50 protein-coding genes (2 of these 50 running past the window's edge) are annotated in these 57,671 nt (G+C 68.9%); 17 read left to right on the top strand and 33 right to left on the bottom strand.

Annotated features, from left to right (window positions below; translation table 11 throughout):
- Positions 1 to 38, bottom strand: partial view of a 50S ribosomal protein L24 gene (rplX, locus tag AC3EO7_RS05440; RefSeq protein WP_068056941.1) — the 5' end (the start) only. Its footprint begins 280 nt before the window's first position; the window shows 38 of its 318 coding nt (coding positions 1-38); its start codon is at positions 36 to 38; the stop codon falls past the left edge of the window.
- Between the two features lies 1 nt (position 39).
- Positions 40 to 408: a 50S ribosomal protein L14 gene (rplN, locus tag AC3EO7_RS05435; RefSeq protein ID WP_014981702.1), complete on the bottom strand. Its 369-nt coding sequence runs from the start codon at positions 406 to 408 to the stop codon at positions 40 to 42.
- Between the two features lie 332 nt (positions 409 to 740).
- On the opposite strand from rplN, the gene AC3EO7_RS05430 reads away from it, so the two are divergent.
- On the top strand, positions 741 to 2,786 hold the full coding sequence (locus tag AC3EO7_RS05430; RefSeq protein WP_435590589.1) for a M13 family metallopeptidase: 2,046 nt from the start codon (positions 741 to 743) through the stop codon (positions 2,784 to 2,786).
- Here AC3EO7_RS05430 and AC3EO7_RS05425 read toward each other — a convergent pair.
- On the bottom strand, positions 2,717 to 3,892 hold the full coding sequence (locus tag AC3EO7_RS05425) for an MAB_1171c family putative transporter (protein ID WP_435590588.1): 1,176 nt from the start codon (positions 3,890 to 3,892) through the stop codon (positions 2,717 to 2,719). The genes AC3EO7_RS05430 and AC3EO7_RS05425 overlap by 70 nt on opposite strands.
- 9 nt (positions 3,893 to 3,901) lie before the next feature.
- A complete protein-coding gene (locus tag AC3EO7_RS05420; protein WP_435590587.1) occupies positions 3,902 to 4,519 on the bottom strand; it encodes a Uma2 family endonuclease in 618 nt (205 codons plus the stop codon).
- A 144-nt stretch (positions 4,520 to 4,663) separates the two neighbouring features.
- Between AC3EO7_RS05420 and AC3EO7_RS05415 the strand changes: the two genes are divergently transcribed.
- Together AC3EO7_RS05415 and AC3EO7_RS05410 are read left to right on the top strand one after the other, a co-directional pair.
- Complete coding sequence (locus tag AC3EO7_RS05415) at positions 4,664 to 5,644, top strand: ABC transporter substrate-binding protein (protein ID WP_431964025.1); 981 nt, start codon at positions 4,664 to 4,666, stop codon at positions 5,642 to 5,644.
- A gap of 31 nt (positions 5,645 to 5,675) precedes the next feature.
- Positions 5,676 to 7,061: a SagB family peptide dehydrogenase gene (locus AC3EO7_RS05410; protein WP_435590586.1), complete on the top strand. Its 1,386-nt coding sequence runs from the start codon at positions 5,676 to 5,678 to the stop codon at positions 7,059 to 7,061.
- Here the strand turns inward: AC3EO7_RS05410 and AC3EO7_RS05405 are convergent.
- From AC3EO7_RS05405 to AC3EO7_RS05370, 8 genes are all read right to left on the bottom strand, one after another.
- On the bottom strand, positions 7,030 to 8,097 hold the full coding sequence (locus AC3EO7_RS05405; RefSeq protein ID WP_435590585.1) for an MAB_1171c family putative transporter: 1,068 nt from the start codon (positions 8,095 to 8,097) through the stop codon (positions 7,030 to 7,032). The two genes, AC3EO7_RS05410 and AC3EO7_RS05405, sit on opposite strands and share 32 nt — an antisense overlap.
- A 176-nt stretch (positions 8,098 to 8,273) precedes the next feature.
- The gene (locus AC3EO7_RS05400; RefSeq protein WP_435590584.1) at positions 8,274 to 13,301 is read right to left on the bottom strand and encodes an amino acid adenylation domain-containing protein; all 5,028 of its coding nucleotides are present in this window, start codon (positions 13,299 to 13,301) and stop codon (positions 8,274 to 8,276) included.
- Positions 13,302 to 13,342: 41 nt separating this feature from the next.
- Complete coding sequence (locus AC3EO7_RS05395) at positions 13,343 to 17,926, bottom strand: amino acid adenylation domain-containing protein (protein ID WP_435590583.1); 4,584 nt, start codon at positions 17,924 to 17,926, stop codon at positions 13,343 to 13,345.
- Between the two features lie 13 nt (positions 17,927 to 17,939).
- On the bottom strand, positions 17,940 to 21,035 hold the full coding sequence (nbtC, locus tag AC3EO7_RS05390; RefSeq protein ID WP_435590582.1) for a nocobactin polyketide synthase NbtC: 3,096 nt from the start codon (positions 21,033 to 21,035) through the stop codon (positions 17,940 to 17,942).
- A complete protein-coding gene (locus AC3EO7_RS05385; protein WP_431964013.1) occupies positions 21,028 to 22,350 on the bottom strand; it encodes a beta-ketoacyl [acyl carrier protein] synthase domain-containing protein in 1,323 nt (440 codons plus the stop codon). Before AC3EO7_RS05385 ends, nbtC begins: the two co-directional genes overlap by 8 nt.
- A 27-nt stretch (positions 22,351 to 22,377) precedes the next feature.
- Positions 22,378 to 23,133, bottom strand: coding sequence for a thioesterase II family protein (locus tag AC3EO7_RS05380; RefSeq protein ID WP_431964011.1), 756 nt, complete (start codon positions 23,131 to 23,133; stop codon positions 22,378 to 22,380).
- Between the two features lie 266 nt (positions 23,134 to 23,399).
- Entirely contained in the window at positions 23,400 to 24,341 is a 942-nt protein-coding gene (locus tag AC3EO7_RS05375; protein WP_435590581.1) for a methionyl-tRNA formyltransferase, read from the bottom strand.
- A gap of 53 nt (positions 24,342 to 24,394) precedes the next feature.
- Positions 24,395 to 25,693, bottom strand: a complete 1,299-nt coding sequence (locus AC3EO7_RS05370; RefSeq protein ID WP_431964007.1) for a SidA/IucD/PvdA family monooxygenase — start codon at positions 25,691 to 25,693, stop codon at positions 24,395 to 24,397.
- Positions 25,694 to 25,848: 155 nt separating this feature from the next.
- On the opposite strand from AC3EO7_RS05370, the gene AC3EO7_RS05365 reads away from it, so the two are divergent.
- From AC3EO7_RS05365 to AC3EO7_RS05350, 4 genes are all read left to right on the top strand, one after another.
- Positions 25,849 to 26,316 carry an MTB12 C-terminal domain-containing protein gene (locus AC3EO7_RS05365; RefSeq protein WP_435590580.1) on the top strand — a complete coding sequence of 156 codons (468 nt, stop codon included), beginning with the start codon at positions 25,849 to 25,851 and terminating at the stop codon, positions 26,314 to 26,316.
- Positions 26,317 to 26,414: 98 nt separating this feature from the next.
- Entirely contained in the window at positions 26,415 to 27,122 is a 708-nt protein-coding gene (locus tag AC3EO7_RS05360) for a siderophore-interacting protein (protein ID WP_435590579.1), read from the top strand.
- 262 nt (positions 27,123 to 27,384) lie between these two features.
- On the top strand, positions 27,385 to 28,767 hold the full coding sequence (locus AC3EO7_RS05355) for an alpha/beta hydrolase family protein (protein ID WP_435590578.1): 1,383 nt from the start codon (positions 27,385 to 27,387) through the stop codon (positions 28,765 to 28,767).
- A gap of 168 nt (positions 28,768 to 28,935) precedes the next feature.
- Positions 28,936 to 29,643 (top strand): siderophore-interacting protein, encoded by a 708-nt coding sequence (locus AC3EO7_RS05350; protein WP_435590577.1) that lies wholly within the window; start codon positions 28,936 to 28,938, stop codon positions 29,641 to 29,643.
- A gap of 128 nt (positions 29,644 to 29,771) precedes the next feature.
- Here the strand turns inward: AC3EO7_RS05350 and AC3EO7_RS05345 are convergent, their stop codons facing one another.
- Both AC3EO7_RS05345 and AC3EO7_RS05340 read right to left on the bottom strand, forming a co-directional pair.
- Positions 29,772 to 31,508, bottom strand: a complete 1,737-nt coding sequence (locus tag AC3EO7_RS05345) for an ABC transporter ATP-binding protein (RefSeq protein WP_431963997.1) — start codon at positions 31,506 to 31,508, stop codon at positions 29,772 to 29,774.
- Positions 31,505 to 33,355, bottom strand: a complete 1,851-nt coding sequence (locus AC3EO7_RS05340) for an ABC transporter ATP-binding protein (RefSeq protein ID WP_435590576.1) — start codon at positions 33,353 to 33,355, stop codon at positions 31,505 to 31,507. Before AC3EO7_RS05340 ends, AC3EO7_RS05345 begins: the two co-directional genes overlap by 4 nt.
- Positions 33,356 to 33,622: 267 nt before the next feature.
- On the opposite strand from AC3EO7_RS05340, the gene AC3EO7_RS05335 reads away from it, so the two are divergent.
- The 3 genes from AC3EO7_RS05335 (at position 33,623) to AC3EO7_RS05325 (ending at position 35,441) form a co-directional block, all read left to right on the top strand.
- The gene (locus AC3EO7_RS05335; protein WP_431963993.1) at positions 33,623 to 33,817 is read left to right on the top strand and encodes a hypothetical protein; all 195 of its coding nucleotides are present in this window, start codon (positions 33,623 to 33,625) and stop codon (positions 33,815 to 33,817) included.
- Between the two features lie 67 nt (positions 33,818 to 33,884).
- Entirely contained in the window at positions 33,885 to 34,337 is a 453-nt protein-coding gene (locus AC3EO7_RS05330; protein WP_435590575.1) for a TIGR03667 family PPOX class F420-dependent oxidoreductase, read from the top strand.
- 174 nt (positions 34,338 to 34,511) lie between these two features.
- On the top strand, positions 34,512 to 35,441 hold the full coding sequence (locus AC3EO7_RS05325) for an RluA family pseudouridine synthase (protein WP_431963989.1): 930 nt from the start codon (positions 34,512 to 34,514) through the stop codon (positions 35,439 to 35,441).
- A gap of 87 nt (positions 35,442 to 35,528) precedes the next feature.
- Here AC3EO7_RS05325 and AC3EO7_RS05320 read toward each other — a convergent pair whose 3' ends face one another.
- Positions 35,529 to 35,936, bottom strand: coding sequence for a hypothetical protein (locus tag AC3EO7_RS05320; protein WP_431963987.1), 408 nt, complete (start codon positions 35,934 to 35,936; stop codon positions 35,529 to 35,531).
- Positions 35,937 to 36,157: 221 nt separating this feature from the next.
- Between AC3EO7_RS05320 and AC3EO7_RS05315 the strand changes: the two genes are divergently transcribed.
- From AC3EO7_RS05315 to AC3EO7_RS05305, 3 genes are all read left to right on the top strand, one after another.
- Positions 36,158 to 36,901: a CPBP family intramembrane glutamic endopeptidase gene (locus tag AC3EO7_RS05315; protein ID WP_431963985.1), complete on the top strand. Its 744-nt coding sequence runs from the start codon at positions 36,158 to 36,160 to the stop codon at positions 36,899 to 36,901.
- Between the two features lie 67 nt (positions 36,902 to 36,968).
- Positions 36,969 to 37,364 (top strand): VOC family protein, encoded by a 396-nt coding sequence (locus tag AC3EO7_RS05310; RefSeq protein WP_431963983.1) that lies wholly within the window; start codon positions 36,969 to 36,971, stop codon positions 37,362 to 37,364.
- A gap of 175 nt (positions 37,365 to 37,539) precedes the next feature.
- Positions 37,540 to 39,525 carry a hypothetical protein gene (locus AC3EO7_RS05305; protein ID WP_435590574.1) on the top strand — a complete coding sequence of 662 codons (1,986 nt, stop codon included), beginning with the start codon at positions 37,540 to 37,542 and terminating at the stop codon, positions 39,523 to 39,525.
- Between the two features lie 233 nt (positions 39,526 to 39,758).
- Here the strand turns inward: AC3EO7_RS05305 and AC3EO7_RS05300 are convergent, their stop codons facing one another.
- The 14 genes from AC3EO7_RS05300 to rpsJ form a co-directional block, all read right to left on the bottom strand.
- Positions 39,759 to 41,906: an MMPL family transporter gene (locus tag AC3EO7_RS05300; RefSeq protein WP_435590573.1), complete on the bottom strand. Its 2,148-nt coding sequence runs from the start codon at positions 41,904 to 41,906 to the stop codon at positions 39,759 to 39,761.
- A 293-nt stretch (positions 41,907 to 42,199) separates the two neighbouring features.
- Positions 42,200 to 43,015, bottom strand: coding sequence for a phosphatase (locus AC3EO7_RS05295; protein WP_431963977.1), 816 nt, complete (start codon positions 43,013 to 43,015; stop codon positions 42,200 to 42,202).
- Between the two features lie 240 nt (positions 43,016 to 43,255).
- On the bottom strand, positions 43,256 to 43,726 hold the full coding sequence (locus AC3EO7_RS05290; protein WP_435590572.1) for an NUDIX domain-containing protein: 471 nt from the start codon (positions 43,724 to 43,726) through the stop codon (positions 43,256 to 43,258).
- Positions 43,727 to 43,831: 105 nt separating this feature from the next.
- On the bottom strand, positions 43,832 to 44,104 hold the full coding sequence (rpsQ, locus tag AC3EO7_RS05285; RefSeq protein WP_431963973.1) for a 30S ribosomal protein S17: 273 nt from the start codon (positions 44,102 to 44,104) through the stop codon (positions 43,832 to 43,834).
- Positions 44,101 to 44,340, bottom strand: a complete 240-nt coding sequence (gene rpmC, locus AC3EO7_RS05280) for a 50S ribosomal protein L29 (protein WP_011207272.1) — start codon at positions 44,338 to 44,340, stop codon at positions 44,101 to 44,103. The genes rpsQ and rpmC overlap by 4 nt, the downstream gene beginning before the upstream one ends.
- The gene (rplP, locus tag AC3EO7_RS05275; protein WP_067785334.1) at positions 44,340 to 44,756 is read right to left on the bottom strand and encodes a 50S ribosomal protein L16; all 417 of its coding nucleotides are present in this window, start codon (positions 44,754 to 44,756) and stop codon (positions 44,340 to 44,342) included. Before rplP ends, rpmC begins: the two co-directional genes overlap by 1 nt.
- 3 nt (positions 44,757 to 44,759) lie before the next feature.
- Complete coding sequence (gene rpsC / locus AC3EO7_RS05270) at positions 44,760 to 45,569, bottom strand: 30S ribosomal protein S3 (RefSeq protein ID WP_431963971.1); 810 nt, start codon at positions 45,567 to 45,569, stop codon at positions 44,760 to 44,762.
- The gene (gene rplV, locus AC3EO7_RS05265) at positions 45,570 to 45,968 is read right to left on the bottom strand and encodes a 50S ribosomal protein L22 (protein WP_062983231.1); all 399 of its coding nucleotides are present in this window, start codon (positions 45,966 to 45,968) and stop codon (positions 45,570 to 45,572) included. It lies immediately after the preceding gene.
- A complete protein-coding gene (gene rpsS, locus AC3EO7_RS05260) occupies positions 45,965 to 46,246 on the bottom strand; it encodes a 30S ribosomal protein S19 (RefSeq protein ID WP_067785343.1) in 282 nt (93 codons plus the stop codon). The genes rplV and rpsS overlap by 4 nt, the downstream gene beginning before the upstream one ends.
- A 15-nt stretch (positions 46,247 to 46,261) precedes the next feature.
- Positions 46,262 to 47,098 carry a 50S ribosomal protein L2 gene (gene rplB, locus AC3EO7_RS05255; protein WP_067785345.1) on the bottom strand — a complete coding sequence of 279 codons (837 nt, stop codon included), beginning with the start codon at positions 47,096 to 47,098 and terminating at the stop codon, positions 46,262 to 46,264.
- Between the two features lie 33 nt (positions 47,099 to 47,131).
- Positions 47,132 to 47,437, bottom strand: a complete 306-nt coding sequence (gene rplW, locus AC3EO7_RS05250) for a 50S ribosomal protein L23 (protein ID WP_011207266.1) — start codon at positions 47,435 to 47,437, stop codon at positions 47,132 to 47,134.
- On the bottom strand, positions 47,434 to 48,108 hold the full coding sequence (gene rplD, locus AC3EO7_RS05245; RefSeq protein WP_431963968.1) for a 50S ribosomal protein L4: 675 nt from the start codon (positions 48,106 to 48,108) through the stop codon (positions 47,434 to 47,436). Before rplD ends, rplW begins: the two co-directional genes overlap by 4 nt.
- The gene (gene rplC / locus AC3EO7_RS05240; RefSeq protein ID WP_431963966.1) at positions 48,105 to 48,770 is read right to left on the bottom strand and encodes a 50S ribosomal protein L3; all 666 of its coding nucleotides are present in this window, start codon (positions 48,768 to 48,770) and stop codon (positions 48,105 to 48,107) included. Before rplC ends, rplD begins: the two co-directional genes overlap by 4 nt.
- Positions 48,771 to 48,784: 14 nt before the next feature.
- Entirely contained in the window at positions 48,785 to 49,090 is a 306-nt protein-coding gene (gene rpsJ, locus AC3EO7_RS05235; protein WP_003938093.1) for a 30S ribosomal protein S10, read from the bottom strand.
- Positions 49,091 to 49,697: 607 nt separating this feature from the next.
- On the opposite strand from rpsJ, the gene AC3EO7_RS05230 reads away from it, so the two are divergent.
- Both AC3EO7_RS05230 and AC3EO7_RS05225 read left to right on the top strand, forming a co-directional pair.
- Positions 49,698 to 50,174, top strand: coding sequence for a hotdog fold domain-containing protein (locus AC3EO7_RS05230; protein WP_431963964.1), 477 nt, complete (start codon positions 49,698 to 49,700; stop codon positions 50,172 to 50,174).
- 66 nt (positions 50,175 to 50,240) lie between these two features.
- Entirely contained in the window at positions 50,241 to 51,437 is a 1,197-nt protein-coding gene (locus tag AC3EO7_RS05225) for a lycopene cyclase family protein (protein ID WP_431963962.1), read from the top strand.
- 105 nt (positions 51,438 to 51,542) lie between these two features.
- Here the strand turns inward: AC3EO7_RS05225 and AC3EO7_RS05220 are convergent, their stop codons facing one another.
- Genes AC3EO7_RS05220 through AC3EO7_RS05210 form a run of 3 tightly spaced genes read right to left on the bottom strand, consistent with a single transcriptional unit; the run spans position 51,543 to position 54,216 of the window.
- On the bottom strand, positions 51,543 to 52,394 hold the full coding sequence (locus AC3EO7_RS05220) for an ABC transporter permease (RefSeq protein ID WP_431963960.1): 852 nt from the start codon (positions 52,392 to 52,394) through the stop codon (positions 51,543 to 51,545).
- Positions 52,391 to 53,215: an ABC transporter permease gene (locus AC3EO7_RS05215; protein WP_431963958.1), complete on the bottom strand. Its 825-nt coding sequence runs from the start codon at positions 53,213 to 53,215 to the stop codon at positions 52,391 to 52,393. Before AC3EO7_RS05215 ends, AC3EO7_RS05220 begins: the two co-directional genes overlap by 4 nt.
- Entirely contained in the window at positions 53,212 to 54,216 is a 1,005-nt protein-coding gene (locus AC3EO7_RS05210; protein ID WP_431963956.1) for an ATP-binding cassette domain-containing protein, read from the bottom strand. The genes AC3EO7_RS05215 and AC3EO7_RS05210 overlap by 4 nt, the downstream gene beginning before the upstream one ends.
- A 399-nt stretch (positions 54,217 to 54,615) precedes the next feature.
- On the opposite strand from AC3EO7_RS05210, the gene AC3EO7_RS05205 reads away from it, so the two are divergent.
- Entirely contained in the window at positions 54,616 to 56,142 is a 1,527-nt protein-coding gene (locus AC3EO7_RS05205; protein ID WP_435590571.1) for an aldehyde dehydrogenase family protein, read from the top strand.
- Here AC3EO7_RS05205 and AC3EO7_RS05200 read toward each other — a convergent pair.
- Entirely contained in the window at positions 56,119 to 57,378 is a 1,260-nt protein-coding gene (locus AC3EO7_RS05200) for a TetR/AcrR family transcriptional regulator (protein WP_431963952.1), read from the bottom strand. The genes AC3EO7_RS05205 and AC3EO7_RS05200 overlap by 24 nt on opposite strands.
- Before the next feature lie 132 nt (positions 57,379 to 57,510).
- On the opposite strand from AC3EO7_RS05200, the gene AC3EO7_RS05195 reads away from it, so the two are divergent.
- Positions 57,511 to 57,671 carry the 5' portion of an enoyl-CoA hydratase gene (locus AC3EO7_RS05195; protein ID WP_431963950.1) on the top strand. 652 nt of this gene lie beyond the right edge of the window, so 161 of the gene's 813 nt are visible here — the first part of the coding sequence; the start codon lies at positions 57,511 to 57,513; the stop codon falls past the right edge of the window.

Genomic DNA, 57,671 nt, shown 5'->3' with positions numbered 1-57,671 from the left:
GAGATGACGAGCACGGTGTCACCCTTGTGCACCTTCATGTCAGAGCACCTCCGGAGCCAGCGAGACGATCTTCATGAACTTCTTGTCGCGCAGCTCGCGGCCGACCGGGCCGAAGATACGGGTACCGCGCGGGTCGTTGTCCGCCTTGATGAGCACTGCGGCGTTCTCGTCGAACTTGATGTAGGAACCGTCCGGACGGCGGCGCTCCTTCACGGTGCGCACGACGACGGCCTTGACCACGTCACCACGCTTGACGTTGCCGCCGGGGATGGCGTCCTTCACGGTGGCGACGATGATGTCGCCGATACCGGCATAGCGACGCGACGAACCACCGAGAACGCGGATGCAGAGGATTTCCTTCGCACCCGTGTTGTCGGCGACGCGCAGTCGCGACTCCTGCTGAATCACTTCAGCCTCCTTGACCTGGACGTATACGCACGCCGGATTGCCGACCCGACGGGCATGGTCGTGTTACCACCCGAACGCGCGCCTGCCAGCGGTTTCGTACGGTCCGAGCAAGAACTCGAGAGCCAACCACTGGGGGTTCGCGGCCAGGATGCGGGCACAGCTCCCGCAGGCAACCGGTCTAGTGTATGGGAATCCCCAGGTCGTTCCCAAATCGGGGGCGTCGGCCGAGGAATCCGTGCTCGCAACCCGCCGCGCCGGTAGCCTCGGCGCGAACGAACGTCGCCATCGATCACAACGTGCGGGCGTGGACCGCATCGGGGAGAGGATTCACGTTGACATCAAACGGTCGCCGGACCCAGCTGGACCGCCGCGCCTTCCTGATCGCGCTCGGCATCGCCGCTCCCGCCGCGGCGCTACTGTCCTCCTGCACGAGCGACGGCGACGCCAGCACCGTGCGGCTGACCGGCGTCGACATGGGCGGCGCCGACCAGCTCGTCCGCCCGCAGGACGATCTGTACCGGCACGTCAACGGCGCCTGGCTGCGCGACTACCAGCTACCGCCGGACAAGTCCGAGGTCGGCGCGATCAGCGAGGCGATCGATCGCACCACCGAGCAGCTGCGCGCCATCATCGAGGGCATCGGGGACCCGAAGCCCGGCTCCGAAGCACAGCAGATCCGCGATCTGTACGACGCCAGGCTGGACCTGGAGGAGATCGAGCGGCTGGGCATGAGCCCGCTGGCGGACCTCTTCGCGAAGATCGACGGCGCGGCAACCAAGGGCGATCTGGCCAAGGTGATGGCCGAGCTGCCGATCGGTGGCCTGATCGGCCTCGGCATCAACATCGACCGCAAGAACTCCAACGCCTACATTCCCTCGATCGGGCAGTCCGGCCTGATGCTCGGCGAGCAGGAGTACCGCAAGCCCGAGTTCGCCGCCCGGATCGCGGGCTACAAGGTCTACCTGGAGAAGATGGCCGCGGGCGCGGGGTTCCCTGACCCGGCCGGGCTGGCCCAACGGGTGCTGGACCTGGAGACCAGGATCGCGGCCGCGCACTGGGACAGCGTGCGCACGCGCGACACCGACGCCACCTACAACCTGATGAGCTGGAACGAAGTGAAGGCTCTCGCACCGCAATTCGAGTGGGATCAGTGGCTGGCGGGCAACACCGACCGGCCGCGAGAGCTGTTCGAGAAGATCGTGGTCGGCCAGCCCTCGTTCGTCACCGCGGCCGGGCAGCTGTGGGCCGAGGTGGATATCGCGCAGTGGCGCGAGTACCTGCGCGTGCACGTCACCAATGCCTACGGCAGGTTTTTGCCCAAGGCCATCGCCGACGCGCGGTTCGACTTCGTCGGCAAGGTGCTCGGCGGCTTGGAGGAGCGACCGGAGCTGTGGAAATCGGCAGTCGGGGTGGTCGACGACAATCTCGGCGAGCAGCTCGGCAAGCTGTACGTGGACGCGCACTTCCCGCCGGAGGCCAAGGAGCGCGCGCAGGCGATGATCGCCGACCTGATGGCCGCCTACCGGGAGAACTTCACCAATTCGTCCTGGATGTCGCAGCCCACCCGCGAGGCATCGCTGGCCAAACTGGCCAAGATCAACGTCAAGATCGGTTACCCGGACAAGTGGGTCGACTACTCCGGGCTGAAGATCACCAGGGGCAAGCTGATCGAATCCCTGCGCGCGGTCAACGCTTTCGAGGTAAAGCGGGCCTTCAACCGACTCGGCACTCCGGTCGACAAGTCCGAGTGGGCGATGTCGCCGCAGACAGTGAACGCCTACTACTCCCCCACCAACAACGAGATCGCTTTCCCCGCAGCGTATTTGCAGCCACCGTACTTCGACAAGGACGCGACCACCGCGGTGAACTACGGCGCGGTCGGCGCCACCATCGGCCACGAGATCGGCCACGGCTTCGACGACCAGGGCGCCAAGTACGACGGCGACGGCAACCGCCGCGACTGGTGGACCCCGGAGGATCTGGCCGCGTTCAAGGCCAAGACCGATCAGGTCATCGCACAGTTCGACGGACTGGTGCCCGAGGGCCTCGATCCCAAGTACAAGGTGGACGGCAAGCTGACGGTCGGCGAGAACCTGGCCGACCTGCGCGGCCTGCAGATCGCGCTGGCGGCCTACCGGCTCGCCGCCGAACGCGAGGGCATCACACCCGATTACCGCGAGATGTTCTTGTCACACGCGCGCACCTGGCGGGAGAAGCAGACCGAGGAGGTCACCATCTCCCGACTCCAGGACACCCACGCCCCCAACGAATTCCGCTGCAACCAGATCGTGCGCAATATCGCGGAGTTCTACACCACCTTCGAGGTGAAGGAAGGCGACGAGCTGTTCCTGCCGCCGGAGCAGCGCGTCAGCCTCTGAGCCACACCGGCATTCGACCGAAGGTCATCGCCGACGCCCTCCTTCGGCCACGCCTTGGCGAGCTGGAGCAGATCACGTAGGCCCGCGGCGCGGTCGTCGTCCCCGAGTGTTTGGACGGCGACCGCGGGCATACCGGCGCGTGGACGTGGCGGTTCACCGGAGGCCTTCGCTCGTGCGGCATGCGCGATTCGGCTGGCGTAGTCCGTCATGTCTTGCTCGGCCGACGGCGCAGGCTCGTAGGGACGCAGGTGCAGCAACGCGTCCTGAATCTCGACCGTCATCCGATACAGCCGCGACCTCGGCTCATCGCGATGCGAATCATCGTGCAGTAGGACGATTTCCGGGACAGCAGCGGTGAGATCGCGCCACAACGGCCGCAACCGCCGGCACGCGCGACCGTGCCGATCCAACCCGCTGCGCACCAGCACGGCATTCAGCAGAGGGATCGCGATCAACGCTGTCAGCACCCCGAGCATCACGAAAGTCGCTACGGCCCAAGACAAACCGGGCTCCATGGAGGACTCACCGTAGGCAATCCGGATCGCACCGATGCCGGATGCGAAGCAGCAGTACAGCCCGACCGCGAGCAGCGCGGAGTACGTCCAGCGCTCCCGCAACGTCGGGTCGGGAGTGCGAAGTTCTCGCATGCATGCCCGGGCGATCAGCGCTCCGCACAAGGAGCCGAGGAGACTGCCCACCGTCCAGATAACCCTGATCTGGACGGCAGGACTACCGAGCGGCCATCCGAGCAGATCCACCAGGGTGGGGCCCAACAGAATGACCGCTCCTGTCGCCACGCCGATTCGGTTGTATCGACGCTGCCGGGTTCGCAGCACGTCGGCGTCCATGCCGTCGACAAGCCTGGCGAACCCGTACACGTAGGCCAGCGTCATCGCACCGACTCCGAGGAACAGCCGGTCCGCGAGATCGCGCATTCCGAGCACACTCGCGATCTCGTACAACGCGATCGCCGCCAAATCCCAGCTCAGCGCCGCGTTGATCTGCCGATCGATCAGCAACTCGTTCACCAGGAACCAGCGCCCCACGACGATCGCGGCGATGAACATGGTCACCGCCAGCACGACCGCGAGCGGCAAAGTACTCACGCCAGTACCCTATCGGCCCGGCGCCGACATCCACCAGGACCGGTCGCCCCGACCTTCATCAGCGGACCAGGTCGGCGAAGCTGATTTCTCCGACGATAACGTGCTCCAGCTCGAGGAAGCCTTCTCGGTGCAGCCGGTGCAAGCGGTACTCCCCGCGTACGCGTCGAGCCGGAACTCGCGCACTTCCTCGATCTCGTACTTGGTATCGAGTGAAACCACCAGGTACAGAGGGATTCCCACCCGGGCGTACTGAGCCTTCTTGTCGAGCAAGTCCTCGGCCGCGGTCGAGGGCGAGGACACCTCGACCACAATCAGTGCGTCCGAGGCCTCCGGTTTGGCGCCCCGTTCGGGCAGGCAGCGGTAGACCGTGACGTCCGGCCGACGGAACGTGAACTTCGGGACTCTCCACAGCACGACATCGATATCGGTCTCGGCCCGAATGCACGGCTCGGTACTCGGCAGCTGCTCCATGGCGCTCGCCAGCCGCCGCGCAACTCGATTGTGTTCGGGCACCGGCGACTCGCAGACGATCACATGCCCGTGCACCACTTCGATCTCGCAGGCGATGTTCTCCGGCAGCCGTCGGTACTGCTCTTCGGTCATCTCGTGCGGCAGATGCTCCGACATGCGCGCAGCGTACCCGGGCCGGCGGCGGCCTCGGTCAACGCGACCGGGGCTGTTCCGAGATATGGATAGGTTAGGCTTGGCTGACTTAATCTGGTGGCTCGGGAGGGCCGATCGAGGAGTTCCTCGGTGAAGGAGGGTTCAACGATGAGGTCTGTGCGGGCTTCCCGCGGTTGGGCGCGGGCGGCGGTGGCCGTGCTGGCCGGCGCCATGGCCCTCGGCGTCACCGCGTGCGGATCGTCGAGCGACGCGGCGAGCGGTGACGGCGAGTCGATCACCGTCAGCCACGTCAGGGGCGAGACCACCATCACCGGGGTGCCGAAGAAGATCGTGGTGCTCGGCAACCAGTGGCTCGACACCAGCATCGCGCTCGGCGTGACGCCCGCCGCTTACATCGACAACGTCGCCGTGCTCGGCAAGGGTGCGCCGCCGTGGCAGCCCAAGATCGGCGAGGCCGCGAAACCGCTGAGCACCACGGGCAATCTGGCCGAACAGGTCGCCGCGCTGGAACCGGACCTGATCCTGGCCGACTCCTTCATCGCCGACCAGAAGAACTACGACGAGTTCTCCAAGGTCGCGCCGACCCTGCCCGGCCTGAGCAAGGAGATCGTCACGCCCTGGCAGGACCTGGTCACCACGCTCGGCAAGGTGCTGCACAAGCAGGACGAGGCGACCGAGCTCATCGCCGGCGTGAACGACAAGATCGCGGGCATCACCACGGCCAACCCCGGCCTGAAGGGCAAGACCTTCGCCAGCACCTGGCTGGCCAGCATGACCCAGCTGATGGTGCTCAACGACCCGAACGACGGATCCAGCAAGGTGTTCGCCCAGCTCGGCCTCGGCATCCCGAAGAACCTCGTCGACCTGCCCGCCAACCAGGGCCGCGTCGCGCTGTCGCCGGAGCGCGTCAACGAGCTCACCGCCGACCTGTTGCTCGCGGGCTACTCGGCGGGCATGGACGAAAAGTGGCGCCAGCTGCCCGGTTACGCGGAGCTGCCCGCGGTGAAGAAGAACGCGGTCGTCTTTCTGACCACGCAGGAGATCACCGGGATCAACCAGCCGACCGTGCTGTCCATCCCGTTCATCCTGGACAAGCTGTCGCCCGCGCTGGCCAACGTCGCGAAGTAAGCGAAAAGCAAGAAGCAAGAGGAGTTTCCCGGTGCCCGCCGTCACCACCTACCCCGACCAGACCCGGTTCGCCCTGCGCGACGGCGTCACCTGCGTCACCGTGCCCACAGGCGCGGTGCTGTTGAATCCGCCGAACAACCAGAAGCTCACCGGCCTCGGCGCGGACCAGGTGCAGGCGCTGAAGACGCTGAACCAGGGCCCGTCCACCCTCGGCGAGATGGCGGGCACGGGCGGCGGCGCCGGGGTCGGCGAGCTGGTGGAGCGCCTGACCGACGGCGGCTGGCTGTCGGTGACCGTGCGCGACGGCGGCCGCGACCTCTACACCATCCGGCCCTTCACCGACCCGCCCGCCCGGCCGAAGACGTCGCTGCCGTGGTCGGCGACCCTGTCGAAATTCGCTGTACTGCACCGCGACTCACAGGGCTTCGTGCTGGAGCATCCGCTGGCCTGGTGCGATCTGCGCATCCACGACCCGCGCTTGCTCAGCCTGCTCGACGGCCCCGGCGCGGCCGACTCCACACTGCCGATCGCGATCAAGTCCCAGCTCGCCGACGACCTGCACTGGTGCGGTTTCCTGGTCGCCGATCCGGCCGCCGAGGAACGCGAGTTCGCCACCCGCAGCTGGAGCGCGCCCGACCTGTGGTTCCACCGCCGCAGCACGCTCGGTCCGCGCACCGTCACCTGGGAGCACTTCGGCCCGACCAAGTGGGGCAAGCCGTCCTTCCCGCAACCGCCCGCGCGCAAGCCGGACTACCCCGGCGCGGCGGTCCCGCTCGCGAAGCCCGACCTGGACAAGCTGCGCATCGCCGACCCCAGCCTCACCGACGTGCTCGAAGATCGCGTCTCCTGCCGCGATTTCGACGACGCGGCGCCGATGACCGTCGATCAACTCGCCGAGCTGTTGTATCGCACCGCCCGCACCCGCTCGGTCCGCCAGGTCGCCGAGGGCGAGGAGCTCACCTCGCGCCCGTATCCGTCGGGCGGCAGCGTGTACGAGCTGGAGCTGTACCCGATCGTGCGCAACGTCGCGGGTCTGGAACCCGGGATGTACCACTACGATTCGTTCGACCACGTGCTGCGTCCCGTCGCCCCCAGCGACTCGCCCGCCGTGCAGAAGCTGATCCGCTCCACCTCGGCCACGCTGGTCGACGGCGGCGAACCGCAGCTGGTGCTGCTGATGGCCGCGCGTTCGGGGCGGGTGATGTGGACCTACGAGCAGGTCGCCTACGCGAGCATCCTCAAGCACGTCGGCGTGCTGATGCAGACGGTGTATCTCGCGGCCACCGCGATGGGCCTCGGCGCGTGCGCGCAGGGCTTCAGCGACACCGCCGCGTTCGTGTCCGCCGCGGGCGTGAACGAGCTCGAGGAATGCAACGTCGGCAGCGTCATCGTCGGTTCACCCGCCCGGGCTCGCTGACCGCGCCCGGCCAGGCTCTGGCCAGCTCGAGCAGGTGTCCGAGTTCGGCGTCCAGATCCTGGCCCGCGTACGGATTCTCCCTCGCCCGTTCCGTGGAGGGCGCGACCCCGGCTGCCTTGGCGTCGACCGCTTGCGCGATCCGGCGCGCGTAGGCCGCGATGCCGAGCTCGCCGGAATCGTTGCGCGGCATGTACATCCGCAGGTGCTGTAGCGCGTCCCTGGTCTCGACGACCATGCGGTAGAGGCGCGAGTCCGGTTCGGTGATCCGTCCGGCCGCGGGGCGCAGCACGACTTCCGGAACGGCGGTCGTGAGGTCCCGCCAGAGCGGGCGCAGAGTGCGTAGTTCCCGCCCGGTGCGGTCGAGTCCGCTGCGCACGCCTACGGCTCGGACCAGCGGCACGGCCGTGAGCAAGGTGACGAACAGGTAGACCAGACACGAGGTCACGGTCCATTCGGTGGGATAGGTGAGGCCGCTGACGATCGCTGTGGTCGCGGCGAAAAGGGCGGCGGCGCACCAATAGGCGGCGGTCGCCATCAACGCCGAGTAGGCAACCCGCTCGCGCCGCGAACTCGCGCGCGGCATTTCGCGCAGGCACGCGCGCATGGTGCGTACCCCCGCCCCGGCCATCGGCAGCTGGAAGACACCGACCCAGAGCAGGGTCCGCCACCAGGTCGCGGGCGCGGCGAGACCGTCGCCGAGCAACAGCACCCCCGCGCCGCTCACCGCGAACACGTCGTAGCCCCACTGCCTGCGGCGGACCGTCGCGGGTTCGGCGTTGTCGAACAATTCGGCCAGACCGTACACACTGGCCAAAGCCAGCACACCGCAGACGAGGAAGACCCGGCTCGGGTAGCCGTCGGCACTCAGATCGGTATCCCACAGCGCGGCGAACACGCACACCGCGCTGAAACTCAACGCCCGGTTGATGAGTTTGTCGGCGGGGGTCTCGTTCACCAGCAGCCATCGACCGACGGTGACCGCGACTTGCAGCACGAACACCGGAACCATCAACCACATCGGCGCGGCCCCGCTCACGGTCGGCACCCCGCCGCGGTTTGCGCCGTCACGACGCCTCCACCCAGCCCCGCACGTGGTCGGCGGGGATGGGCGCGGCTGCTGTCGTGGCGGAATTCATCGGCACCGACGCTATCGGTCGTTCCCCATGTTGCACACCCCGGTCGGCCGATCGCAGGTCGGCCGACCGGTCCGCGTCAGTTCTGCGCCGCCCAGGAGTTCTGCAGCGCGGCGAGGGCGTCCTGATCCAGGCCGGACACCGACATCGCCTCGTGCCGGTGCTCGTCCTCGGCGGGCGGGTTCGCTGCGGCATCGTCCACGGCGGCGGCCAGTTCGGCGATGGTGAAGTACTCGAACACCAACTGCGGAGTCAGCGGCAGACCCGCCTCGCCCGCTCGCGCCGCCCACTGGATGGCGATGACGCTGTCGCCGCCGAGGCCGAAGAAGCCGTCGTCGCGACCGACGTCGGTGATCTCCAGCAGTTCCTCGAGGATGGCGATCAGGGTGCGCTCGGTGTCGGTCTGTGGCGCTTCGCTCTCCCCGTCGGTGAACCGAGCGGCCGCTGGCGTCATGTGCACCACCGACCTGGCCGGGTCCCACTGTCCTGCCAGCACATCCAGCTCGGTGAGCGCCCGGTCGGGCCGCTCGGCGAACGCCTCGAGCACCCGCGTGAGCACGTCGGCGAAGATTTCGCCGGTCGCCGCCTCGTACAGGTCGGGATTGACCACGACGCGCGCGATCAGGTCGCCGGTGGTGTCCACGGTGTAGTCGAAGTGGAAGTCCATGAACGACACGTCGTAGAACTTGGCGATGTCGCGCACCGTTGTGGAGCCGTCCTCGCTGAACGCGACCGGCGCCTGCCGGTGCCTTACGTGCATCATCGCCTGGAACAACGGGTTTCGCGCGAGCGAGCGCGGCGGGTTGATGGTCTCGACCAGTCGCTCGAACGGCACGCCTTGGCGGCTGATCGCGTCCAGCGCCGCGTCGCGCACCCGGTCCAGCACGACCCGCGGGGTCGGGTCGCCCGAGACGTCGTTGCGCAGCACGACCACGTTGGCGAACAGACCGATCAGGTCGTCGGTCGCTTCTCCGATGCGGTTGGCGACGGCCGCGCCGATGGCGAGGTCGTCACCGGCGCCGAGCGCGTTCAGCGTCACCGCGCCCACCGCTTGGCAGAGCATGAACTCCGTAGCGCCCGCCGCCTCGGCTGTTGCCCTGGCCTTCTCCCAGATCGCGGCGGGCACGGTGCGCACCGTGGCGATGCCGTTGCGCCCCAGCACCTGTGGTCGCGGATGGTCGTGTCCGACGGCGATCTCGTCCGGCAGTCCGGCCAGCGCCTCGCGCCAGTAGTCCAATTGCGACTGACCGAGGTCACTCACCGCGCGGTCGGGTCCTCGGTCGAAGACCTCGCGCTGCCACATCGCGAAATCTGGGAACTGAATGGCGAGTTCCGGCCAGTCCGGAGCCGCGCCACGCGCCCTGGCGCGGTAGGCCGCGGTGAGGTCGTCGACGAAGATCTGGCAGGACCGGCGGTCGGCGATGATGTGGTGCATCAGGATCGACAACACGTGTGTACCCGGATCCAGCGCCAGCAGCCGCAGCCGCAGCAGCGGCTCCGCTTGCAGATCGAAGACGTACTCGGCGTCGATGGACAGTTCCGCGTCGAGCGCGGCCTCGCTGCCGTCGAGATCCAGCACCGAGACCTCGACGTGCTCGAACGGGTGCACGAGCTGATACGGCGTGCCCTCGTGCTCGGGGAAGGTGGTGCGCAGCGATTCGTGGCGGGCCACAACGTCATCGATCGCGGCGAACAGCGCGGCCCTGTCGAGTGGTCCTTCGAGCCGGATCGGATAGGTGACGTTCTCGCCGTCGATCGAGCCCTCCATCCGCCGCTGCAACCAGTACGCGCGCTGCGAGTACGACAGCGGGATGTGCTCGGGCCGCGCCCTGCGCACAAGCTCCGGCCGCGCCGAGCGCGCCTCGGCGACGGCTTGGTCGGCGCCCGACGCCTCGGTGTCGTCGAGATCGTCGAGGTCGATGCCGAATTCATCGAGGAACGAGGCCACCAAGTGTGTCGCGAGACCGGCGACGGTCGGCTTGTCGAACGGCACGCGCATATCGATCTCGATGCCGAACTCGGCGCGGATCATGGTGATCAGCCGGGCCGCGAGCAGCGAGTGCCCGCCGAGTTCGAAGAACGAGTCGTCGGCGCCGATGCGGTCCCGGGTGAAGAGCGCGGCATACAGCGCGGCGACGCGAATCTCGGTGGGCGTCTTCGGTTCCCGGTAAGCGCGGGCCACCGCGAGCTCGGGAGTGGGCAGCGCCCGCTTGTCGAGTTTGCCGTGCGCAGTGAGCGGCACCTCGTCGATGACGGTGAGCGCCGCGGGCACCATGTACTCCGGCAGACGCGCGGCCACGAACGCGCGCACCTCGTCGAGGTCGAGTTCCACGCCCGGCACGGGCACCACGTATCCGGCCAAGATCGGGCCGAGCGATTCGTGTTCGGTCACGATCACGACGCAGTGCGCGGCGCCCGGGTAATCGGTGACGGTGGCCTCCACCTCGCCGAGTTCGATCCGATGCCCGCGCACCTTGACCTGCTCGTCGGCGCGACCGATGAATTCGATCTCGCCACCGGCATTGCGGCGCGCCAGATCGCCGGTGCGGTAGAGCCGTTCGCCGGGCAGGAAGGGGTCGGCGACGAAGCGCTCGGCGCTGAGGCCGGGCCGATGCAGGTAGCCGCGGGCCAGCTGACGTCCACCCAGGTAGATCTCGCCGACGACGCCGTTGGGCACGAGTTGCAGCGCACTGTCCAACAGGTACGCGTACACGTTCTGGTTCGGCACGCCGATCGGCACGATCCCCGTGCCCTGCGGCCCCTCCACCGGCATGTGGGTCGAGCACACGACGGCCTCGGTGGGGCCGTAGTGGTTGCGCAGCTCCGCGTCGAACTGGGTCGCGAACCGGTCGGCGACCTCACCGGGCAGCGCCTCGCCACCGACGGGGACGTGACGCAGCGTGCGCCAATCGTTGACCTCCGGCAGCACCAGGAACGTGGCCAGCATCGAGGGCACCATGTGCAGCACCGAAATGCCGTGGCGGGTGACCAGATCCGCGACGTAGGGGATGTCGCGGTAGGCGTTCGGCTTGGGCACGACGACCCGCGCACCAGCCGTGAGCGTGACGAAGATGTCCAGCAGGGAGGCGTCGAAGCTCACCGAGGTCGACTGCAGCACCCGGTCGTGCGGGGTGAGATCCCACTCGTCGTTGAAGCCGATCAGGTGCTCGGCGATGGCCTCGTGCGGGACCGGCACGCCCTTGGGCTTGCCCGTGGAGCCCGAGGTGTAGATGACGTAGGCCGTGTTCGACGGGTGCAGCGGCGCGCGGCGATCCGTATCGGACGGGTTGGCGTCGAGGAAGTCGGCGGCCTCGGCTTCCGCTGCCGCGAGTGCATCGACATCGAGGGCCAGCGTGGGCCGGGCGTCGGAGAGCAGGTACTCGATGCGGTCGGCCGGGTATGCGGGGTCGATCGGCAGGTAGGCCGCACCGGACTTGAGCACCGCGATGGACGCGAGGATGAACTCGACGGAGGTCGCCATGCGCAACGCGACGATGTCTTCCGCGCCGACGCCGCGGCCGATCAGCCAGTGCGCCAAGCGGTTCGCGCGGCGGTTCAGTGCGTCGAAAGTGAGCTCGATGTCGTCGGAGGCCACCGCCACGTGCTCGGGCGCGGCGGCGACACGGTCCTCGAGCATCGCGACCAGGGTGGTCGCCGGCGTCTGGACGAGCGGGCCGTGCGAGAGGGCCAGCAGTTCGGCGCGGTCGGCGTCGCCGAGAATGTCGATGTCGCGCAGGCGCATTCCGGGATCGCGCAGGACGCTGCCCAGCAGCTGGACGTAGTGGTCGAGGAACTGCGTGACCAGGTGCTGGTCGAGCGCGTCGACCAGGTAGGTCGCCTCGACCCGCGCGCCCGCGCTGTCGAGCACCACCATCAGCCCCAGCTCCTCCTGGGCCACCGCACTGCCGAGCGGCAGTTCGGCGGATTCGACGCCGGCCAGGTCGAAGCCGTTGGCCTCGCCGCGCACGCTGAAGCTGAGCTGTACCAGCTGTGCCATGGCGTCGCGGCCTGCGACACGCTCCGGGCCGACCTCGCGGACCACGCGGTCGATGCCGACGCCCTGGTGGCCGAACGCGCCGACGCACGCGGTGCGGGTCTGCTCGAGCAGCGCGGCGAAATCGGCGGACCCGTCCAGATCGGCGCGCACCAGCACGGCGTTGCCGAAGTAGCCGATCAGGCCCTGCGCGCCCGCCCCGCGGTTGACCACGGGCACCGAGACGAGGAAATCGGTGGCGGCCGTGTACCGGTGGATCAGCGCCTCGAACGCGGCGAGCAGCACCATGAACGGTGTGGCCGAGTGCTCGCGCGCGAGCTCGGTGACCTGCGCCATCAGCTCCGGCGCGAGCGGTCGGGTGCGCCGGTCGGCGTTCTTGGACGGGCTGCTCACCGCCGCCTTGTTCGGTAGTTCGAGGCGTTCGGGCAGCGGTGTCAGAGTCTCGCGCCACCAGGCCAGATCGGCCTCCGAACCGCTGCTCGCACCGACCTCGACATCGACGTACTGGGCGCGCGGCTCCGGCAGATCCTCGCCGCGGTAGGCGGCGTTGACTTCGGCGAAGAACACCGGCCACGAGTCGTCGTCCCAGCCGACGTGGTGCACGACCAGGATCAGCACGTGCTCGTCGGACGCGGTGCGCGCCAGGGTCGCGCGCAGCGGCAGGTCGGTGGTCAGGTCGAAGGGGCGCGCGAACTCGCGGCGGGCGAGCACCTCGACACGCAGGTTCCGGCTCGCCTCCGGCAGCGCGCTGAGATCGTGTTCCTGCCAGAGCAATTCGGCGTCGTCGCGAGACACCTGGAACGGCTCGCCGTCCGCGTCGACGCCGTAGGTGGTGCGCAGCACCTCGTGCCGCGCGAGGACGGTGGCGCAGGCCGCGCGCAGCCGCTCGGCGTCCAGCGCTCCGGTCAGCCGATAGGCGACACACACGTTCAGCGTGGTGTCGGCCGGGTCGAGCCGCTGCACGAACCACATGCGCCGCTGGGCGTCCGACAGCGGGCTCGGCTCGCCGCTGACGCGGGTGCGCACCGGTGCGGGCGCGGCCGCCTTCACGGCGTTGTCGCGCAACCGGCGCTGCAGCAACTGCTTACGACGCTCGAGAATGTCCTCTGACATGGCGGTCCTTCGATTCGACTGACGGGCTTGGGGTTCCGGGTTCACACGGCCTGCGCGGGCGATCCGCCGACGGCGACGGGCGCGACGGCGCGCGCCAGCGCGGCGACGGCGGCGTGCCAGATGTCGGCGAGCCGCGCGACCTCGGTGGCGGTGAACAGGGCATCGCTCCACCGCAGCAGGGTGACCAGCTGCGGCCCGGCGTCGGTGGGCTGCACGCCCGCGATGACGTCCATGGCGTACCGGAGTGGGAAATCGGGTTCGGGTGCGGTCGGCAGCTGGGTGAACAGCTCGACCTCGTGGACCGGCGACCACGGCTTGCGCGCGACGGCCAGGTCCATCCGGCCGAGGTAGTCGAACAGCACCTGCGGCTCGGGAGCCGCGGCGAGCTCGGCGTCGGCCGCGAAGTAGCGCAGGACGCCGTAGTCGACGCCGTTGTTCGGCACCGCGGCCAGCGTCGCCGCGACGGACTCGAGCAGCGCCCGTGCGGCGGCCGGATCCTGTTCCGCGGCAGCCACATCCACGGCATCAGCGCCCGCGCCGAAGCGGGCCGGGAAGACGCTGGTGAACCAGCCGACCGTCTGCGCGGTGTCGATGTCGGCGCCGAGCACCTGGTCTTCGCGACCGTGGCCCTCCATCGCCAGGTACGCGCCCCCTGCGGCGTCCTGGCCGCGTTCCGTGCGCCAGGTGGCCAGGGCCATGGTCAGCGCCGCGAGCAGGAATTCGCGGACGCCGAGCGCACCGGTCAACCCGTCGAGTACCGCGGCGGTCGTCTCCGGCGCGGTGAACAGCGGCTGCACCCGGTAGGAGGACCAGGTGTCTGTGCTCGGGTCCGGCCGCCGGGCGGCGAGCACCGGGTCCGGCGCGGTGGTCTGCCCGACCCAGTAATCGCGCTGTGCCGCGACCTCCGCGCTGCCCGCACGAGCGCGGGTCCGCTCGGCCCAGGTGCGGTACGCGGTGTACTCGACCGGGTGCGCGAGTTCGGCCACCGGCGTGCCCGCCGACAGCTGTTCCCAGGCCGCGGCCAGGTCCGCGCAGATGATGTGCCAGGAGACCGGGTCCACCGCGAGGTGGTGGATGTTGAGCAGCAGCAGGCCGGGACCGTCGGCGCGGGTGAACCATACCGCGCGCACCAGATCGCCGGTGAGCGGGTCGATCTCGTCGGCCACCGCTTGGGCGCGCGTGCCGAGTTCCGTCGGGAAGTTCGGTCCCGCTTCGATTCTGGTCAGGATGTCCGCGGCGCGCACGACACCCGGCTCCCTGGTGACGACGTCGTATCCGGCCGCGGTCTCGACGAACCGGGCGCGCAGCATGTCGTGGCCGTCGAGCAGGGACTGGAGCACCGCTTCCATACGCGGGGCGTCCACGTCGGCGGGCAGCTCCAGCAGGGTGTTCAGAGCCAGCCTGCGGTAGTTGCCGTGCTCGTGCATCCAGGACAGGATCGGCACCTGGCCGACGGAGCCGTACTCGGCGACGGCGCCGGTCCGCTCGCCGCCCGCGCCCGCGTCGATGGCCGCCGCGAGTTCCCGGATCGATCCCGCGGTGAGCACCGCACGCGGGCTCGTGGCGATTCCCTTGCGGCGCAAGGCGTTCACCAGCGAGATGGCGACGATGCTGTCCAGACCCAGCTCGACCAAGTGGTCGTCGATACCGGGTTCGGCGCCGCCGGTGAGTTCGGCGACGGTCGCGCACAGCACGCGTTCGGTGTCGGACGTCGGCGCCGTGCTCGCCGCCGCACTGTCCAGCGCGGCGTTCGCCAGCGCCTCGAGCTGCCGCGCGTCGAGCTTGCCGTTGCTGGTGACCGGCAGTCCGCCGACCGTGAGAATGCGGTGCGGCACCATGTAGCCGGGCAGCCGGTCGGCGAGTTCGATACGCAGCCGGGCGGATTCGAGTTCCGCGCCGACCGCGAAGCCGACGAGCACCGGTCCGCTCGGGCGACGCAGCACCAGGACCGCGGCCTCCCGCACGCCGGGCAGCGCGTGCAGCGCGGCCTCGATGTCGCCGATCTCGATCCGGTAGCCGCGGATCTTCACCTGATCGTCGGCGCGGCCGAAGTAGGAGAGATCGCCGGAGGGCAAGCGCCGCACCAGGTCTCCGGTGCGGTACATGCGCTGACCGGGCCGGAACGGGTCGGCGACGAAGCGCTCGGCGGTGATGCCCGGCTTGCCCGCGTAACCGCGCGCCAGCTGAGCGCCGGAGAGGTACAGCTCGCCGATGACGCCGTGCGGCGTCGGACGCAGCCGGGAATCGAAGACGTAGCCGGTCATTCCGGTGGTCGGTGAACCGATCGTCGGCGTCGCCTTCGGATCGGACACCGAGGCGACCACCGCTTCGACCGTGGTCTCGGTGGGGCCGTAGCAGTTGTGCACAGCCGTGTCCGGCAAGGCGCACAACTGCTTCCACAGCGGGACGCCGATGGCCTCGCCGCCGAGGGCGAGCACCGCGAGATCCGCGCCGCGCTCGTTCACCAGACCCGCGGCGGCCAGCTGGGCGAACATCGACGGCGTGGTGTCGATCATGTCGATGCCGTGCCTGCCGATCCCGCCGACCAGGCGGTGCGCGTCGCGCATCTCCTCGGAGTCGAACAGGTGGATCGACTGCCCGTCGAGCAGGCCGATCATCGGCTGCCATGACGCGTCGAAGCTCAGCGACCAGGCGTGCGCGATCCGCAGCGGCCTGCCGAGCCGGACCGTCGCAGGCCGGTACACCCGGTCGCGGTGGTCGGCGAAGTAGGAGGCCAGCGCGGTGTGGGTGCCCATGACGCCTTTGGGTTCTCCGGTCGAGCCGGAGGTGAAGATCAGGTACGCGCGCTGCTCGGGGTGCCCGGGCACCGGGGCTGTGAGGGCCGCGGAGTCGGTCACGACCGCGCCGAACGCCTCGACCGGCGGCAGCTCCTCGATCTCGTCGAGTGCGGGCATGCCCGCGCCGTCGATCAGGATCAGGCGCGGGTTCGACTGACGCACAATCGATTCGATGCGAGCAGCGGGCAGCGTGATGTCGACGGGCACATAGGCCGCGCCTGCGGCCAGCACGCCCAGGATCGCCACGATCGATTCCGCCGAACGCGGCATGGCCAGGGCGACAACGTCTTCCGAGCCGATGCCGCGCGCGGACAGCCCACCGGCCAGGCGTAGCGCGGCGTCGGACAGCTCGCGATAGGTGTATCGTTCGTCCTCGGTGCTCAGCGCCAGTGCGTCCGGTGTCGCGGCCACCTGGCGAGCGAACAGTTCCGGCACAGTCACGCCGAGCACGTCGTCGGCCGGGGCCGCGGGCGGCTGCGGCCGCTCCCCCGGCAGCAGCACGTCGAGCGAATCCTGGCCCGCGTCACCGATATCGGGCAGCTGGCGCAGCACCTCCACCAAGCGGGCACCCAGGTCGGCGGGCGAGATCTCGCCGAGGACCGCCTCCACGGCCTCCACCACCACCGCGAGTTCTCCGTCGAGCAGGTAGGAGACGACCGCCAGCGGGTAGTGCGTGAGGCTCTCCGACGCGGTCGGCCGGAAGGTGGTGCCGTCCGCGGTGGTTATCGCCTGGAGTACGTCGGCGACCGGCGCGTTCTCGTAGACGAACAGCGTGTCGAACAGCGCGCCGCGCCCGGTGGCGCGCTGGATGGCGGACAGGCTCAGATACCCGTTGTCGCGCATGGCCGCCGACGCGCGCTGCAACTGGGCGCAGCCGAGCGCCACCCCGCCCGCGGCGTCCAGCTCGTCGAGCCGGATACGCACCGGGATGGTGTTGATGAACAGGCCGATCATGGTCTCGACACCGGCCAGCTCGTCCGGCCTGCCGGAGACCGTGGTGCCGAAGACGACGTCGCTGCGGTCGGTCAGCCTGCCGAGCACGATCGCCCACGCGAACTGGACGACCGTGTTCATGGTCAGCCCGTTCGCGCGGGCCCAGCGCTGCACCCGATCGGTGTCGGCGCCATCGAGCGCCACCTTGTGGATGGTCGGCACGATCGTGTTCACCGCCGCGTCGGCGCGGTCGGCGAGAATCAGCGGGTCCACGTCGTCGAGATAGTCGGCCCAGCTGCGCAGGGTGGCCTCGTTGTCGCGGGCGGCGAGCCAGCCGATGTAGTCGCGGTAGGGGCGCGGCGCGGGCAGCGCGGCCACCGAGCCGCCCGCCTCGTAGACCGCGAACAGCTCGCGGAAGAACACGCCGAGCGACCAGCCGTCCATCAGGATGTGGTGGGCGGTCACGATCATCCGCCGCGATCCGTCCGGCAGGGCGACCACCGCGACGCGCAGCGCGGGGCCGCGGGACAGGTCGAAGCCGTGACGCGCCTCGGAGGCCACGATCGCCTCGAGTTCCCGTTCGTCGGCGGTCCTTTCGAACCACGGCAGCTCCACCGAGGTGGGCACGATCTGCACCGGATTGGGCAGGTCGCGGTCCCAGAACGCGGCGCGCAGGTTGGCGTGCCGACGCAGGATCGCTTCGACGCTGCGGCGCAGCACCGCGACGTCGACCGGGCCCGCGACCTCGATCACGAACTGCATGTTGTACAGGTCGTCGTCACCGGCCAGCTTGGCGAGCGAGAACAGGCCCTCCTGCAACGGGCTGAGGGCGAGCACGTCCTCGATCTGCGGGGGCGCCGCCTTGCGCTCGGGCGCCTGCGTGGTCTCCGACATTCCAGCGGACTCCTCAGCCTTTGTTCTCGGACATCAGCGACACGACGTCATCCAGGGACGCGCCGCCGAGAATGGCAGCGACCGGAAGGTCGCGGTTCAGTTCGGCCTTGAGCCGTTTGCGCAGATCGAGCGCTTGCAGCGAGTCCATGCCCAGCGAAACCAGCGGCACCGAGCCGTCGATGGTCTCGCTGCCGTCGGAGAGCATGACGCGGTCCAGTTCCTTGCGAATGCGCTCGGCGAAGCCCGCTTCGGGAACCGACGGCGCGGAAACAGCCGGGGCCGGGGCGGTCTCGGCCTGCGCAGGCTCGGCGGCGGGCGCGGGCGCGGGAGCCGGAGCCAGTTCCGCCAGCGCGTCGAGCGCGGGGGCGAAAACCGGTTCGAGCCCGACGGTTTCGGTGACGCCACGCAGCTTCGACCAGTCCGCCGCGAGCACCAGGCTGTTGGCGGAGGTGTCGGCCAGCCCGGCCGCCACCGCGTCGGCGGCCGCCATCGGCAGCAGACCCGAGCCCTCGATCCTGGCCTCGACCGCCGCGTCCGCCTCCGCGGGCAGCACCCACAGACCCCACTGCACCGAGGTGCACGCGCGGCCCTCGGCGCGCAACCGGGAGGCCATGGCATCGAGCATGCGGTTGGTCCCCGCGTACAGCGCCTGACCCCAGCCGCCGAGGGTGGCGGCGAAAGACGAGCACAGCAGCACGGTGGCCGTCGGCGTCGTCGGCAGGGCGCGCAGCACCTCGCCGAAACCGACCACCTTGGCCGCGGCGGCCTGCGCCACGGCCGCGGCGTCGGACTCGGTCGCGGCGGAGTACACGTAGTCGACGGCCGCGTGCGCGAGCAGGGTCACCGGACGATCCGCGTAGCGGGCGGCCAGCTCGGCGACGGCGGCGGGATCGCCGATATCGCAGGCCAGCACGTCGATCTCGGTGTCGCCGAGCGCGCGAACGGCGCGCAGCCGCTCGGTCAGCGCGGTGGTCTCGCCGCTGCGATTCACCAGCGTGATCCGGCCCGCGCCGTCGCGGACGAACTGCGCGCAGAACTCCAGGCCGACGTGTCCGGTGCCGCCGAGGATCAGCACCTCGCCGAGGTCGGGAGCGGCGACGGCCTGCGCCTGCTCGGCAACGACGAGACGCTTGGCGTGCAGCTTGCCGTCGCGCATCGCGAGGTCGGGCTCGCCCGCGAGGTGCAGCGCCTCCAGAATGCGGTCGGCGGGCAGCTTCTGCTCCAGGGCCGGGTAGTCCGCGGGCAGGTCGATGCGGCGGAAGGCGACGCCGATGCGCTCCAGCGCGACGCAGCGGAAGGCCGCACCGGCCGCGGCGGCGGCGAGCGCGGGAATCTCGTTCTCCCCCACCGCTTCCGCACCCGCCGTCACCAGCCAGCACTCGGTGACCCGCGGGCCGAGCGCCGCGAGCCAGCCCTGGTCGGTGGCGAACTCGGCGAACTCGGCCACCGCGGCCGCCTCGTCGGCGGCGCTGCCCGGCGGCAGCAGCACCACGACGGTGTCGGCCTGTTCGACGGGCGAACCGTCGAACATCGTCACCGTCGCGCCGTGCCGCTCGGCGCGCGCACGCAACGCCGTGGCCAGTTCGGCGCAGCGGCCGTCGCGGTCGACGACCGCCACCGTGCGCGGCGGCGTCAGCGTGCGCCGGGAGAGCCGAGTCCAGCTCTCCGCCAAGCGGACCGGCGCGACCTCGGCAGGTCCGGCCGTCTCCGCGGCGGACCGGTACGGCGCCCACAGCCGCTTCGACGCCATCCGGGTGTGCGGGAAGTTCGGCAGCGGAAGGCGGACGGCGGAGTCGGCCACCCGCAGGCTCTCCCACGCGTAGTTCAGGTCGTGCACGGCGAGGGTCGCGAGGTTGCGGGTGAAATCCTCCAGCCCGGTCGCGGTGCGCCGCGAGGTGCCGAGCACCTGGAAGTCGCGCGGGCCGGTGGCCGGGTCGTCCGGCACGGTGGCCAGGTTCTCCTGCAACGCCAGTTGCAGTGTGGGGTGTTCGGCCACCTCGATGAAGGTGTCGACCTCGGCGGTGGCGGCGACGACCGCGCGGTCGAAGCGAACCCGGTTGCGCAGGTTCCAGTACCAGTACTGCCGGTGCGTGATGTCCGGAGTGATCGGTCCGCCGAGAGTGCCCCCGTAGCAAGTGATCTCGGTGGGCGAGAAGGTCGGCGCGCTCATCTCGTCGCCGAGCACCGACTCCATCTCCTTGCGGATCTTGATCAGGAACGTGGTGTGCGCCGGGTAGGCGACCTTGATCTCCTTGGCGAACTTGCCCTCGGCGTTGGCCATTTTCACCATGTCGGCGACGGTGTCCTGGTCGCCGGAGATGGCAAGGATGTGCGGCGCGTTCACGACGGCGAGCTCGGCCCAGCCGGAATGCCTGGCCAGCAGCGCCTCGCACTTCTCGCGGTCCATGCCGAGCACGGCCATCGAGTACTGCTCGGGGTACACGATCTCGTCCACGAACCGCGCCCGGTGGGTGACGGCCAGCACCGCGTCGCGCCGGGTCATGACGCCCGACACCCAGCCTGCGGCCAGCTCGCCCTGGCTGTGACCGATCGTCGCGACCGGCCGCACCCCGTAGGCCTGCCACATGGCGGCCAAGCCGGACATGTGGAACATCAAGGCGGGCTGCACTTCCCAGACCGTGTCCTGATATTCGCCCTCGTGACCGAGCAGGTAGTGCAGCGGCGCGATGTGGCCGTAGCGCTTCTCGTGGATCTCGACACAGGCGTCGACCTCGGCGCGGTACTCGGGGGACGCCTCGTAGTACGAGCGCCCCATGCCGGGTCGCTGGCTGCCCTGACCGGGGAAGACGAAACCGATGCGTCTCGGGGCGGCGAGACCGACGGTGCTCACCACCGCCGGGTGCGACGCGTCCGCGACGACGGCGCGCAGCGCGTCGAGCAGGTCCTCGCGAGTGCGCACCATCGCCAGCGCGCGACGACGGCGCGCGGTCCTGGTGCGGAACAGCATGTCCGCCACGGCATCAGGCGTCACGTTGGCGCGGCGCTCCAGGTAAGCGAGCACGGCCGCGGCTTCGGCGCGCAGCCCGTCGGCGGTCTCGGAGGACAGCAGCACCGGAACGGCGCCGTCGGGGAGACGGTAATCAGGCATCGATATCCTCCAGAACCGGCATGGCCAGGATGGCGTGCGCGTTCGTGCCCGCCACGCCGAACGACGAGACCGCGGCGTAGCGGAAGCCCTCGTGCGCTTCCCACGGTTCGAGTTCGGTAGCCAACCGCAGGCCGGTCGCGCTCCAATCCACCCCGGGGGCCGGGTCGTCCGCGTGCAGAGTCGGGGCGATGTGACCGTTGGCGCCGCACAGGAGCACCTTGATCAGCCCGAGCATGCCCGCCGCGGCTTGGGCGTGGCCGATGTTGGTCTTCACCGAGCCGAGCCGGGGCCCGCGCTCGGCATCGGCGCCGTAGGTGTTGCACAGCGCGGTGAGCTCCAGCGGGTCGCCCACCGGCGTTCCGGTGCCGTGTCCCTCGACGAGTCCGACCAGGCTCGGGTCGATGCCCGCCGCGTCGATCGTCTTGCGCACCAGCGCCTCTTGCGCCTGCGCGCTAGGCACCGTGATCGGCGCGCCCTTGCCGTTGTGGTTGATCCTGGTGGCCAGCACCCTGGCGTACACGCGGTGGCCCAGCTCGCGCGCCCGCGACTCGCGTTCCAGCACGACGACGCCCGCGCCCTCGCCCCACAGGGTCCCGGTGGCGCTCGCGGAGTAGGCGCGCAGGTGACCGTCCATGGCCAGCGCGTTGTTCTTGGCGAATTCGTAGAACGCGCCGGGCGAACCCATCACGCACACACCGCCCGCGAGCGCCCAGTCGCATTCGCCGGACCGGATCGCGGCGGCGGCCTGATGCACGGCGGTCAGCGAGGACGCGCACGCGGTGTCCACCGTGACAGACGGCCCGACCAGGCCGAGACCGTGCGAGATGCGTCCGGCGACCGCGCCGAGCGCGGTGCCGACCGCGCGATAACCGTTGTACTCGTTGACTTCCGCCGCGCGCGGTCCGTATTCGATGAACGAGGCGCCCATGAAGCAGCCCACCTCGTCACCCGCCAGTGCGCCGGGGTTGATGCCCGCGTGCTCGAGCGCGCGCCAGGCGACCCGCAACGCGACCCGCTGCTGCGGATCCATGGCGACCGCCTCGCGCGGCGTGATCCCGAAGAATTGCGGATCGAATTCGGTTGCCCCGGTGAGGAACCCACCGGCGTCGGGCACCGAACCCCAGCCTTCGGTGCGGTGCAAGGAGAAAACTTCCCGCAGCGGCCATTCCCGATCCCGGGGGAAAGGCCCGATCAATTCCCGTGATTCGGCGAGTGCCGACCAGAAATCGTCCAGATTGTCGACGCCCCCCGGAGCCTCCACCGCCATACCGGCGATGACAATATGATCTTCGTCCCCCGAAACAGCGCGTGCCATGCCAAACCTAACGTACGAATTCGCGAACTATCTCGCGGAAAGAACTTCGGACGTCAGCAATTCAGCAATGCCGTCCACGTGGTCGTTCAGATAGAAATGTCCGCCGTCGAAAAGGGTGACGGTGATGTCCTGCTCGCTGTGCGTCGCCCAGTCCTGCAGGTGCCGCGCCGTGACGTGCTCGTCGTCGGACCCGCCCATGACGTGCAGCCTGGCGCGCAGCTTGACCTCGGGCTCGCACACGTAGCGGTCGAAGGCGGCGTAGTCGGCCTTGAGCGCGGGCAGCGTCATGCGCATGATCTCGCGACTGGACAGCACGTCAGCGCCGGTGCCGTTGAGCGCGGCCAGATGATCGAGCAGCTCTTCGTCCTCGGTCGGATGCCGGGGCATGTCGACGACGCGGAACGGCGCGACCGCGCCCGAGGCGCCGAACAGGCCGACCTCGATGCCCGCCGCCTCGGCTTGGCGGACGAATTCGAACCCGACCATCGAGCCCATGCTGTGCCCGAAGACCGTGATGGGACCGCCGCGGTGGTATTCCGACTCCAGGAACGCGCCGAGCGCACCGGCCGCCACCTCGGGCAGGGTCTCCGGCATCGGCTCGGCGGCCCGGTCCTGACGGCCGGGGTATTGGAAGACAACGACGTCGAAATTCTCGCTGAGCACCTTGGAGAAGGTGCGGTAGGCGGAGGCGCCGCTACCCGCGTGCGGGAACATCAGCAATGTCGGGCTCGAGTCCGAGCTCGGCTTGTGGAATTTGCGAATCCACCCAAGGGTTTTCGGCATTACACGGCTCCTGCATCACGGTATCGCTGCGTCAGGCGCCCGGCGCCGCCGTCGATCTGGCGACGGGCCGGGCAACGCTGACTCAGCGACGTTAGCATAGGGTAACCTTACTGATGTAAGGCTAGGGTAAGTTCGGGCGGCGGCGTGATCGACATGACGACCACGGAACCGGCGGGACGAACAGCTGCGGCCCGCTGCGGAACCGCGCCCGAACACACGTGCGGGCCGCGAGATTCGTCTCGCGGCCCGCAATCACGTAGCGAAGATCACTCCGGCGAGTCGGTCAGATACCCACCGCGCGCGAAGAACTCGGCGGCAGCGTGTTCCACGCCGTCGGCGGTGCGCACCCGCGTGATCGTCAGCGCCCGGTTGTTCCCGCGGAATGCGTCCGGTCCGCACACCACGGCCGCGCCGTCCTCGTGCACCACCACGCGGCCGTTCGTGCCGCCGTAGCAGCCCTCCGACACGGTGGCCGCGAGCACCTCCACCCGCTGCCCCCGGTAGTGAGCGAAGGCAGGCGGGTAGGGCGCGGACAGCGCGCGCACGAAGCGCTCCAGGTCCACGGCGGGCCAGCTCCAGTCGATCCGGCTGTCACGATCGGATCGCTTGTGGAAGAAGGTGCGCTCGGCCTTGTTCTGCGGACGCCACACCGCGGTGCCCGCGTCGATCGCGTCGAGGGCCTCGTTCAGCGCCTCGGGGATCAGATCCATTCCGGCCAGCACCAATTCGGTGCCGGTGGCGGCCGGGCCGATCGGCAGCGACTTCTGCACGATGATGTCGCCGGTGTCCAGCCCCTCGTCCATGCGATGGATGGTCAGCCCGGTCTCGGAGGCGCCGCTGATCAGCGCCCACAGCACCGGCGAGAACCCGGTGAATTTCGGCAGCAGCGAATCGTGCAGGTTCAGCGTGCCGTGCGGCGGCAGCGTGTACAGCTCGGGGGGCATCCAGGTGTACCAGCTGTTGACCACGATGATGTCGGGCTCGGCGCGCTTCACCAGGTCGATGGCCTCGGCGTCGGCACGCTCGGTGAGGTGCACCGGAATGCCGCGCTCGCGCGCCAGCTCCTCGACCGAGTCGCCCCAGATCCCCTTGTACGAATGATCACTCGCCGGATGGGTGACCGCGAGGACGACCTCGTGCCGGGAGTCGATCAGAGCCTGCAAGGTCCGCCGACCCCAGGTCTGGAAGCCGAATGATACGACGCGCATGAGAGGTGAACCCTTCGTGAAAGTAAGCTGAGGCTATCCTATAAACCGAGCCGCTAGAGTAGCTGCCGGTTACCTGCGACGCTCGACTCGACCCGCCCGCCGCGCGCCGGGCGAACCGACTCGCTGCGCAGCACGCGATCCGAGAGTTCGCCGAGGCAGCTGAGATTCGGGAACCCGGGCCCCTGCGCCAGCGCGGCGAGGTTCGGCAGGTACAGCTTCGCGTCCAAGCCCTGGACGGCGAGGTCGTAGCCGATCGAGGACTCGATCCTGGACTGGGTCAGCTGCCCGCCGACCGCGAGCTCCAGCAGGTCGGCGGCGTTGGCGTCGAACATCTCCAGGAACCACAGTGGCTGCCCGCCGGTCGCGTCGATCACCAGGTCGAAGTTGTGCACCTGGTCCGGACGCATCTCGTTGCGCAGGGTCAGCGCAACGCCGTCGCCCTGATCGGCGATCCGCACGACGCGGCCCTGCATGTGGTGCACCCGGTTGTCGGCGAGCAGGCTCTCCTGCACCCGCACCGAGAACACGCCGCGGTCGGTGCGGCGGATGACGTCCCTGCGCTCCTCGGTGCTCAGCGAGCCCCACTTGATCGGATCGCTGAACAGCGAGTTCTCGAAGTAGCTTTCGCCGCGGGTGTAGATGGTGGCCATCGGCGAGATCACCGAGATGGAGAGCATGCCGTGGCGCACCAGCTCGTCCAGCGCCGAGCCCGCGGTCTCACCGCCGCCGATGACCGCCGCGCGTGAGGAGACCGGCAGCTTGCGTTTGCCCGCGAGGTCCCAGAATTCCGCGACGCTGAGCACTTTCGGATGCTTGGCGAGCGCCTTCTCGCTGCGGCCGGGGCCGGTGATCATCAGCGCGTCGGCGTCGATTTCGGTGGGAATCCCGTCGGCGTCCACCGCGGTGATCAGCCAGCCGTCGGACGCGGCGGCGATGGATCGCACTGTGCCGAGGACGAGTTCGAAATCCACGCGTGCCGCGACCCACTGCAGGTACTTGGCCCAGACGTGGTGCTGCGGGCTCGGACGGCCCCGGTCGATCCACTCGGCATAGGTGCCCTGGTCGACCAGAAAGGAAGTCCAGCTGAACGCCGTCATGGCCTCGTTGATCGCGCGGTTGTGGCCGCGGGCCCAGGTGGAGTGATAGGGGAAGCCCACGTCCTTCTCCGGGCTGGTGCCGAGCCGGTGTTGGCCGTCGGTCCAGCCGCCGCTCGGCAGCCAATTACCGCCAACCGTTTGCGCTTCCACCACGACGACGCGCGGCGCGGGCAGCCCCAGTTCGCGCAGCACGTGCGCCTTGGCTGCGACGGCCATCGCCTTCGGACCCGCGCCGATCACCACAAGTGTTTCCACCGGTTCTCCCACTCTCACATCGCGCGTATCCGTGTTCGCGCCCACATCGACGAACCCCCGCCTTCATGTTTGCATAGGCTTACCTTACAGTGAACGCGAGTGTCGATCCCCACAGCGGGGAACGCACCGGCACGAGAACGATGGGAATTACTTTCATGATCAGCACCCGAAAGAAGCTGGGCGCGGTGGCCTTTGCCGCTGCCGCCCTGGTCGGCGCGTTCGGCACCGTCACCACCGCCGCGATCGCCGAGGCCGCGCCGATCACCGCGCCGCTGCGCACCCAGGCGCCGAGCACCGGTGAGCTGCGCGCCAAGATGGCGGTGCTGTTCAACGCGGGCGCGTCGCGCGCCGCGCGCGCCGCCGAGCTGGAGAACGGCGCTGCGGGCCTGCCCGCCTTCGACGCCGCGGCCGCGCTCATCGCCATCGCCCCCGCGAGCTGGCGCTGGGACGTCGTCGGCCCGGTGTCGGTCAACGGCGACACCCTGTCCGCGGTGCTCTACACCTCCACCGAGGGCTACGAGCCGTGGACCTTCGACCTGACCTGGAAGCAGATCGACGGCACCTGGAAGCTGAGCCGCGAATCCGTCTGCACCATCGGCAACTTCGTCGGCCAGGGCTGCTGACCAGGTTCGCGCACGATTCGGCCCCCGCCGCGACGGGGGCCGAACTCGTCTCGGCGTACCTCGTGACATTAAATTCAGCTTAGGCTAACCTCACTTTCATGGGCAGAGGTTTCAACGGCGTCATTGTGAAAGCGTGGGGCGGTCAGGACTACCGGCTCACCGTCACTGCGACGGAATACGTCACGGACAAGTTCATTCGGCTCGGCTTCGACGCGGTCGGCCTGCTCGCCGACCATCCCGTGCACCCCACTCAGTGGATCCGGCTGTGGATCCCGGACCTCGAGACCGAGAAGTTGCACCACCGCGGCTACACGCTGGTGGACCCCGATCCGGAAACCGGTACGTTCGCCATCGAATTCGCCCTGCACGACGGCCCCGCCGCGCGCTGGGCGGTCAACGCGGCGGTCGGCGACGTGCTGGACGCGTCGGTGCTCGGCTCCAGTTTCGAACTCCCCGAGGCCGCGCCGAGCGAATACCTGGTATTCGGCGACACCGCCTCGCTGCCCGCGATCAACTCGCTGCTCGACGCGATCGGCGACGCGCCCGCTCGCGTCTGGCTGGAATGGCAGTACGAATCCGACCAGACGTTGCCCGTGCGCAACAAGCCACACCACCAGGTCACCTGGCTCCAACGCATCGACGACGGCAGGCTCCTGCGCGAACAGTCGCAGGAGATCACCTGCCCCGACGACGCTTTCGCCTGGGTCGCCTGCGACGGCCACACCACCCGCTCGATCGTCAAGACGCTCAAGCAGACTCACAACCTGCCGAAAACCGCGATCAAGTCGCAGGCGTACTGGAAGTAGGCGTACCTCCGCCTTCGCTCCGGCCATGCGCGGACTGTCGACGGACTTACGTCCGGCAGCGCCCTCTCTGCGTACTCCGCCTTCGCTCCGGCCATGCGCGGACTGTCGACGGACTACGTCCGGCAGCGTGAAATCGGCTGATTCAGCACCCTTCGATCATCCCTCCGGACGATCCCCTCGCGACCTGCTGCCGACGCGCGATGACCCGATCGCGCGTCAGGCTGGAGCCCGAATCCGTTGTCCGAGCGGAAGCGAGGCGGATATGTCGCTGATCGATGTGGTGATCGCTGTGGCCGCGGTCGTATGCGCGGTGGTGGTGATGTGCACCGCGCGAATCGGGCGTGCGCCTGCGCTGGGGTTGCTCGGCGGGGTTGCGCTCGTGGCGGCGGTCCAGTGGCTGCGCGAAGGGTTCTACTGGCAGTTCGTTCCGACGTATCTGCTGCTCGTGGTCACGGCATGGTTCGTCGCGGCGCGGCCGATCAGGCGTCTAGGCGGGATCGCGGCGCGCGTGGGCGTCGGAATGCTCGTCGTCGCGGCGGCTTTCGCGTGGGTGCTGCCGCCGGTGCCGACGCTGCCCGCGCCGAGCGGACCGTATCCGGTCGGCACCGAGACATTCCGCTGGGTCGATCCGGACCGGCCGGAAGCCGCGACGGACGACCCGGCCGACCGCCGCAACGTCATCGCGCAAGCCTGGTATCCGGCCGCCGAGCCGACCGGAAGCGGCTCACGCTACCTCGACGGACTAGGCAAGCTGCCGCGGCGGGTGAGCCAGATTCCGAGCTTCCTCATGCGCGGCTACGACCGCATCGACACGCACGCCGACGATCGCGCGTCCCTGGCCCGAGACCGGGACCGCTGGCCGGTAGTGCTGTTCTCGCCGGGATACGGTGCGCCGCGTGCGTTCCACACCGGGCTGGTCGCCGATCTGGCCAGCCGCGGGTTCGTGGTTCTCGCCGTCGATCACCCCTACGAGGCGGCCGTGGTCGAGCTCGCCGACGGACGTCTCGCGACGGCGGTGGACGACTTCCCGGCCGACGACGCCGCCGGAGAGCGGTACATGAGCGTGCGACAGGCGGTGCGGGCCGCCGATCTGCGGTTCGTCCTCGATCGATTGGAACGGCCTGGCGCGCTCGGCCCGCGTCTCTCCGGTCATCTCGACACCGAGCGCATCGCCGTCATCGGGCATTCGTTCGGCGGGGCGGCCGCGGCCGCCGCGGCCGCCGACGACGACCGCATCCGCGCCGCGGCGAACATCGACGGCACGCTGTACGGCGATCTGCCCAATCGCACGCTGCGCCAACCTTTCCTGCTGTTGGAGAGCGAGCACGACGAGACAGGACATTCCGAGCGGTTCCTGGAGCGCAACGCCGCGCTGCTCGGCAGGCTGGGCGCGGGCGGCTTCCGTTTCGAAATCGGCGACGCCAACCACTACAGCTTCACCGACGCGCCGCTCTTCCTCTCCGGGCCGGGCCGGTTCGCGGTGGCCCAGCTGATCGGCGGTTCGCGGGGACCGGTACCGACGCAGCGCGCGACCGCCGACATCCTGGCAGCGTTTCTGAGCGAACCGCTGGGCGGGCCGCGCGCCGACGTGGTGGCGACGGCCGTGGCGCACCGCGATATTCGGGGCGGAGCCGTCGGACACTGACCAACGTATTCGCGCCCGGCGGAGGGCGATTCGTTCGACGCGGCGATTCGCGAGCTAGGGATGAGCCGCGTTCGGCAACCACCGGGCGTCCCTCTGCCTCCGCTGCTGCGGTGCGCAAGCCGAGGACGGACTTCATCGCCAAGCGTGGATAGGCTAACCTTATGTCCCATGGGACGAGGGGCAAACGGCGTCATCATGAAGGTGTGGCGCGCCGATGACTACCGACTGCGCGTGACGTCGACCGAGGCTGTCACCGACAAATGCCAGCGGATCGGGTTCACCGCGGGCGGGTTGCTTGCCGATCACCCGGTGCACCCGACGCAGTTCATCCGGCTGTGGATCCCGGATGCGGAGACCGACAAGCTGCACCATCGGGCTTTCACGACCATCGATCAGGACCCCGCGAGCGACCACTTTCACATCGAGTTCGCGGTGCACACCGGGCCGGCGAGCGTGTGGGCGCAGCGGGCCAAGGTCGGCGACGAGATCGAGGCGTCGGTGCTCGGGTCGAAGTTCGAGCTGCCGGAGACGCCGCCGAGCGAATACCTCCTCTTCGGCGACACCGCCTCGCTGCCCGCGATCAACTCGCTGCTCGACGCGATCGGCGACGTACCCGCTCGCGTCTTCCTGGAATGGCAGTACGAGTCCGACCAGACGCTGCCCGTCCGCAACAAGCCGCACCACCAGGTCACCTGGCTCCAGCGCGTGGACGACGGCCGCCTGCTGCGCGAACAAGCCCAGGCGATCTCCTGCCCCGCGGACGCTTTCGCGTGGGTCGCGTGCGACGGCCACACCACCCGCTCGATCGTCAAGACACTCAAGACCTCCCACAACCTGGCGAAATCCCAGTTGAAGTACCAGGCCTACTGGAAGTAGGCGACCGCGCCTTCGCTCCGGCCATGCGCGGACCGAGGACGGACTCCCTCCGGCAGCGTAAGCCGGTTCCGGAACCGATCGGGCCGCCGCGGAACACTCCGCGGCGGCCCGATCTCGTTGTCATCGCCTCACACCGCGGCCGGTTCCAGCCGCCAGCCGGACGCGCGGCTGCGCTCGTTCCAGAAGTCGGCGTAGCGACCGCCCTGCGCCAGCAGCTCGGTGTGCGTGCCGCGTTCGACGATACGACCACCGTCGACGAACAGGATCTGGTCCGCGTGCGCGATGGTGGCCAGGCGGTGCGCCACCACGATCACGGTCTTGCCCCTGGTGAGTTCGTGCACGCCGCGCACCACCACCGCCTCGCTGTGCGGGTCCAGCGCGCTGGTCGCCTCGTCCAGCAGCACGATCGGCGCGTCCTTCAGCAGCGCGCGGGCGATCGAGACCCGTTGCCGCTCACCGCCGGACAGCGCGGCACCGCCCTCGCCGACGGCGGTGTCGTAGCCGTCCGGCAGGCGCTCGGCGATCTCGTCCACCCGCGCGGCCTCGGCGGCCCGGCGCACCTCGGCGTCGGTGGCCTCGGGGCGGCCGATCCGGATGTTGTCCGCCACCGACCGGTCGAACAGGTAGACGTTCTGGAAGACCAGCGACAGCTGGTTCAGCAGCGTCTCCGAAGGCTGGTCGCGCACATCGTGTTCGCCGACGGCGACCCGTCCGCCGTCCACGTCGTAGAACCGCGCGGCCAACCGCAGCAGCGTCGTCTTACCCGCGCCGCTGGGGCCGACGATCGCGGTCGTGGTTCCCGCCGGGACGCTGAAGGTGATGCCGGAGAGCACCGGCTCGCCCGGGCGGTAGCCGAAACTCACGTTGTCGAACACCACGGTCGGCGCGCCCGGCGTCACCGGCGAGTTCGCCTCGGGCAGGGCTTGTTCCGCGAGCAGCGCGGAGACCCGGTCGACCGCGGCGGCGGCCGAGCGCAGTCCGTTGCCCAGCTGCGCGGCCTGATTCAACGGCTCGATGAATCGCGAACTCACGGCGATCAGCGCGATCGCGACGGCGGCCGACACCACGCCGTCGGTCACCCTGGCGATCACCACGTAGACCAGGACCAGGAACACGGCCTGCACGAAGAGCGCGAAGACGATCAGGCTCGGCACCGAGGTGAAGACCATCCTGGTGTTGGCCGACCGTTGCTGCCGCAGCGCGCCGTCCAGCGCCTTGTTGCCCGACCCGACCGCGCCGAACGCGCGCAGCACCGGCTGGGCCTGCGCGAATTCCACCACGCGCGAATCGGCTTCGGCCGCCGCCTCGTGCATGCCCTTGTCGGCCCGCTGGTACGCGCGGCCCGCGAGGCCGTTGACGAGGAAGAGGACCGGGGCGGCGAGCAGCATGGCCAGCGCGATCCGCCAGTCGATGAACAGCATGCCGACGGCGACGCCGAGCGGGACCACGATGCCGGTGACCACCTTGGCGATCAGATAGGCGACGGTGCCCTGGATCTCGCGCACGTTCTCCACCGTGACCCGCGACAGCGGTCCGGCGCTGCGGGTTTCGAACCAGCCGAGCGGCAGCGCGTTCAGATGATCGCCGAGCCGGGTTTGCAGGCCGCGCTGCATGCCGACCGCGATGCGCAGGCCGAGCGAGGCCTGTAGGTAGCCGAACACCGCCACGGCGCCGACCGCGACCAGCATCAGCAGCGCGTAGAACCAGGCGCGGCCGAGGTCGTCGTCGAACAGTGCCTCGAGCACCGGCACCAGCAGCAGATACCCGATCGCCTGGCTGATCGCCTGCGCCAGGATCGCGGCGAGCAAACGCGGTGTCAGGGGGGCGAATTCGGCGGGCACCAGGCCGAGAACTTTGCGAATCATCGGGCTGCCTCACATTCCACGAGCGAGACCGCGCCGAGTGCCGCCTCGTTGATCTCCCAGAGCCGCTGGTAGACGCCGCCCGCCTCGCACAGGGCGCGGTGGTCGCCCTGCTCGACGAGGGAGCCGTTCTCCAGCACCAGAATCCGATCCACACCCGTGATGGTGTGCAGCCGGTGTGCGATGACCAGCACGGTGCGCCCGGCCACCAGCGCCGCGAGCGCGTCCTGCACGGCCGCCTCCGACTCGGGGTCGGCGAAGGCGGTCGCCTCGTCCAGCACCAGCACGGGCGTATCGGCGAGCAGCGCGCGGGCCACCGAAAGCCGTTGCGCCTCACCGCCGGAGAGCGTGGCGTCGACGCCGATCTCGGAGTCGTAGCCGCGGGGCAGCGCGAGGATGCGGTCGTGGATCTGGGCGGCGCGGGCGGCCCGCTCCAGCGCGGCGTCGTCGGCGGCAGGGGCCGCGAGCAGCAGGTTCTCGCGGATGGTGTCGCGGATCAGCCGCACGTCCTGGAACACGAAACCGACGGTGCGATAGAGCTCTTCGCTCGGGTAGTCGCGGATATCGCGGCCGCCGATGGTGATCCGGCCGGACCCGACGTCGTAGAAGCGGGGCAGCAGTTTGGCCAGCGTCGACTTGCCGGAGCCGCTGGGGCCGACCAGCGCGGTGATGGTGCCCGGTCGCAGCTCCAGGTCGATGTCGCGCAGCACATCGTGTCCCTCGCGGTAGCCGAACCCGACGGATTCGAAACGGACGAGGCCCGGCTCGGCGTCGCTCGGGTCGTCGGATCCCGGTGCGGCCGAGGCGAGTTCAGGGCTCTGCTGCACCTCGTACAGGCGCTCGGCCGCCGCGCCCGCGGCGCGCAGCGCCTGTCCCCCGTAACCGAGGCCGAGCAGCGCGCTGCCGAGACCGAGACCGACCAGCAGGAACGGCAGCACATCGAGCGGAGCCAGCCAGTCCGCGCCGACGCCCGCCAATCCGGCGACGACGATCACCAGCATCACGAACACCGGGGAGATCATGATGTCGGCCACCGCCTGGAGCCGGATCATCGGCGTCTTCCATCGGTCGAAGCTGTCGGCCTGGCCGTCGACGGCGTCCTGGAAATCGCGATGCGCCTTGCCCGCCTGCCCGAAGGCGCGGACCACTTGGATGCCGTCGACGAACTCGATGGTCGCCTGCTGCACCCGGCGCTCCCAGCGGGTGTAGACCGCGAGACGGTCCATGCTCTCGCGGTTCATCATCGTGCGGAAGGCCATGGCGTAGGCGAGCAGCGGCACCAGCAGGATCAGCGTCAGCCGCCAGTCCACGGTGAACAGATAGCCGAGCGAGACCAGCGGGACGAGCAGCGCGCCGACGAACTCCAGCCGCGCGTGCGCCACCAGATAGTGCAGCGCCTCCACATCGTCTTGCAGATACTTCTTCACCTCGCCCGAACCGTGCTCGCCGAACCAGCCGAGCGGCACCCTGGTCAGCTTGGCGGCGAGCGCGCGGCGCACGGTGAGCTGGTAGCCGCCATCCACCAGGTGTGTCCAGGTCAGCGCCGCCGCTTGCAGCAGGGCGCGCACCAGCAGCACCAGCATGGCGAGGCCGAACAGCCGCCACACCCGGTCGGTGTCCACCGGGTCGTCGAGCAGCTCGCGGCAGGCCTCGACGATCAGGATGAACGGCACCACGGTGCACACCGAGGCGATCGCCATGACGGCAGTGGCGAGCGTCAGCGCCCCCTGCACCGGCGCGAGAATCTCCTTGCGCGCCAGCGCCTGCTGTTGCTTGCGTTGTTTCGCCACCGCGCGGGGCGGCCGGTTCCCCGCCTCCGCCGCCGCGCGCGGCGTGACCTCCACCGTCATGTGTCCTCGCCTCTCGTTCTGGCGTACCTCGCCGGAATCCGCCCCATCTTCACACAGAAAGATAGGTAAGGCTAACTTTCCCTGAGATGGGGGAACGGCAGGCGAACGGGCGGCCGACCACCGGTGGCGGCGCGAGTCCGCGGCTTGCCGCTGTCCGACGCCGCGTCGACAGTTGCGTGAACGGCGCTTCGTCTCGGTTCCGAAACACCGGCTCGGGAAGTACTTTTCCCCGATAGCTACCCGTCTCCAGAATCGGAGGTTGTGGAAATGTTTGTCACGCACATTGTTTCGGCCATTACCGATTGCTACGCCGATCCAGGGGAACTCTCCGCGCCCCAGGCCCACCGCGCGATGCAGATCCATCTGAATTGCTCCGTCGAACTGTGCCGGGTGCGCCGACGAGCGCGGCAGACCCTCGTCGAGACGCGGCGGATGGTGCTCGACGAACGCGCCGAGCCCTGAACTCGCGGTATTCGGACACCTGCGCGCCGACCGGAATCGGGGCGCGGCCGGAGACGTTGACCACAGCATGACCACAACGGCATCCGATCGCCCCGTCGCGCCCGTCGTCGACACCGCCACCGACTTCGGCGCCAAGGTCGCCGAGCGCCTCGGCCGCGAGTCCGTCCTCTGGCTCACCACCGTCGGCCCGTCCGGCACGCCGCAGCCGAACCCCGTGTGGTTCCAGTGGCGCGACGGCGAGTTCCTCCTGTTCAGCCAGCCGGACAAGGCGAAGGTGCGCAATATCGCCCGCAACCCGCGTGTCTCGCTGAATCTCAACAGCAACGCGCACGGCGGCGAGGTGGTGGTACTGACCGGAACGGCGCGCATCGTCGAAGAACGGCCGTCCGACGACGAAATCGCCTCGTACACAGCGAAGTACACCGAGGGCTTGGCGGACATCAAGATGTCGGCGGACGAGTTCTACGCGGAATACTCGGTGCCGATTCGGATTACGCCGGATCGGTTGCGCGGCTTCTGAATTCGGCGACGAGAACCGGCGGGCTGCCGCGACTGCCGGGGTGGCGGCAGCACACCACGCGCGCCGGCCCCGAGGTCGCGCCCTCCTCGCGCCCGACCACCCCGGCCTCGCGACGCCCGAGCTCCGACCGCCCGGTCGCGGCCTGCTGACCTGGGGCGATTAGAGTTGTCGCCGATGAGAAGAAGGCAGCAGCCGCCGCTGCCCAAGCGGTACGGCTTGGACCCGGCCCGGCTGAGACTGCCGGAAACGGGCGAATGGGCGACGATTCGCGACCATCTGGTCGAGCGACTTCCCCGGGTCGCGCCGGAACGGATCGATGAACTGCTGCGCGAGGGCGGGATCGTCGATCTCGACGGGCCCATCGCGCCGGACGCGCCGTACGTCCCCGGCGGAGCAGTGTGGTTCCATCGCGACCTGCCGGACGAAACCGACGTGCCGTTCGACATCACCGTCGTGCACCGCGACGATCACCTGCTGGTTGTGGACAAGCCGCATTTCCTCGCCACCATTCCGCGCGGGCAGCACATCCGGCAGACCGCGCTGGTCCGGCTGCGTCAGGAATTGGATCTGCCCGATCTGGTGCCCGCCCACCGACTCGACCGGGTGACCGCGGGACTGCTGCTGTTCGTCGTCGACCCGGCCCGGCGCGGGGCGTACCAGACGATGTTCCACCGGCGGGCGGTGCGCAAGGAATACGAGGCGATCGCCCCCTACCGCCCCGATCTGGACCTACCGCGCACGGTGCGCAGCCGCATAGTCAAGGAGAAGCAGGTGCTCGCCGCCCAAGAGGTTGCGGGCGAACCCAACGCGGAAACGGTCGTCGACCTGCTCGAACACCGCGACGGACTCGGCCGCTATCGGCTGCGGCCGCTGACCGGGCGGACCCACCAGCTGCGCCTGCACATGAACGGACTCGGCGTGCCGATCCTCGGGGACGACTTCTATCCTCGTCTCACCGACAAGCCGGTGCACGATTTCACCCGGCCGCTACAACTGCTGGCCGCCTCGCTCGAGTTCACCGATCCGGTCACCGGCGCGCCGCGACGATTCGAGACGACGAGAACCCTCCAGGCGTGGACGGACCACGCCGCCTGGGCGTGCTGACGAAGGCGGGCCGGCCGGCGGAACAGGGGTAGCCGGCCGGCCCGAGCGCCCGCGACGATGGCTCTGCCCGTCGCGGGCGCGGCTCTCTCAGGACCCCATCCAGGCCAGGGGTCCGGCGCCGCAGGTGGCGCTGCCGGTGAGGGTGGGCTCGGCCACGTTCACCTTGATCTCGTAGGCCAAGCCCTGAAGCGCGGCCAGCGTGTGGGTGCCCGACTTCTTCGGCTTCCACTGGACGGTCGCCACGCCGTTGACCGGCTTCACCGGACTGCCCGGAATGACCAGCGCGTTGTCGTAGAACCAGACCTCGAACCAGTGATTCACCTTCGCGGTGATCTCATAGGTGCAGCCCGCCTGCGGGTTGCCCGCCGAGACGCTGAGGTCGTCGACCGTCGCGGACGCGTAGGGCGCGGTCAGTATCGCCGCGCAACCCGCCGCGACCAGCGTCGTCAGGCCGACGCCGAGCCGGCGACCGATCCGCCTCTGGGTTCTAGTCATTCGGAAACTCCTCTTCGAGACGCACACCGGGGGCGAACGATCGGACTGTATCGACCGTCCAGTTCCCTACGGGCCAGATTGGCGAAAAAACTGAAACATGTTTCATTCAGATTGGTCACAGGATAGCCTCCGCGAGACCACGCTCGCGGTGAAAATCGGCACCTGTGATCAGGCGCTCAACCAAGGGCGAACCGCGCGGGCCGGACCCTACACTGGGCCGGGTGCGTCAAACGGACCTCGAGGAAGCGGCCCCCACCCACAACAAACTGCATGCCTATATCGATGTAGCGGTCGTGATCGTCGTCCTCGCGGGCACCAACCTGATCGCGCACTTCACCACCGCGTGGGCCAGCATCGTCACCGTTCCGATCGCCGCGATCGTCCTGCTCGCCCTGGTCCGCAGGCGAGGGCTCGGCTGGGCCGAACTCGGACTCTCCCCCAGGCACTGGCGGCGCGGATCGCTGTACGCGCTGGCCGCGGTCGGCATCGTGCTCGCGGCCGTGGCCGTCGGGGCGCTGCTGCCCGCGACGCGCCCGTTCTTCCTCGCCGACCGGTACGCCACCATCTCCGGCGCGCTCATCGCGTCGATGATCGTCATCCCGCTACAGACCGTCATCCCCGAGGAACTCGCCTTCCGCGGCGTGCTGCACGGCACCCTGGATCGCGTCTACGGCGCGCGCGGGGTGTTCGCGGCGGGTTCGCTGCTCTTCGGCCTCTGGCACATCGCCTCGTCGTTCGGCCTGACGACCAGCAACCGCGGGCTCACCGGCTTCCTCGGCGGCGGCCTGGCGGGACAGATCGTCGGCATCCTGCTCGCGGTCGCCGCGACCGCCGCCGCAGGCGTCGTCTTCACCTGGCTGCGCCGCCGCAGCGGCAGCCTGCTCGCACCCATCGCACTGCATTGGTCGGTCAACGGCGCGGGCGCACTCGCCGCCGCGCTCGTCTGGCACACGACCCTGGCCTAGCGTCGGGCCGTCGCTTGGCGCGTCAAGCATCCTTCCCAGTCCACGGACGCGGCTCTAAGTTCGAGTAGTGCCCCTCGGACATCTCGGCATCAACGTCACGGATCTCGCCGCGGCGCGCGCGTACTACGACGAAATGATGCCGCTCGTCGACTACGAGCGTTTCCTGCTGGACGACACTCAGTTCGCCTACCGGCCCGCCCGCGGCAAAGTCGGGACCTACCTGTTCTTCTATCCGGCCGAACAGCCGGGATATTCGCGCGTGAAACCGGGACTGCAACACCTCGCCTTCATGGTGCGCACGCGCGCCGACGTCGACGCGGTGCATTCCTGGGCGGCCGCGCGCGGCGACGAAATTGTCCATCCGCCACGCGAATTCCCGGAGTATCCGCCGCCCTATTTCGCGACCTTCTGGATCGGGTACGACGGCGTGCTGCTGGAAGCCGTGTGTCATAAGGACGCTTGACCTTCCCCCGAGGCCCGCGCTACCGGGGCAGACGCTCGGCACTCTCGCGCACTGCCGCCGTTCGCATTGACCGCGGCGGGCCGTCGGTTTAGTCTCATCGCGTTCACACATATGTTCGAGCACACTTGTCGACGCCGAGAAATCGGCCCGATATCGGCTCCAGGGAAGGCTCGCGATGCCCGACGAACCGTCGACCGGCAATTCCGAGATAGCGGCACTGGCACAACGGGTCGCGACGGCGCGCGGGAAACTGCCGCTGCAGCACGACACCGCATTGGTCGAGGTGCTCTCCGAGGCCGAGATCGCCGCGGAACGTGAACTCGCGGAATGGATTCGGGCCCAACGTCGCGGTCAGCGGCGGCGCGCCGTCGAGGACGAGCTGGCCGCCGAGAAGCTCGACCGTCGCACCGGGGCCGCCATCCGCCGCGCCGAGGAGGACGACGCGCGCTGGCACCGCCGCGCGCTGGCGGCCCGGCGGCGCGTCGCCAACCAGGACGCGCGGCTGGCTCAGCTCTACCGCCGTGCCGAATGGTCCTCGCGGGCGCTGATCGCCGTCGTGATTCTCGGCATGGTGTGGGCGGGCGTGAACGTGCAGCACAACCTCGTCCCGAGCGGCGATATGTCCGATCCGCTGTACTGGCTCAGCTATGGCATCGAGGCGATGATCTCCATCCCGATCATCACCATCATGGTGGTCGCGACGACCGCGGCACGCTGGGGGCGAGAGCTCCCGCGCGGCAAGGTGATCGTCTTCGAGGCGGCGCTGCTCGGCGCCACCATCGCGCTGAACACCGGACCGCACCTGGCCGCGGGCGATCTCGGGCGAGCGGCCGAATTCGCGATCGCGCCGGCGATGGTCGGCGTGGTGATCTGGTTGCACGCCTGGGTCGCGGCGCGGTACGCGCAGCTCATCGACAGCGTGCCGATCGTGGACGACACCGCCGTGCCGAAGTTGCGCGGGGCGTACGGGTCCGCGGACACGAGGCAGTGGGATACCGCCGGGCTGGTCGTGGATTCGACCGGTGGACCGAGCGCGATCGCGGCGACGGACATCGATGCCACGTCCGCCTCCCGGACGGACGGCGTCGAACCGCGACCGCTCCAGAACACTCGGCCGACTTCCGTGGAATCCGCCGCCGACGCGGAGAAGCAGCCGCTCGACGGTCGCCACGCCGGAGCCACTCCCGCAGGAACTTCGACTTCCGAGGACGCAGGCACTTCCACCGCCGAGAACACCTCCGCTTCCGAGGACGCAGGCACTTTCGCTTCCGAGGACACCTCCGCTTCCGCCGACGAGGAGTCCGGACCGGACGCGGCTACGGCTCGCGGTTCGATGACCGGGCTGTCGTATTTGGTTCCGCTCTCGTTGCTCACCGGCGGGCTCGCCGAAGAGGACGACGCCCCGCGGACGCCGCGACGCAACGGATCGTCCAACGGCCGCTCGGCCCATACCGCCGACGACGCCGCCGCGCAGCCGGTCCACATCGCGCAGACCAGGCTCCGGCCGGTCAACGGCAACGGCCGGACCACGCCGTCGATGTGGGCCGGATCCCATGCCCTGCAAACCATTTCGTACCCGCAGCCCGAGGATGCCGAAGCGGCCGAACCCGTGAACACGACCGACGCCGTCGAGCTCGCCGAGTTCCAGGCGATCCGCGGCGGCAAGTCGGCGCCCGCCCGCGACGAGGAAGCGGTGGAGGACGAGGGCACACCAGCCACCGACCCCGAACCGGCTGAAGACCGAACCACTCGGCAACACACCGATTCCGGCTCGAAGTCCGACGACTCGACCCCACGCGTGCGCGCCGAGGCCGCTGCCGAACAGCTCACCTTGGAGCCCGAGCCGGAACCGTTGCGTCCGCGCAGCACCGAGATCATCCTCGCCACCCAGCGCGCCATCGCCGAGGAGGACGCCGAGGACGACGATCTCGACCAGGAACCGGACAGCGCCGAGGACGAGGTCCGCCTGGTCGCGCGGAACATCGCCGAGCAGGGCCTCTCCAAGCTGCCGGTCGAGCAGATCGCCGACATTCTCACCCTCGCCGACCAGGCCTGGTCCAGCGCAGGCATCGCCAAGGAGGTGGGCGTGTCCGGCTCCGCCGTGGCTCGCGTCATCGACGCCGCCCACAAGGTCCGCCGCCCGTACGCGACCAGCAGCTGAACCCGTTGCCGCGCAGCGAGATCTGAGGCACACCCCGGCCTACGATGGGGCTCGACACGGGGCGGGAGGATTGCGTGAACGCTGCGTCGATTACCCACCGAACGCCGAAAGGGCTGTTCGTCGAACAACTTTCGACGAAACAGCCCGATCGAATCACGGTTCAGCTCTGCCAGCCCCCGGCGGCAGACCTACCACGCGCCGCCTCCACTCGCCCGGCGTCAGCGGACTTCGCGTCAGTACGTGGCACGCGCGTAATCCACTTCGCTAGAACCACTTTCGGCCGACTTCGGTGCGCGATCACCGTGCCCCGGCCACCAGGCGCGATGACCGAGGAGGGCGGTGATCGCCGGGGTGAAGAACATCGCCATGACGAAGGCGGCGATGCCGATGCCGACCGAGATCGCGAAGCCCATCTGGGAGAGCGTGCTGTTGCCCGCCAGCATCATCGAGGCGAAGGTGCCCGCCAGGATGACGCCCGCCGCGGCGACCGTCGGGCCGGTGTGGCGGACGCTCAGCGCCGCCGCCTCGCGCGGGTCGCGGCCCTCCCGGGTTTCCTCGCGCAATCGGGCGATCATCAGGATGTTGTAGTCGGTGCCGAGTGCGACGACGAACAGGTACATGATCACCGGCAGCGTGAAGATCAGGCCGGAAGCGCCCTGGATGTGCTGGAAGACCAGCACCGTGGCACCCAGGGTCGCGGCGAAGCCGAGGAAGACCGAGGCCATCAGGTACCACGGCGCGACCAGGCTGCGCAGCAGCAGGGCGAGCACGAGCATGATCAGGATCGCCGCCACCGGGAACACGATCGCGTAGTCGCGGTTCATGGCGTCCTGGAAGTCGACGAACACCGCGGTGATGCCGCCGACCGCCACCGTCGCGCCCGCGGGCGCCGCGTCGTGCGCCGCCGTGCGCAACGGTCCGCGGACCGTGTCCAGCGCGGCATCGGATTCCGGCGCGTCGGCGAGGGTCACCTGGAAGTTCGCGATGGTTCCGTCGGCCGACACCATCGGTCCGCCGACCGCGCCCACCCCGGGCACCTGGGCGAGCGCCGCCCGGTAGCCCTGCAACTGATCGGGAGTCAACTGCCCGTCCGGCGCGTGCAGCAGCACGTCCGACGGCTGGGTCGCGCCCGCAGGCATGCCCTTCAGCAATTCCTTGTTGTAGACCACGGATTCGGAGGCGTCGGAGGTCGAGCCCGAGCCGAGATCGAAGGTGGGGTTGAACCCGACGGCGAAGACGCTCAACGCCACCAGCACACCACCGGAGACGACGGCGAAGACGCCGGGCCGCTTACCCATCGCCCTGCCGATCGCGGCGAACCGCGCGCCCTTCGGCTCCACCCGCCACGCCTTGGACGGCCAGAACACCTTGGTGCCGAGCAGGGAGACGATCGCGGGCACCAAGGTGAGTCCCGCCACCAGCGCCACCGCGACCGCGATCGCCAGCGCGGGCCCGAGCGCACGGAACATGCCCAGGCTGGAGAGCGTCAGCGCCATGAAGGCGATGATCACCGCGCCCGCCGCCGAGGTGATGGCCTCGCCGACACGAGTGACGGCGCTGACCATCGCGGTCTTGGGATCCTCGCCCGCGCGCAGTCGTTCCCGGTACCGGAACATCAGGAACAGGATGTAGTCGGTGCCGACGCCGAACAGCACGACCACCAGGATGGAGTTGACCGAGGCGTCCATCTCCAGATCGAAGGCGTTGGCCGCCATGGCGATCAGGCTGCCCACCATGCTGGAGACACCGCCGATCACCACCACGGGAAGCAGCGCGATCACCGGACTGCGAAAGATGATCAGAAGCAGCGCCAAGATCAGCACGATCGTCGCCGCGCCGACGATGGCCAAGCCCCGCTCGCCGGACTCGGTCTGGTCGAGCGTCTGCGCGGCGGCGCCGGTGATGCCCGCCTTCAGATCGGTGTCGCGCACCTGCTCTTTCAGGCTGTCGCGCAGGCTCTTCACCGCGTCGCCCTGGGTCTTGTCGGAGGCGCTGGTGACCTTGGTCATCTGCACCGCGATGACCTGGATCAGCCGGTTGTCCGAGGGCGGCGTCGCCTGAATTCCGGTGACGCCCTCGATGTTCTCACCGCCGAGCGCCGTGGCGGCGGCGGCCACCGCTGCCGAGTCGTTCTCGGTGAGCGCGGCGCCGTCCTCGCGGGCGAAGACGATCAGCGCCGCGGGCGGGGAATTCTGCGGAAATGCCTTCTCCTGCAACTCCATCGCCTTGATCGACTCGTAATGCGAGGGCAGGAAGCGGGATTGGTCGGTGGTCGAGGTGAATTCCGGGGCGGAAGCCACCAGCGCGATGGCGGCGATCAGCCACACGCCGATCACCTTCCACGGGTGGTGGACGACGAGACGCCCGAGTCGGCCGAACATGAAGGTCCTTTCGTTGGCCTGGATCGGCTCAGCTGTCGAGGTCTTGGGAGGGTCCGTGCTGCTGATGGTTGGTCATGATTTCCCCGCTTTCATTCGTGAATGCGCATACAGGCATGCATAAACTAGCGGCGGGCCCTCATTCGGTCCGTCGTAGTCGGGCGCTGTGCGGTTGTGGATGACGTCGTGCGCGTTCACCCGCACTCTGTCTCGACACACTATAAGTAGATGTATACGTATAGCGCAAGAGCGCCGCTATCGGCCGCGATAGGCGAACGAGCAGAGTGAAATGGTGGCTAACTCAGGCGGCGTGGTGGCTTGGTGAGTTGCGCGCGGTGCAGGAGGTACGCGGTGAGCGGCTCGTAGACGTGGGGGTCGAGGCCGTCGTCGAGGGGGACGGTGACCGCGATCTTGCCCTCGTCGAGACCGGCGAAGAGCGCCGGATCGTTGCAGTCGGCGAAGCCGACGGTGTCGATGCCCGCTTCCCCCGCCGCGCCCGCCCAGCCGTGATCGGCGACGACCAGGCGTGGGAGTTCGCCGTCCAGACTCGCGAGCGCGGCCCGCATCGGCTCGGGATCGTGCGTGTGCCGCCACCGTCCGTCGGTGCCGATCAGTGCGGCGACGCCTGAGGCATAAGCGATTTCGCGATGCGGGGCCGGCTCCCAGAGCCGGGATTCGTACGACCAGCCCGCCGCGGGCGTGAGCACGGCGCACCCGGCGGCGCGCAGCGCATCCTCGATCGCGCGGTACACGCCGAGCAGCGTCGCCGGATGTCCGGTCGCCAGCAGCACCGTCGCACCCTCGGCCGCCGCGGCGCCGATGCGCTCCCCCATCGCGTCGAGCGCGTCGAGCGTGAGATCCGGATCGATGGTGTCGACGCCGTGGGTGTGTTCCGGATTCGGATCGACACCGCACAGCCGCGCCATCATCGCCAGCGTCTCGTCGAACGACCAATCGCGCAGGCGCAATCCGAACTGATACCGCGGATCTTTGGCCACCATCCGCCCGTAATGCCGCAGATTCCCCTCCCGCGGCGTCGCCACTTCCCCGGCGATTCCGCTGCGCACCAGTTGCTCCCGCAACTCCGCTCGCGACACCCGCTCCGATCCCATCGCACCCCTCCGAACTGGTTCGGCCCCACGTCCGGCGCGGTCCGATATCCACCGGCCGACTCGCCACTCGACGCAACGGCCGATCACCGAGTACGTTACCCGCGGTAATCAGCCTTCTGGCAGGTTCCGGCGGGGAACACCACCACCTCAACCCGCGGAATGACATCCGAGCCCGGCGCATCCGACCTTCGGAATACGGCCCCGAGTTCCTGGTGCCCCGGCAGACCCAGCAGTGCCCCGCTAGTTCGCGTTCGCTACCAGCTCGCCGTGCTCCAAATAGCGGGTGCGCCCGGCACACTTGGCAATGTGCGCATGGCGTACGCGGCGGGCCAGCCGGGGAACGACGTAGTCGTCGAGCGTGTCGAGCCCGACCCAGCGCCAGTCGTCCAGCTCCTCGGCCTGAAGCTCGATCGCCTTTTCGTCGGCGCCCAACTCCCCGCCGTCGAACACGTACAGGATCTTGTCCCCTTCCCCCGGGTACGGCGCCCAGTCGTGGACGAGCAACCGACCGGGCGTCCGATCGATCCCCAACTCCTCGCGCACCTCCCGACGACATGCCGCCGCGGGCGACTCCCCGTCCTCGACGAGCCCGCCCGGCAGATCCCACCCATTGCCATAGATCTTGTGCACCAGCAATATCCGCTCACCGCGCGCGAACAGCGCACCTGCCGCAAGTCGCGGGCGCGCCAGCCCGTCCTCGACGTCGGTCACCCCAACCACCTCGCTTCGGTGTGATCATCCTATCCCGAAGACGGCGAAGGCCCGCTTCCCGAACGGGGAAGCGGGCCTTCGAGATTCAAGCCGCGGAGCGGGGAATTACTTCGCCTTCTCCAGGACCTCGACCAGACGCCAGCGCTTGGTGGCCGACAGCGGGCGGGTCTCCATCAGCTGAACGCGGTCGCCGATGCCGGCGATCTCGTTCTCGTCGTGGGCCTTGACCTTCGAGGTGGTACGGATGATCTTGCCGTAGAGCGGGTGCTTCACCCGGTCCTCCAGCTCGACCACGATCGTCTTGTTCATCTTGTCCGAGACGACGTAGCCGATCCGCACCTTACGACGGCCGCGCTCCTGAGTGGTGTTCTCGCTCATGCCGCATCTCCCTTACCTGCGGGTCCGGTGGCCAGACCGAGCTCACGCTCACGCATGACCGTGTAGATGCGCGCAATCTCGTGACGAACGACGCGCAGACGACGGTTGTTGTCCAGCTGACCCGTCGCCATCTGGAAGCGCAGGTTGAACAGCTCTTCCTTCGACTCACGCAGGCGGGAGACGAGTTCCTCTTCGGTGAGCTCGCGGAGCTCTGCGGCCGGTGTACCAGTTGCCATCAGAACTGCTCCTCCCTGGTCACGATCCTGCACTTCATCGGGAGCTTGTGCATCGCGCGGCGCAGCGCCTCGCGAGCGATCTCCTCGTTCGGGTACGACATTTCGAACATCACGCGGCCGGGCTTGACGTTCGCGACCCACCACTCCGGCGAACCCTTACCGGAACCCATGCGGGTCTCGGCAGGCTTCTTGGTCAGCGGGCGATCCGGGTAGATGTTGATCCAGATCTTGCCGCCACGGCGGATGTGGCGAGTCATCGCGATACGCGCCGACTCGATCTGCCGGTTGGTGACGTAGGCAGGCTCGAGCGCCTGGATACCGAAGTCACCGAAGGCCACCGACGTACCGCCCTTGGCCATGCCCGAACGGCTCGGGTGGTGCTGCTTGCGGTGCTTGACCTTGCGAGGCATCAGCATGCGTCAGCCCTCCTGCTTCTCTGCCGGGGCGTCAGCCACCGCAGTGGCGGCGGAGCGCCCGGCCTCGGTGCTGCCGGTCGCAGTGGTGCCGGTGGAACCGGACCGACGCGGGCGGCTCGGCCGCTCCCGGCGCGGACGATCGCGATCGCCCGCCGGAGCGCTCGCGGCGGTCAGCTCACGCTTGCCACCGACGATGTCGCCCTTGTAGATCCAGACCTTCACGCCGATGCGACCGAAGGTGGTCTTGGCCTCGTAGAGGCCGTAGTCGATGTCGGCGCGCAGCGTGTGCAGCGGCACCCGACCCTCACGGTAGAACTCCGAGCGCGACATTTCGGCGCCGCCGAGGCGGCCCGAGCACTGCACACGGATGCCCTTGACGTTCGGCGAACGCATGGCCGACTGGATGGCCTTGCGCATCGCGCGACGGAACGCCACACGGTTGGACAGCTGCTCGGCCACACCCTGGGCAACCAGCTGCGCGTCCGACTCGGGGTTCTTGACCTCGAGGATGTTCAGCTGAACCTGCTTACCGGTGAGCTTCTCCAGCTCGGCACGGATGCGGTCGGCTTCCGCGCCGCGGCGGCCGATCACGATGCCCGGACGCGCGGTGTGGATGTCCACACGCACGCGGTCACGGGTGCGCTCGATCTCGACCTTCGAGATGCCCGCCCGCTCCATGCCGTTGGCCAGCAGCCGACGGATGGCGACGTCTTCCTTCACGTAGTCCGCGTACTGCTTGTCCGCGTACCAACGCGACTTCCAGTCGGTGGTGATACCGAGGCGGAAGCCATGGGGGTTGATCTTCTGTCCCATTTACTTTGCCCCTCCCTTCCGGCGGCTGCGAGCAGCACCGGCGGTGGGCACGCTCTCGACCTCGATGGTGATGTGGCTGGTGCGCTTGCGGATCCGGAACGCGCGGCCCTGGGCGCGCGGCTGGAAACGCTTCATGGTGGCGCCCTCGTCGACGTACGCCGTCGAGATGACCAGCGTGGCCGGGTTCAGGCCGAGGTTGTTCTCGGCGTTGGCCGCGGCGCTGGCGACGACCTTGGCGACCGGCTCGCTCGCGGCCTGCGGCGCGAACTTCAGGATCGCGAGAGCGTCCTCGACCCGCTTGCCGCGGACCAGGTCCACGACACGACGAGCCTTCATCGGGGTGACGCGCACGTGCTTGGCGGTCGCCCGGGCAGTGGGGTTCTGAGTCTCAGTCGTCATCGCCGCTTGCTCTTCCGGTCTTCCTTGACGTGGCTCTTGAACGTCCTGGTCGGCGCGAACTCACCGAGCTTGTGCCCGACCATGGACTCCGAGACGAACACGGGGACGTGCTTGCGGCCGTCGTGCACCGCAAAGGTGTGCCCGATGAAATCCGGGATGATGGTCGAACGACGCGACCAGGTCTTGATGACCTGCTTCGTGCCCTTCTCGTTCTGCACGTCCACCTTCGCGAGGAGGTGGTCGTCGACGAACGGGCCCTTCTTGAGGCTGCGTGGCATTTCTTACCTCCTCCTTCAGCGCTTCTTGCCGGTCTTGCGACGGCGGACGATGAGCTTGTCGCTCGGACGGTTGGGCTTGCGGGTGCGGCCTTCCGGCTGACCCCACGGCGAGACCGGGTGGCGACCACCGGAGGTCTTGCCCTCACCACCACCGTGCGGGTGGTCGACGGGGTTCATGACGACACCACGGACCGTGGGGCGACGGCCCTTCCAGCGCATGCGGCCTGCCTTGCCCCAGTTGATGTTCGACTGCTCGGCGTTGCCGACCTCGCCGACGGTGGCGCGGCAGCGCACGTCGACGCGACGGATTTCGCCGGAGGGCATACGCAGCGTGGCGTAGGGGCCTTCCTTACCGAGCAGCTGGATGCTCATGCCCGCGGAACGGGCCAGCTTGGCGCCGCCGCCCGGACGCAGCTCCACCGCGTGGATGGTGGTACCGGTCGGGATGTTGCGCAGCGGCAGGTTGTTGCCCGGCTTGATGTCGGCCGTCGGGCCGGACTCGATCGGGGTGCCCTGCTGGATACCCTTCGGCGCGATGATGTAGCGCTTCTCGCCGTCCACGTAGTGGAGCAGCGCGATGTTGGCGGTCCGGTTCGGGTCGTACTCGATGTGCGCGACCTTGGCCGGGATGCCGTCCTTGTCCAGGCGACGGAAGTCGATCAGACGGTAGGCCCGCTTGTGCCCGCCACCGCGGTGGCGAGTGGTGATGCGGCCGTGCGCGTTACGACCGCCGGTCTTGGTCAGCGGACGCAGCAGCGACTTCTCCGGGGTGGACCGGGTGATCTCGGCGAAGTCGGAGACGGACGACCCGCGCCTACCGGGGGTAGTCGGCTTGTACTTGCGAATTGCCATGAGTTCTTCTCTACTTTCTGGATTCCCGCTCGCTTACGCGACCGGGCCTCCGAAGATCTCGATGGGCTTGCTGTCGGCCGAGATGGTCACGAGCGCACGCTTGGTGTTCTTGCGCTTGCCGTAACCGAAGCGGGTCCGCTTGCGCTTGCCCTGACGGTTGGCGGTGTTGACGCTGGTGACCTTCACACCGAAGACCTTCTCGACGGCGATCTTGATCTGCGTCTTGTTGGAGTCCGGGTGCACCAGGAAGGTGTAGGTGCCTTCCTCGATCAGTCCGTAGGACTTCTCCGAGATGACCGGCGCCAGCAGGATGTCGCGGGGGTCGGCGATGGTGGTCACTTGCTCTCCTCCTGTGCCGCCTCGGCGGGACCGTGAACGAAAGCGTTCAGGGCCTCGACGCTGAACACCACGTCGTCGCTGTTGAGGACGTCGTAGGTGTTGAGCTGATCCGGGGCGATCGGCTGCACGTTCTGCAGGTTCGCCACGCTCTTCCACGCGGCGATGTCCTCGCGGCCGACGACGACCAGGAACTTCTTGCGGTCCGACAGCTCGGCCAGGAAGCTCTTGGCGGTCTTGGTCGACGGGGACTGACCCGCGACCAGTTCGGTGATCACGTGGATGCGCTCGTTGCGGGCCCGGTCCGACAGGGCGCCACGCAGGGCGGCGGCCTTCATCTTCTTCGGGGTGCGCTGGCTGTAGTCGCGCGGCTGCGGGCCGTGCACGGTGCCACCGCCCGCGAACTGCGGCGCGCGGGTCGAACCCTGGCGGGCGCGACCGGTGCCCTTCTGGCGGTACGGCTTCTTGCCACCACCGGAGACCTCGCCGCGAGTCTTGGTCGCGTGGGTGCCCTGACGGGCCGCGGCCAGCTGCGCGACGACCACCTGGTGCATCAGCGCGATGTTGGCGGTCACGTCGAAGATCTCCGCGGGGAGCTCGACGGTGCCGTTGGTCTTGCCACCGATCTCTTTGACCGGCAGCGTCAGGTTGGCCTTCTTCTCGAGGCTGGTCATGCGTGCGCACCACCCTTCACGGCGCTCTTGACGATCACGACGCCGCCCTTGCGACCCGGGATCGCACCCTTGATCAGGAGCAGGCCGTTCTCGGCGTCCACCTTGTGAACCGACAGGTTCTGGGTGGTGACGCGGTCGTTACCCATCCGACCCGACATGCGCATGCCCTTGAACACGCGGCCGGGGGTGGCGCAGCCACCGATGGAACCCGGGCGGCGGTGCACGGCCTGCGCACCGTGCGAGGCACCCTGACCACGGAAGCCGTGGCGCTTCATGGTGCCCGCGAAACCCTTGCCCTTGCTGGTGCCGGTGACGTCGACGTAGCTGCCCTCTTCGAACACGTCGGCGCTGATCTCCTGGCCGACCTCGAAGGTGGACGCGTCCTCGACCCGGATCTCGGCGACGTGGCGGCGCGGGGTGACGCCCGCCTTGGCGAACTGGCCGGAGACCGGCTTGTTCACCTTGCGGGGGTCGATGGCGCCGAAGGCGACCTGGACGGCGCTGTAGCCGTCGCGCTCCACCGTGCGGATCTGGGTGACCACGTTCGGGCCCGCCTTGATGACGGTGACCGGAACGACGCGGTTCTTCTCGTCGAAGACCTGGGTCATGCCGAGCTTGGTGCCCAGGATGCCGGCCGCGGGCCGGTTCTTGTTGTCAGTCATGTCTCGAGTCCCCGTCACTGAATGTTGACGTCGACGCTGGCCGGCAGATCGATGCGCATGAGCGCGTCGACCGTCTTCGGCGTCGGGTCGAGGATGTCGATGAGGCGCTTGTGCGTACGCATCTCGAAGTGTTCGCGCGAGTCCTTGTACTTGTGCGGCGAACGGATGACGCAGTACACGTTCTTCTCGGTCGGCAACGGCACCGGGCCCACGACACGGGCCCCGGTGCGGGTCACCGTCTCCACGATCTTGCGCGCAGACGCGTCGATCGCCTCGTGGTCATAGGCCTTGAGCCTGATGCGGATCTTTTGTCCCGCCACGCTAAGTGTCCTTTTCTCCGCTTTCCTTCGTGATCCGGAAGCCGGGCTTCCGCACCACCCTCATTTGCACAGCCCGAACACACGAAGACGTCCCAGCTCGAGTGGGTCAGGCCCGGAGGGGGAAGCTTGCGTAACCGCAGGGCTCCCGCTCGGGCAAGATCCGGCTCAGTGGAGACCGCGACCGGGCACGCCCGATCCTCGCCGCTGTTCATCTGTCATGGTTCTCCGGTCCACGCGGTCGGGCGTGTCGCCCTACCGCTTATTCCTCGGCCCGGATCGAAAACTTCATCTCAGGCTCGGAACAACGTCCCGGACGTGCTCACACCGAAACTCGGTGAAGCACACAAGTGGGTACTGCTCGCCTCGCCGGTCACGACCCGTCTCACTGGGAAACAGCCACGACCCCGCGCAAGGCAACCCGAACAGTATGCCCGAGACCCCCAACCCACTTCAAATCGCCCCCGGTGTCGCCCCGATCACCCCCGCGAGGGGGCCGACTTCGCAGGTCTTTCGCACGCCACGCAGAGGTTACAGCCCCTGCGAGGTGTGCGAAGACTCCGCGGAGAGCCCATGGAGTACAGAACTTACTTTTGAGTAAGATAGCGGTATGACGAAAGAGACCGCAACGCTGCGCGGGTGGAAGAAGCTGCCGGACAACCGGCTGGGACATGCGCTGTTCTCGCTGGGCATGGTGGCCAGGGTGCCGTACTTCGGCACGGTGCTGCCCAGCGTCGTGCGGCTGGAGCCGGGACTGTGCGAGGTGACCTCGCCGAAGTGGTTCGGCATCCACAACCACCTGGGCACCTTCCACGCCATCGCGGCGTGCAATCTGGCCGAGGTCGCCATGGGCATGCTCAGCGAGGCCACGGTGCCGACCACGCACCGCTGGATTCCCAAGGCGATGAACGTGCAGTACCTGGCCAAGGCCGAGACCGGATTGCGCGCGGTAGCGAAGCTGCCGGAGATCCCGGACTTCACGCAGATCACCGAGGGCCGGGACCTGGTGGTGCCGGTGTCGATCTACGACAAGCACGGCCTCGAGGTCGTCCACGCCGACATCACCACCTGGGTCACGCCGCGTTAGTGGACTTGGACACCAGAGGCCCGTGGTTGGTTGCACCGGGGTGACAGCAGCGGATTGAATGCGGATATGAGTGACGGTGCGGTCCCGGCGGCCGATCTGTGCGTCGTCGGGCTCGGCCCGACCGGACGGGCGCTGGCCCATCGGGCGATGCGGGCGGGGTTGCGGGTGATCGCGATCGACCCGCGGCCGCAGCGGCTCTGGCCGCCCACTTTTTCCTGCTGGGCCGACGAGCTGCCGGAGTGGCTGCCGCCCGGCGCGATCGGATCGCGCATCGAGGCGCCGACGGTGTGGACGAAGACCGAGCACCGTATTCGCCGTCCCTACTGCGTGCTGTCCAAGCAGGGTCTGCACGACGCGCTGTCTCTCGACGACGCGGAGGTGATCGCCGGGCGCGCCACCCGCGTCGACGCGCACGAGGTCGAACTGGCCGACGGCACGGTATTGCAGGCCGCCACGGTGTTCGACACCCGCGGCCTGCCCACGCTCGGGCAGCGCAGGGCGGCCAGCGCGCACGGCATCTTCGTCGACGAGGAGACCGCGGCGCCGATGGTCAGCGCAGGCGAGGGGCTGCTGCTGGACTGGCGGCCGGAGAACGGCGCGGGCCCGGACGAGCCGCCGTCGTTCCTCTACGCGGTCCCGGTCGGGGACGGCACGGTGATCTTCGAGGAGACCAGCCTCGGCCTGCGCGGCGGCATGCCGCAACACGAGCTGCGCAAGCGGACATTGAATCGGCTTGCCGCCCATGGCATTCGGCTCACCGGCGAGGAACCCAACGAGGCCGCCCACTATCCGATCGACCAGCCGCCGCCGAAGAAGGGCGTCGCGCGGGCGGTTCCGTTCGGATCGCGCGGCGGCATGATGCACCCGTGTACCGGCTACAGCGTGGCGGATTCGCTCGCCTTGGTCGACACGGCGGTCGACGCGCTGCGCACCGGCCGCGACCCTATCGACGCGCTGTGGCCGTGGCGGGCGCGGCTGGTCTATTGGATGCGCATGCGCGGACTGTGGGGCCTCGGCAGGCTGACCACCGAGCAGTCGATCGCGATGTTCGAAGCCTTCTTCACCGAATCCGAGCGCGGGCAGCGCGCGCTGCTTTCCGCGCACGACGACTACGCCGCGCTGGGCGCGGTGCTGTTCAACACCGTCGCGCACACCTGGCCGTTCCGCTGGCGCTACGACCTGGTCGGCTGGACGAACCGCAACCGCTGGGCCGGTTACGAGTTCAGTCGGCCGCGCGAGCCGATGACCACCGAGATCGAGTAGCCGCGGGATCGGACAACGGCCGAGCCCTCGGTCCGCGCATCACGGGTCGCGCGAAACAGGACGGCGGGCCGACGATCCACGTCGACCCGCCGAGCCGATTGCCGATCAGGCGGTTTCGGCCGCCCTGCGGTAACCGCGAACCGCCGGCCAGGCGAACACGACGATCAGGCCGACGGTCCAGGCGATCGTCTTCAGCAGCGGCTCCGCGACCGGACCGCCCGCGGAGAGCCCGCGCATCGCGTCGATGGCGGTGCTCATCGGCTGGTTGCCGACCACGTCTTGCAGCCAGGTCGGGTAGGCGAACACCGGGACGAATCCGGTGTTGAAGAACATCAGCAGCGTGTTCACGATCGTGATCAGGCTGACCAGCAGCACGCCCTCGGTGAGCGTCGCGAGCGCCGTGCACAGCACCGCGAAACCGATGCCGAACAGCACCGGGATGCCGATCAGCGCCAGCGCCGCCAGCGGTCCCTGGTTGAAGCGGAAGCCGAGCGCCATGCCGACCAGGATCACGAACAGCGTCGTGATCAGCACGCGCACCGCCTCGGCGAGCAACCGTCCCGACAGGCTCGCCGCGCGGTTCATCGGCATGGTCCAGAACCGGCTCAGCAGGCCGGTGGCCTTCTCCACCTTGAAACCGAGCGCGCTCACCACCGCGCCGGACATGGCCGCCACCAGAGTGATCAGCGGAACCTGGCCGTAGATGGCGTCCATGCCGGTGTTCCTGGTGATCGTCCCGCCGAGCACGACGTCGAACATCAGCAGGGTGAGCGCCGGATAGATCAGCGTCTGGATGGTGGTGGCGGGATCGCGCATCCAGCCGATCAGCAGTCGCTTGCACTGCAACAGGCTGTGCTGCGCCCAGGTGCCGATCGCGTGCTCCGAGCGCGCGGCCACGGTCGGCAGCGGCGCGAATTCCGCGCCCTTCTCCTCGGACTCCGTCGTCTGCACGTTCATGACCGCCTCACACTCGCCCACACCGCGAACGGCGTGAACACCACCGTCAACCCGATCAGCCACGCCAGCGGCACCCACAACACGCCCCAGCTCACCCCGTCGCCCGCCATGTCGCGCAGCGCGAAGGAGAACTGCGAGATGGGCTGGTTGCGCACGAACGGCTGGATCCACTCCGGGAAGCTGCTCTCCGGCACGAACCCGCAGGACAGCATGCCGAAGATCAGCGTCGGCAGGGTGAGCGCCTGGCTGAGCTGCTCCGGGCTCTTGGTGAGGCTGCCGAGACCGTCCGCGCCGATCGCGAGCACGGTGCCGATGGCCAGCGAGAACGCGCAGAACAGCACGGCCTGGCCGAACCCGGCGCTGAACTCGAAACCGATCATGTACCCGAAGAGCAGCGCGCCGGTCAGCGAGGTGACCGAACGGACCAGGCCCGCGCAGATCCGCGAGGTGAGCGGTACCAAGGTGCCGATCGGCATGGTCTGGAGGCGGGTGCTCAGGCCGGTCATCGCCTCGAACGCGGCGAGCTGCGCGTTGGACAGCATGGTGAACGCCATGGTCTGCAACACGATGATCGGCATGACGAACTGCGCGTAGTCGATGCCCTGGAGCTTCATGACGAAGCGCAGCGGCAGATAGAAGCCGAGGGTGAACACCAGCGGCGTCACGAAGGCGACGATCAGCTCGCCCTTGGTGGCCATGGTCTTCACCACGCGCCCGGTCAGCGCCTGCCACTGCGCGAACGAGGACGGACGGGCGACTGGTAGCTCGGCGAAGAGTTCGGCCGCCTCGGTGGTGGCCGGTTCGGTGGCGCTGGCGGTCACGAGTGACCGCCCGTGTGGCCGGTGAGGGAAAGGAAGACGTCGTCGAGCGAGGGCCTGCGCAACGCGATGTCGGCCAGCGCGACACCCGCGCTGTCGAGCCTGCGGAGCGCCTCCGACAGTGTGGTCGCGCCGTTCGGAGCCGGGAAGGAGAGCCGGTCGGCGCCGTCGAGTTCGGCGGTGACGGCGGCGGGCACCAGATCGCCCAGCGCGTACGCGGCGGTCAGCACCTTCTTCGGGTCGAGCGGGACCACCTCGCAGTAGCTGCCGCCGGTCTTCTCCTTGAGTTCCTCGGCGGTGCCTTCGGCGATCACCGTGCCCTTGTCGATGACGATGATGTTGTCGCTGAGCACGTCGGCTTCCTCGAGGTACTGCGTGGTCAACAGCACCGTGATGCCCTGGTCCTTGAGCACGTTCACCAGATCCCAGACGCCTTGGCGGCTGCGCGGATCCAGACCGGTGGTCGGCTCGTCGAGGAACACCACCTCGGGGCGCACGACCAGACCGCAGGCGATGTCGACGCGGCGGCGCATGCCGCCGGAGTAATTGCGCACCGCGCGCTTGCCCGCGCTCACCAGGTCGAACTCCTCGAGCAGGGTGTCGGCGCGCTTGCGTGCCGCGGACCTGCCCAAGCCCATCAGCCTGCCGAACAGTTCGAGGTTCTCGCGGCCGGACAGGTTCTCGTCCAGCGCGGCGTACTGGCCGGTCATCATGATCGAGCGCCGCACCCCCGCCGGGTCCTCGCACACGTCGTGGCCCGCGACGACGGCGGTGCCCGAGTCCGGGCGCAGCAACGTGGACAGGATCTTGACCGTGGTGGTCTTGCCCGCGCCGTTGGGGCCGAGAATGCCGAGCACACTCGCCTTCTCGACGGTGAAGCTGATCCCTTGCAGTGCGTGCACGTCGCCGAACGACTTGCGGACGTCCTCGACGCGGACCGCTGGATCGCGCTGGGTCGAATCTGGCTGGCGCGCCGGCGATTCTGCTGGGTTCAAGCTCGGCATCAACTCTCCACTATCGGGCCGGGGCGGCGATCCGATCGCCGGACGCACTGAAGTACGTCGGGGTGGTGATCCCTGCCGCCGGGCGTGATGTTACCGGCATCTCGCGTCCTGGACCGACGACCAGTCCGTACCCAAACCTGGAGCGGGATAAATGTGGGATTGATCACATTCGCTGCCTGTGATCCGCGTCGCGCTGGATCGATCCTGGTCGAGGCGTGGCAAGGGCAGCGCAGGGGCGGCGGCGCAGCCTTGTCGGCCGGGGACGCCGACCATAGTCTGCTAAACGGGGGCATACACGCACTCACTCGTCTGTGGCGGGACCGCGCTGGGAGCCGGTCCGTCAGGGGTCGGCTCGATTCGGGTGGGGGCACGGCGGGTCGAGACTGCGAAGAGGTAACCATGGCCGAGTCCGCGCAGCCACGCTTGGCGGCGCATCCGGGAGGATCGGGCCGATCGAACGTGCTGATATCCCAGGATCCGCGTACCGGAGAGGTGGTCGGAAATTACGCCGTGATGGGGGCGGGCGAGCTGAATCGCACTGTCCGCGCCGCGCGCACCGCCGAAAGATGGTGGGCCAATTTGGGTTTCGGTGGCCGCAGACGCTGGCTGCTGGACTGGAAGCGCAGCATCGCAAGGCGGGCAAGCGAATTGGTCGAGCTGGTCTCGGAGGAGACCGGAAAACCCGCGGCGGACGCAGCGGGCGAGGTGATGCTCGCGGTCGAGAATCTGGATTGGGCCGCGCGCAACGCCTCTCGCGCGCTGCGGCGGCGCAGGCTCGGCTCGAGCTGGCTGAGCCGCAACCAGCGGGCCTCGGTGGGTTATCTGCCGCTCGGCGTCGTCGGGGTGCTCGGGCCGTGGAACAACCCGGTCTTCACGCCGATGAGTTCGATCGCCTACGCCATGGCGGCGGGCAATGCGGTGGTGTTCAAGCCGCACGAGCTGACCACCGGCGTCGGGGTGTGGCTGGCCGAGAGCTGGGCCGAGCTTGCCCCGAGCCAGCCGGTGCTTCAGGTGGTGACCGGGGACGGCGCCACGGCGGCCGCGCTGTGCCGGGCCAAGCTGGACAAGATCGCCTACTCGGGCTCGGAAGCGGGCGCGCGGGAGGTGATCTCGCTGTGCGCCCAGACCATGACGCCGGTGGTGGTCGAGCGCGGCGGCAAGGGCGCGATGGTGGTGCACGTCGACGCGAAACTCGAGGACGCGGCCGAGGCCGCGGTGTTCGGGGCGATGGCCAACGCGGGCCAGAACCCCTCCGGCGTGCAGCGCGCCTACGTCGCGGATTCGGTGTACGACAACTTCCTCGACTTGGTGGCCGCGGATGCCCGCAGGCTGCGCCCCGGCGCGGACAAGCGCGCCTCCTACGGGCCGATGATCTTGGAGCCCCAGGTCGACGTGGTGCGCAAGCAAGTGCGCGACGCGCTCGCCAGGGGCGGGCGCGCGGTGGTCGGCGGACTGGATTCGATCCGCGAGCCCTACGTCGAGCCGATCGTGCTCGCCGAGGTGCCGGAGGAGAGCATCGCGATCACCGGCGAGGCGATCGGGCCGGTGCTGATCGTCAACCGGGTGGCGAATATCGAGGAGGCCGCGAAGCGCATCAATGCCACCGGAAACGGCGTCGCTGTCTCGGTGTTCACCAGGGACGTACACAGCGTGGAGTCCTTCGCCGAGACGCTGCGGGCGGGAGTGGTGACGATCAATTCGACCACCGCCCATCTCGGCATCCCCGCGCTGCCCGTCGGCGGCGTCGGCGAATACGGCCAGGGCCACAGCCACGGCGAGCACGGACTGCGCGAGTTCAGCAGAACGCTCGCCGTCGCACGCAAGCGCTACCGCGCGCCGATGAACCTGGCCACCTTCGACCGGCATCCCCGCCATCTCCGCATGGCCAAGGCGATGTTCCGACTACGCCACGGTCGCCCGGGCTGAGCCGAGCATGACCGCTTCCATCAGCGCCGTCACGCGGGCGAGCTGAGCCGGACGGGAGTCGAAGCGGGTGAGCCTGCCGACGTCGATGACCTGTCCGATCGCGGCGTGCACGCGGAAGCGGGCCTCGACGGGGTCGCCGTCGAGCAGGTTGGCCCATTCCAGGACGTTCTGGCGCTGGATGGCGCGCAGCTTGTGCTGTTCGGCCTGCGGCAGGTTGCTGAACTCGGCGTAGTAGACCGGCATGATCTCCGGGGTGGCGAAGGTCAGCCTGGCGTAGCGCGCGGCGATCAGGCGCACCGCGTCCGGCCGGTTCGTCGCCTCGGCGAGCGCGTCGGTCATGGCGACCGAGACCCGGTCGCCGGTGCGATGGAAGGCGGCGGCGAGCAGATCGGACTTGCTGCTGAAGTACCGGTAGACGCTGGAGGCGTTGATCCCGACCGCGGCGCCGATCTCCTCGATGCTGGCCTCGTGATAGCCCTGCCGCCCGAAGATGCGGATGGCCTCGGCGAGCAGCTGCTCGCGCTTGGAGGTGACCGGAAGGCCGCGCGCCGCCGGCCCCTGCTCGGGCTGCGCGGGAGCGGGCGGCAGTTCGGCTCGCAGGACCGACCAGCACATCTCGCGCAACAGCGGAAGCAGCCGGGCGCCGGAGAGCGCCGTGCGGTGCGCGGAGATGCTGGCCACCACGCTGAGCACCGAGGCGGCGAACACCCGCAGGTCGGCCTCGGACGCGTCCGGGCGCAGCTCGGCGATGGGCGCGGCGAGGGTGGCGTTCAGATCGTCGTAGATCTTGCGGATCCGGATCCGATCTTCGCGTTCCAGGTAGCGGCGCTCCCACCGGTAGAGCCCCGCCTCGCGCCGGATGTCGATGGTGTGCTCGGCGAGCGCCTTGATCAGGCGCTCGAGCCGCGGTTCGGGGTCGAGCCCGGGATCGTCGGCGTTGCGCGCGACGGTGAGCAGGTGGCGCGCGCCCTCCTCGGCGGCGGCGACCAGCAGCGCGTACTTGTTCGCGAAATGCCGGTACAGCGCGGGCCCGGAAATGCCCACATCGGCGGCGATTTCGTCGACGCCGACAGGGTAGTACCCGCGCTCGCTGAAGGCGCGCGCGGCGGCCCGGATGATCTGGGCCTTGCGGTCTTTGGGGCGACGGCGTACCCCGGCGTTCTCCTGGCCCGTCCTGCCCCCGCTCGGTTCGGGCCGCGCGGGCGCGAGGTCTACCTCGCCGTGTTCCGCGACCATGCACCTCTCCGTTCTGGGACGGCGCCGCCTGGTTGACAGCGCCGGACAAGTCCACCTAAGTTAACCACAATTCGCAAAGTTAACCACCATTCATGGTCCGGCGTCCGCCGAATCGCAGACCAGGAGCGAAAAATGAGCAATGCCGATTCCGCACCCACCGCGGCGGCCACCGCTGGCTTCGCCGCGGTACAGGACGGCAAGGTACTGCGTATCACCCTCACCAAACCCAAGCGCAAGAACGCCATCGATTACGACACGATGGTCGCGCTGGGCGACACGTTCCTGACGGCCGC

The organism is Nocardia sp. bgisy118, from assembly GCF_057708605.1.
The sequence above is the reverse complement of the archived record's forward strand: the minus strand, read 5'-3'. Positions and strand labels throughout refer to the sequence as shown.

Bases quoted from the DNA above. Each gene is read 5' to 3' on its own strand.
- AC3EO7_RS05230 (WP_431963964.1), top strand. From the start codon at position 49,698: ATGACGAAAGAGACCGCAACGCTGCGCGGGTGGAAGAAGCTGCCGGAC.
- rpsC (WP_431963971.1), bottom strand. From the start codon at position 45,569: ATGGGACAGAAGATCAACCCCCATGGCTTCCGCCTCGGTATCACCACC.
- rplP (WP_067785334.1), bottom strand. From the start codon at position 44,756: ATGCTGATGCCTCGCAAGGTCAAGCACCGCAAGCAGCACCACCCGAGC.
- AC3EO7_RS05395 (WP_435590583.1), bottom strand. From the start codon at position 17,926: ATGTCGGAGACCACGCAGGCGCCCGAGCGCAAGGCGGCGCCCCCGCAG.
- AC3EO7_RS05300 (WP_435590573.1), bottom strand. From the start codon at position 41,906: ATGTTCGGCCGACTCGGGCGTCTCGTCGTCCACCACCCGTGGAAGGTG.
- AC3EO7_RS05205 (WP_435590571.1), top strand. From the start codon at position 54,616: ATGGCCGAGTCCGCGCAGCCACGCTTGGCGGCGCATCCGGGAGGATCG.
- AC3EO7_RS05330 (WP_435590575.1), top strand. From the start codon at position 33,885: ATGACCACAACGGCATCCGATCGCCCCGTCGCGCCCGTCGTCGACACC.
- AC3EO7_RS05420 (WP_435590587.1), bottom strand. From the start codon at position 4,519: ATGTCGGAGCATCTGCCGCACGAGATGACCGAAGAGCAGTACCGACGG.
- rpsQ (WP_431963973.1), bottom strand. From the start codon at position 44,104: ATGAGCGAGAACACCACTCAGGAGCGCGGCCGTCGTAAGGTGCGGATC.
- AC3EO7_RS05325 (WP_431963989.1), top strand. From the start codon at position 34,512: ATGAGAAGAAGGCAGCAGCCGCCGCTGCCCAAGCGGTACGGCTTGGAC.
- rpmC (WP_011207272.1), bottom strand. From the start codon at position 44,340: ATGGCAACTGGTACACCGGCCGCAGAGCTCCGCGAGCTCACCGAAGAG.
- rplB (WP_067785345.1), bottom strand. From the start codon at position 47,098: ATGGCAATTCGCAAGTACAAGCCGACTACCCCCGGTAGGCGCGGGTCG.
- AC3EO7_RS05385 (WP_431964013.1), bottom strand. From the start codon at position 22,350: ATGGCACGCGCTGTTTCGGGGGACGAAGATCATATTGTCATCGCCGGT.
- AC3EO7_RS05335 (WP_431963993.1), top strand. From the start codon at position 33,623: ATGTTTGTCACGCACATTGTTTCGGCCATTACCGATTGCTACGCCGAT.
- AC3EO7_RS05220 (WP_431963960.1), bottom strand. From the start codon at position 52,394: ATGAACGTGCAGACGACGGAGTCCGAGGAGAAGGGCGCGGAATTCGCG.
- AC3EO7_RS05355 (WP_435590578.1), top strand. From the start codon at position 27,385: ATGTCGCTGATCGATGTGGTGATCGCTGTGGCCGCGGTCGTATGCGCG.
- AC3EO7_RS05350 (WP_435590577.1), top strand. From the start codon at position 28,936: ATGGGACGAGGGGCAAACGGCGTCATCATGAAGGTGTGGCGCGCCGAT.
- AC3EO7_RS05365 (WP_435590580.1), top strand. From the start codon at position 25,849: ATGATCAGCACCCGAAAGAAGCTGGGCGCGGTGGCCTTTGCCGCTGCC.
- AC3EO7_RS05340 (WP_435590576.1), bottom strand. From the start codon at position 33,355: ATGACGGTGGAGGTCACGCCGCGCGCGGCGGCGGAGGCGGGGAACCGG.
- AC3EO7_RS05375 (WP_435590581.1), bottom strand. From the start codon at position 24,341: ATGCGCGTCGTATCATTCGGCTTCCAGACCTGGGGTCGGCGGACCTTG.
- rplD (WP_431963968.1), bottom strand. From the start codon at position 48,108: ATGACCAGCCTCGAGAAGAAGGCCAACCTGACGCTGCCGGTCAAAGAG.
- AC3EO7_RS05360 (WP_435590579.1), top strand. From the start codon at position 26,415: ATGGGCAGAGGTTTCAACGGCGTCATTGTGAAAGCGTGGGGCGGTCAG.
- AC3EO7_RS05320 (WP_431963987.1), bottom strand. From the start codon at position 35,936: ATGACTAGAACCCAGAGGCGGATCGGTCGCCGGCTCGGCGTCGGCCTG.
- AC3EO7_RS05345 (WP_431963997.1), bottom strand. From the start codon at position 31,508: ATGATTCGCAAAGTTCTCGGCCTGGTGCCCGCCGAATTCGCCCCCCTG.
- AC3EO7_RS05380 (WP_431964011.1), bottom strand. From the start codon at position 23,133: ATGCCGAAAACCCTTGGGTGGATTCGCAAATTCCACAAGCCGAGCTCG.
- AC3EO7_RS05415 (WP_431964025.1), top strand. From the start codon at position 4,664: ATGAGGTCTGTGCGGGCTTCCCGCGGTTGGGCGCGGGCGGCGGTGGCC.
- nbtC (WP_435590582.1), bottom strand. From the start codon at position 21,035: ATGCCTGATTACCGTCTCCCCGACGGCGCCGTTCCGGTGCTGCTGTCC.
- AC3EO7_RS05305 (WP_435590574.1), top strand. From the start codon at position 37,540: ATGCCCGACGAACCGTCGACCGGCAATTCCGAGATAGCGGCACTGGCA.
- rpsS (WP_067785343.1), bottom strand. From the start codon at position 46,246: ATGCCACGCAGCCTCAAGAAGGGCCCGTTCGTCGACGACCACCTCCTC.
- AC3EO7_RS05225 (WP_431963962.1), top strand. From the start codon at position 50,241: ATGAGTGACGGTGCGGTCCCGGCGGCCGATCTGTGCGTCGTCGGGCTC.
- AC3EO7_RS05200 (WP_431963952.1), bottom strand. From the start codon at position 57,378: ATGGTCGCGGAACACGGCGAGGTAGACCTCGCGCCCGCGCGGCCCGAA.
- rplC (WP_431963966.1), bottom strand. From the start codon at position 48,770: ATGACTGACAACAAGAACCGGCCCGCGGCCGGCATCCTGGGCACCAAG.
- AC3EO7_RS05210 (WP_431963956.1), bottom strand. From the start codon at position 54,216: ATGCCGAGCTTGAACCCAGCAGAATCGCCGGCGCGCCAGCCAGATTCG.
- AC3EO7_RS05295 (WP_431963977.1), bottom strand. From the start codon at position 43,015: ATGGGATCGGAGCGGGTGTCGCGAGCGGAGTTGCGGGAGCAACTGGTG.
- AC3EO7_RS05400 (WP_435590584.1), bottom strand. From the start codon at position 13,301: ATGTCAGAGGACATTCTCGAGCGTCGTAAGCAGTTGCTGCAGCGCCGG.
- rplV (WP_062983231.1), bottom strand. From the start codon at position 45,968: ATGACGACTGAGACTCAGAACCCCACTGCCCGGGCGACCGCCAAGCAC.